Raw genomic sequence first — 57671 nt, forward strand, 5'->3', positions numbered from 1 at the left:
CGGGCCGGTCGACGGTACCCAAGACGCTGATCTTCGCCAAAGACGATGCGCATGCCGAAGAGATCGTGACGCTGGTTCGCGAGGTGTTCGGCAAGGGAAACGACTTCGCGGCGAAGATCACATACACCTCCCGCGATGCGAAGAAGCAACTACAGGCGTTCCGCACTAGCCCCACCATGCGCATCGCGATCACCGTCGATATGATCGCCACCGGCACCGATGTGAAGCCGCTGGAGTGCGTGTTCTTCCTGCGCGATGTGCGGTCGGGTCAGTATTTCGAACAGATGAAAGGCCGTGGCGCACGGACGATTTCGTCCGCCGACTTTCAAGCGGTCACCCCCGACGCGGAAACCAAAACGCGATTCGTGATCGTGGACGCGGTCGGCGTCACCGAACACGCGTTCTGCGACGCCCCGCTCAACCGCGTGCACGGTGTCGGGATGAAAAGGCTCTTGGACAAGGCCGCCGCGCTCACGCTCACAGAGGATGAAACCGCCACTCTCGCTTCACGTTTGGCCAAACTCGAACTCACGCTGACCGATGCCGAACGCGCTGAACTGGATGGTGTCGCGGGTCGGTCGATGCGCGACATCGTCCGTGGCTTGGTCGACGCCGTCGATCCCGACACCCAGATCAAGCATGCCGCGAACAACGGGGAAGTGCAGGAATTGCTCGATCGGGCGATCGAGCCCATCGCCGCTAACCCGGAATTGCGTGCCCGAATCCTTGAACTCCGAGCGACCCACGACCGAGTCATCGATGAAGTGAGCCGCGACGTGCTGCTCGACGCGCACGGGGTGGTCGACACCTCCGGGGCGCAAGCCCTGGTCGAGTCCTGGAGTGACTACCTCAAAACGCATCGCTCCGAGATCACTGCCATCGAACTGCTTACCGAGTCCGGAAATCGGCGGGCGAGTTTCCAAGACATCAAAGAACTGGCCGACCGCATCGCCCGCCCACCGCGCAATTGGACCTCGGACACGTTGTGGCGCGCGTACGGGGCGATCGGCGTTGAGGTGGGCGGCAACGCGGCCGGGCACCGAAAGTTGACCGACCTGGTCTCGCTCGTGCGGTTCGCCGTCGGCGCTGATGAGGAGCTCGTGCCCTACGCCGACCGCGTCAAAGAACGCTATGCGGGCTGGCTAGCCCAACAGGCGCAAGCGGGCGTCGTCTTCACCGAGGCGCAGCGGTGGTGGCTCGATCGGATAGTCTCCGTGATCGCGGCATCGGCCGAGTTCTCGACAACGGACCTCGACGAAGCCCCGTTCACCGAACGCGGTGGAACGGAAGGAGCCCTGCGAGACCTTGGCGACGACGCCGGGGATCTCATTGACGAGCTGAGTACGGAGCTGACTGCATGAACTGGTCGACGGCTGTTTTGGGCGACGTGGCGCTTGTAATCCGCAACGGAATCTTTGCCAAACGGCCGACCGAGCTGAGTTCGCCTGACAGCTCCCGAATCCTAAGGATCTCAGCGGTCCGTGGAGGACGGGTGAACCTTGAAGACTCGAAGTTCGTTGATGGTTTGACACTCGACCACGTTGAGAAATACTCCGTCGAATCTGGCGATCTGCTCATTACTCGGTACAACGGGAGTCGACAGTTGGTAGGGACTGCCGGAATAGTTCCAGGCCACACCGGGTCAGTAATCCATCCGGACAAATTAATTCGCGTCGTACTCGATAAGAGCCGCATTCTTCCTGCCTTCGCTAATTACCAGTTGCAGTCAGGGTCGGTGAGACGTCATCTGGAGCCGAGAATTAGGACAACGGCAGGTCAATCTGGCATCGCCGGTACTGACGTTAAGAGTATTCCGTTAGTGGTTCCTTGCCTCGACGAGCAGCGGCGGATTGTCGACATCCTCGAAGACCACCTCTCCCACCTCGACGCGGCTGCCGCCAACCTATACAGCGCGCGTAAACGGCTTGACGGATTCGTCCGAAGCGCACTGGATACGAACTTCGGCCGTGGCCTGTCACATTCGTTGAACGATATCATTGAGGATATTTCCGCTGGCAAGTCGTTCGGAGCAAGCAACTCTCCTGCGGCCGACGGAGAATGGGGAATTATCAAAGTCAGCGCGATGACTCGCGGGGTGTTCGACCCGCTGGAAAACAAAGCGGTAGCAGCTGAGCGCATTGATCCTCGATTCGAGATCCGTGAGGGCGACCTCCTAGTGAGTCGCGCGAATACCGCCGATTATGTAGGGGCCAGCGTGCTGGTCGGAAATGTGCGGCCGAAGCTACTCCTGAGTGACAAGAGCCTAAAGGTAACTCCCCGAGAGGGCATTCAGGCGGAGTGGTTGTGGAGAGTGCTGCAAGCACCGGCCGCTAGAAGCCAAATAACCCGGTTGGCTACAGGGACGAAGGACTCGATGCGCAATATCTCGCAGGCGTCATTGCGTCAGGTACGCGTTCCGCTGGCAACTTTGATCGAGCAGAACCGGGCACTGGAACGTTTCGCTGCGGTGGAAGCCTCTGCGACTCGTATACGCGCCGAGGTCGACCGCTCCGCAGTTCGCCTCGACAGGCTGCGTAGCGCATTGTTGTCGGCGGCGTTTAGCGGCCGACTCACAACCTCCGCCCCCATCGAATCCCTCATCGAAGAACCCCTGCGCGTGCCTTGATCCACCATGCCTCCTTCTCACCCCGGTCCGAGCTGGCGACGAACGGCGCGGTGAAGGTCTCGTGGCTGTTCCCCAATGACCTTCGGGCCGCCGTCGCGTCGGAAGCGATCGCCTTGGTCGACCGGGCAGGTACGCGCCGCGTGATGTCGTTTGCCGAGACCGAGTTCACCCCACGGCGCATGACGAACCTCCCGTGCTCGGAAATCGCGCAGGCATCCACTGCGATCGTGGCCGCCTACCAGATGGCGCGACAACTCCCTGAACTCGCGATGATCGCCGGCGAGGAACTCCACGCGTGCCCTTACGAACCTGAGCGCATCGTCATCACCCGGCTCGAACATCCCGGAGACACGCACGGGTGGCATTGGGACGATTACGGATTCGCGTTGGTGTGGATCGCGGAATGCCCGAGCCCACAGCATGGCGGTCTCGTCGAGTTCGTCCCGAACACAACGTGGGACAAGGCCGACCCGGGCATCAGTGAAGTGCTGCGCGAACGGCGGGTTCACCGACTCGATGTCGGGGCCGGGGACGTGTATCTGATGCGGACCGATACCACACTGCACCGGGTGTCACCAATTGCCAAGGGCCGCAGGACAATTGTGAATATGGCGTTCGCCCGTGCGGAAGAGCTGTCCCGACCGGTCTCGCACGAGACAATGGACGCATTGTGGGCGGTGCCGGGCGGACGAAGCGAGGAGCAGCGTGGGCGGAGTGACCATTCAGTCGGCAGACGGGGTCCTGCTTGAAGCGACGCTAACCCAGGCCGGTGGTGACCTGGCGCGCGGGACGGTATTGCTCGTGCATGGGATCACTGTCGATCTCGACGAGGGCGGTGGAATGTTCATCCGCCTCGCGCACCAACTAGCGGCGTGTGGCTTCGAGGTCATGCGTTTTTCGTTCCGTGGGCACGGTAGAAGTGGCGGAACCTCTCGCGGAGTCACCGTGGCCGGGGAGTGCCTAGACCTGGAAGCGGCGGTCCAGGCCACGCGCAAACGCTGCGCCGGTCCACTCTCGATCGTTGCTGCGAGTTTTGGCGCGGTCCCGACGCTGTTGGCGCTGCCTTGGCTTGAGCGCGAGGTCACGCGATTGGTCTTGTGGAACCCCGTGCTCGACCTCGTCGGAACCTTCCTCGAGCCAGAGTTGGCGTGGGGTCGGGAAAACTTCGGACCGGACCAACTGCGCGAACTGGCAGAGAAGGGGTGCTTGACCGTCGACGGCAACTTCGAGCTAGGTCGTACGCTGTTTGCTGAAATACGCGTTCACCAACCGCTGAAAGCCCTTCTCGCCGCGAAAATTCCAACACTGATCGTGCACGGCGATCGGGATAACGCAGTCTCCTACGATGTGTCAGCCGCAGCCGCGGCGGCCAGGCCCGCGACGGAGCTACATACCGTCAGGGGCTCAGACCACGGATTCGATTCGCGAGCGCGCGAGAATGAGGCGATCGTGGTTACCGCGCGCTGGCTCGTGGGCCAGTCCGACGTGGCTCTATGAACGTCGACGATCTGTACGGTCCGTGCTACCTCAGCGACTCAGTGGTCGTTGGCGAGCGGTGCGTACTCGGCTATCCCAAGGAAGCCAGGATTCGTGCCGCGCAACAGGGGCGCCGGTCAGCGGGCGCGCCAGTGCTGATCGGGGACCGCGCGCTGCTCTTCAATCACGTGATCGTCAACGAAGGCACAACGGTCGGTGCCGACAGCGTGGTAGAGGACCGCGCGCGTCTCGGCTACGACTGTGTCGTCGGTGATCGGGTCAGGATCGCGCATGGCGCGTATCTCGGCGACCGCGTTCGGGTCGGCGATGATTGCTGCGTAGCGGGATTCGTGTGCGACGCGGCGGTCATCGGCGACCGTTCGACCGTGATGGGCGAATTGGTGCACGAGTACTCCCGGCCCGATCTCGGGTGGTGGGGTGTCGATGAGTCCGCGCCGGTGGTGGAATCCGACGCGGTTGTCGGATTTGGGGCCAGGGTCGTCGGCGGTGTGCGGATCGGCTCACGGAGCTACATCGCGGCTGGTGCTATCGTGTCGCGCGACGTTCCTGAAGGACAGGTCGTCACAGGTGTGAATATCCATGTGCCGCTGGAGAATTGGACTGGCGAGCGGCTGTCGACACTGATTCGAGTCTGGCGATCACCTACTCCGCCGGAGTCGACCTAGCGCGCCTACGAAGTCGGAATCCTCGGTGTCGCTGCCAGCCTCGTCTTTGGGACGCTGGGTGACCAGCGGCGGTTCGAAAGCGAGAGCGGATACCCGGGGCGGAAACGTCTCCCTCACGTCCGCGCGTGGATGCGGCAGATATAGCGACGGCAGGAACTCATCGATCGGAATAATCGCCTGGTCCAGACCGCAATTCATCGCTGTCTCGGTGCCCGCGCGCGTCATCAAATACGCAAACGTGCAATGGCTGTAGCCAGGCCGGACAACACCGGGAATGGCTGTGGGCGTGTCAGGTTCGAGAAGATAGCGGCCGAGATACAGCAGGTCGAATGGCTCTCGCTCCGCCGTGATGAGCGCCAGGCCCCTAAGGAGATCGCTTCCCATGCGAGCACTGAACACCGCGTCGTCCTCAAGGATGAGGATATAAGGCGTCGAGGTGTTCTCCAGTGCGTGTCGCCAACAGGCGAGATGTGCCAACGTGCAACCGATCTCACCGAACTTCAATGGGCGATTCCACCAGGGATTGGGCGAGTCGATTTGCCAGTCGAACAAGCTGATTCCGCGATCCGCGAGGGTTGCCTCAGAGAGGCCGTTTCCGTCGTTGTCGATTTTCAGATCGGACGTGAAGACGGCACGTGAACCTGGCGGGAGTTGCCGTTCCATCCATGCCCTGCGGTCGGGACGCCGAGGCAAGTTGATCACATAGGTGGCGATGAGCCTTGGATCGATCATACCCACGACGTCCGACGTCCATCACGGGTGAATCGTTTTGTGTTGTCCGCCAACACTTCCCAGTCCGCACCAGTGGGTCGCGACATCAGGAGTAGCGGTTCGACTGTGGTGAGATCGACGATATCGGTGATGCCCCCAACGCGCCTCGCCTCAGTTACGACGACGAAGTCGTCGTCGCCGACTTGGTCGGTGAGGTAGCTGAAATTCGGCGTCCCCTGCGTGGAATCGAGAAGACAGCGCGCCGCGCCCAGGACTCCGAGTGTCAGGCAGCCGCCAAGCAGGAACACGGTGGTGCTTTGGAGCGTGATCCTGGTGAGCACCGCGAGGTCTTCGATCAACTCGCCGCGGAGGGTCCAGCGTGGCGAGAGCGTGAGATTGCTGAGCTGAGAAATGACCAGCGGATCATCTTGTCCAAGTGGATGAGGATCAAAATGAAAAGGCAGCTGCGGAAGAAACTCTCGGTATTTCGCGTTCCACGGGGGTCCTCCGATGATCATCAACACGTTGGCACCGGTGCTGTAGTACTCGGATGGCGCGAAGTCTCGAACCACTGCGGTCGGGGCAAGCTGAGCCAGTTTGGTACGGGCGAAGATCAGCGTGTCTAGGTCAGCGAACTTGGCGTAGCGCAAGTAGTTTCGGTCCTCGGGTGCCGCGTAATCCGGGCGTTCTTCCGGCGGAATCTCCGAGCAGACGATGTCCACGCTGGCGCCACGGTGCAGGCCCAAGAAGCGATGCAGGGGTTCGACTGAGGGCGGACGCGCCGAGAACGGCATGCCGACCTCATCAAGGGGAATGCCGTCGGGATTGGTCGGCGATTCCGTCAACAATAAGTACACCAAGGTGTCCATCGCCTGGTCAGACCGTCTACGGACCGTCTTTACCGCGCACTTCAGTTGCTGGGCAAGCGATTCCTGACGGTCGGTAAGCGTGGCGTATCGGTGTTCCGGGCGCAAATTCAGATCCACCTCCAGGTACAGCCGTTCGCCCTCTGCCAGTTGCCGCACGGTGCGGTGCAGTAGATGCGCGAGGTACTCGACGTGGCCAGGAGATTGCGTGTCGAACTCCTGTCCGCGCGAAAGGAATGTCTGCACAGGCTCGGCTAGCGCGGTCAACACGGTGGTCGGTCGTGCGAGCGCGTAGCCGCGCCGCAGCCGTTTGAGGCTCTCCTTGATTTCGTCAGCCGTGGGAGGCATGAGCATTCGACCACCTTATGTCCAGCGAATGAGACTCCAACAGTGAGTATTCGCCGCAGCCTGTCCAGTAGATGTCCAGTTACGCGGATGTGTCCATTAACACGGCAATCGAGCGGGATAGTTCCGCGGGGATCGCCACACCACACTCGATAGGGAGCACGCCAGAGTCGACTGAGCGGCGGACCCCGCACCCGGCAGCTGGTGAATCACCTTGGCGCACACGAAGGGATCTACGACATTGCTCGACCAAATCGCGGCCGTCAGGATCGTTGAGTCGGCCACTCTCGAACGGATGCGACACGAGGCGCTGACGGCGCCAGGCCCGACCGACTGGGTAACCGAGTACGCCCAATATCAGTCAGGTGGCTGGTCGACGGTCTCACTCATGAACGACACCGGCAACCCGGCAGACGTTCGCATTCGCGACTGCCACCCGGCAGAAACGACACTGCTGCGACACATGCCAGCGACACGGGACTTCTTGTCGACACTGGACCTGCGGTACATGTGGGTTCGCCTTGCCCGTCTCGGACCCAACTCGTTCCTGTGGGAGCACCGTGATTACGAGGAATTGGACGCTGTCGAGCGCTACCGACTCCACGTCCCACTCGTCACCAATCGTTCAGCCGTGCTCGTGACCGGCGGTCGCCGTATTTGTCTTGAGCCAGGCCGTATTTGGCGACTGAAACCCACCCACGCCCACGGCGCGTGCAACCTGCTCGGCCCGGATCGGTATCACCTACTGATCGACTGCTACGCCGACGACCGGTTGGCCGAACTGATGGCGGGCGAGTGGATCGACGACGCTGACGTAGTCGATCTCCCGCGCGCGACGGAGGACGACGTTCTCGGGTACGCGCGGACCGCTTGGTCCCTTGCGCGACTTGGCCACGTCGGGTCGGCGGAGACCTATCTGCTGCGACTGTTCTACGTGCACGCGTTGGCGGAGGGACAGGTCTACGACCTGATCACGTCGTTGCATGAAAGCCTCGATGACAGTGCAGCCGCAGCACGGTGGCGCGAGCACAGACTGACGAGACTGGGCGGTGCGGCATGACATTGACCGAGATTGTCGCGGCGAACCGGCCTGACCAGTTCGGCTTGCTTGAGCGCGCGACGGCGATGTTCACCGCGAGCGAAGTCGTGACACACCTGCTTGTTCGGGGGTCGTTGGCGAGGGGAACCGCCGACCGACTTTCCGATGTGGATTTCGTTGTGGGAGTGGATGATTCGCATTTCGTACAGTATGCGAGTGTTCTTGACGCCTTGGTGGCGACCGAACTTTCCAGCATCCTGCCCGGGTGGTTGGACACCATCGTGGGCGACATGGGTGGGTTAGGCTCTGTGTATCTAGTGGGCTGGTCCGGCCGTCTGCACCAACTCGATATCTATCTCGCCCCAGCGAGCAAGATCGCAGGTATCCGATCAAAGACCCTGTGCCGCACCATTTTTGAACGCGAACCTAGTCAGCTCTACGAACCCGTCGCCGACGTCGAGCTGTACATCGCAGAGACAGTCGCTCGGCCACGTTCCGCCACGGAATTACTAATCGAGGTCATGGTTCTCGCCTACCTGATTCGCAAGCGAATCACTCGCGGCCACAAATACATTGCGTATTCCGAAGTCGGCATGCTTAACACAGCCGCGAAAAATCTCATCAAGACCGCGCTCGCGCCGAGATCGGCGTACTACGGCTGGTACCAGCTTGAGTCAGAGGTGGGCATCACCCCCATCGGCAGAACGTGCCTCGGGCACCTGACCGCGTTGATCTCACTGCCCGGGATTCCCTCGCTCACATCCCTGCGTGATGCGCTCAGCCGGGTGTTCGCCATCGCGGAAGCAGCGGCACCTGAGGCGATGGCCGAGATCGGCGACGCGCTCGACGCCTACCACTACTACCTGGAACTGCCATGAACTTACGAGGCAACAATGACAAAAAGGCCACCTTCTTCGGCGGAGTCGTCCCGGCCTCCGAGGACGAACAAGAGCTGGCAGAACACATTGGAAATCGGCTAGCGGCGACGGGATTTGTGTTGCAGAGCGGCGGCTACAACGGGTTGATGGAAGCTGCCGCCCGCGGTGCCGCGACCGCGACGGGCGAGATCGTCGCGGTGACGCTCACCGATGTGGAGTGGGGCGAGTTCAATCCCTACGTCACCGATGTAGTGCGCGTTCGTCGAATGGGCGACCGCCTTCACCGCTTCCTCGACGACACCGACTTGGTGGTCGCCATGGGCGGCGGCGTCGGCACACTCCACGAGATCTCAGCTGCCCTGTGGTACTCCGGCAATGTCCGCGCCGTGCCGATTTGGCTCGCGGGTTCGACAGCGCTGGAACTAGGGGCATTCCTCAGGGCCGAGCGATGGCTGTTTGAATCCCCTACGAGGTCGCTGGCATTCCTCCGCGAGGTCCGCAATGCGCGCGAATTCGACTGTGCCCTAGCAGATTTCGTGGAACTGCCATGATGGTATCGCCGGAGCTTCTCACAAGAATCCAAGCGGCAGCATTCCACGAGGGTGACTTCACCCTTGCGTCGGGCGAGACGTTGCGGGAGTACTTTGACGAGTACGTGCTAGCCGCAGACCCTGTCCTCTTGCGTGATGTCGCACGGGCGCTCGCGCAGAAGCTGCCATCGCGTGTCGAGGGTCTGGTGGCGATGGCGCTTGGCGGGGTACCGCTCGCTGTGGCGATGTCGAGCCTCACCGGACTCCACACCACCTTCTTTCGTCCGACCCGTAAGGCGTACGGCACCTGCCGCCAGATCGAGGCCGCGCCGGCTCAGGGCACGCGGGTTGTCGTGGTTGATGACGTTGTTCGGAGTGGCTCGCAGGTGTTACATGCGGCTGAATGCCTTCATCGCATCGACGTCACCGTGGTCGGGGCTGTATGTGTGCTCGACCGTGGTGTTGGAGGCAACGAGCGCCTCTCGGCGGCAGGCATCCCTTTGAAGGCATTGCTTGGGCCCGGGATGCTCGTCGACCGCGTACCGAAAGGAGCCTGAGGATGTCGACCGATCTGTGGGGCCGACCGCTCGCGCTTTTCGACTTGGATGGCGTCATTATCGACACCCGTCTCGCTATCCAGGAAGCCCTACGGGCGCTATCCGAGAGCGCGGGCATCAACGTGGACCAACCGTCCCTGACCGCCGGAGCCGAGTTACCGCCGGTGGAGGCGCTGGCGCTGTTCGGCGTTAGCGATCCCGGATACGTCTACGAATCGGGCTTCGACGCTGCGCTCAAGCTCGCGTCCGGAAAGGTCAAGGTCTTCGATGGCACTGTGCGTGGAATGGTCGCGATAGCGCGAGAGGGCGCGGCCGTGGGAATCGTCACCGCGCAGGCGCGGCGCCGGTTGCCGCTACTGATTCCACCCCCAGTCGCCGAGATCGTTGACGTCGTCGTCGCCTACGAGGACGCCGCGGCCAAGCCCTCCCCCGATGGGATTTTGATCGCGTGCGCACGCTGTGGTGTCTTGCCGTCGAGAAGCTTGTTCGTCGGAGACAGGCCAACGGATGTTCGCGCTGGCCGCGCCGCTGGCTCGCTGACCGTCGGGGCGGGTTGGAATGCCGCCGACATCGAGGCGCTTCGCGCGGAACGCCCCGACGTGTTACTCACTTCCGCCGATCAAGTCGGGGCGCATCTCTTGAGGCTGATCGGTTCGCAGTAAAACCGCTGGACCGAGGGTCTCGACCGCTGCCAGCATTGTTAACTCCGCGCGTACCCATCGCGACCAATCAGAAAGGCAATCATGCACTTGGCCGAGATCAGCAAACGTGCCCTGCACTTTTTTGAGAGTAGGGACCACACCGTCGTTCCGTCCGCACCACTGATCGCGGACGATCCGACGCTGCTGCTGATCAACGCCGGGATGGCACCCTTCAAACGATATTTTCTCGGCGAGGCAACTGCGCCTTTCCCGCGAGCCACCAGCGTGCAGAAATGCGTGCGGACCGTGGATATCGAGGAGGTCGGCAAAACCAGCAGGCACGGCTCATTCTTCCAAATGTTCGGAAACTTTTCCTTCGGCGATTACTTCAAAGAACGGGCCATCCCGCTGGCGTGGGAGTTCATGACAACTCCAACTACCGATGGTGGCCTCGGGCTGGCCGAGGACCGGCTGTGGGTCACCGTCTACCAAGACGATCCCGAGGCTGAGCACATTTGGCGAAAGCTCGTCGGCGTACCGGCCAGCCGGATTCAGCGACTGGGCATGGCGGATAACTTCTGGTCGATGGGAGTGCCTGGCCCCTGCGGGCCGTGCTCCGAGATCTGTTACGACCGTGGCCCCGAGTTCGGTCAAGACGGCGGGCCTGCGGCCAATGACGAGCGATACCTTGAGATTTGGAATCTCGTGTTCATGCAGAACACACGTGGCGAGGGACCTGCCAAGGAGGGATACCCGATCCTCGGCGGTCTCCCCGCCAGGAATATCGACACCGGGTTCGGGGTAGAACGCATGGCCGCGCTTCTTCAAGACGTCCCGACTATTTTCGACATCGATACCACGCGGCAAATACTCGCTCTCGCTGCCGAATTGAGTGGAACGACATACGGCAAGAGTGTGAATACCGACGTCTCGCTGCGCGTGGTCGCAGACCATATTCTCGCGAGCACGATGCTGATAGGCGACGGCGTCACCCCGGCCAACGAGGGACGCGGATACGTCTTGCGGCGCATCCTGCGTCGCGCGGTTCGCATGATGCGGCTACTGGGCACCGACGACCCCGTCGTCGGCGAGCTCTTCACCAAAACCATCGACGTCATGGGCTCGACCTACGCTGAGTTGATCGAGGACAGGGCTCGTATTCACTCCCTCGGCGAGGCCGAGGAGGGGGCTTTCGCCAAGACACTGAAAGCGGGCACCGCGATATTCGATGTTGCTGCCAGCAAAGCGGCAGAATCGCGGATATTGCCGGGCGACAAGGCTTTTCAACTCCACGACACCTATGGATTCCCCATCGACTTGACGGTGGAAATGGCTGCGGACGCTGGTCTCTCGGTCGATCGGGAGGGCTTCGCGCTCCGGATGCAGGAACAACGCGCCCGCGCTAAAGCTGATGCTCGCCGTCGTAAGTCAGGCGGTCGAGGCGACATCGATGTGTACCGCGAATTGCTAGCGGCTGCCCCGACGGAGTTCACCGGATACACCGAACTTGAGTCCCAAGCACGCGTTCAAGGCGTGATCCGCGATGGCGAACGGGTCTCGTCCGCGTCAGCTGGTGAGATTGTCGAGGTAGTTCTGGATCGCACCCCGCTCTACGCCGAAGGCGGGGGACAAGAAAGCGACGCCGGACGCATCACGGCGGACGACGTCGAATTGGAGGTGCTCGATGTTGAAAAGATAGACCGCAAACTGTGGGTACATCGAGTCCGCGTCGTTGCCGGGGAGATCGCAGAGGGGCGCAACGTCGTGGCTCGCGTCGACTCAGAGTGGCGCACGGGGGCCCGTCAAGCTCACTCGGCTACCCACATTGTTCATGCCGCGCTTCGTCAAATCCTCGGCCCTACGGCGCTCCAGAGCGGTTCGCTCAATAGGCCGGGTTACCTGCGCCTTGATTTCGCATGGCAGCGGCCGTTGTCCTCGGAGACACTCAGCGAAATTGAGGAGGTCGCGAATCGCGCGGTGCGCCAGGACTTTCCCGTCGGCATCGAATACATGCCGCTTCCGCACGCACGTGAGCTCGGTGCTCTCGCGCTGTTCGGTGAGACCTACGACGAGGACGTACGCGTTGTCGAGATTGGCGGCGATTGGTCGCGGGAACTGTGCGGCGGCACGCATGTCGAACGGACCGCGCAGGTGGGGGCGCTGACTTTCATCGGTGAATCGTCCGTCGGCTCCGGGCTGCGACGCCTCGAAGCGCACGTCGGCCTCGACGCTTTGCGATTTCTCGCGAGCGAACGTGCAATGGCGGTCAAAGTGGCTGACCTCCTTCATGTTCCTACGGCGGAGATCAGCGATCGGGTCAGCGGAATCATCGACGAACTTCGCACTGCCCGAAAGGAACTCGACACTCTTCGGGCGGAACAGCGGGCTCATCTCGCGACGGTTCTTGCTGGGCACGCGGTGACGGTCAACGGCGTCAGAGTTGTCGCCGAACAAGTTGCGGGCCCGTCGGCCACAACTGAGCTTCGCGATTTGGCCGTCCAGACGAAGGCCGTACTAGAAGGGAGCCCGGCCGTTGTGGTGCTGGCGGCACTGGGATCGGACCGACCAATAGTGGTGGCCGCGGTCAATCAGCAGGCCAGACGTCTCGACGTCGCCGCAAGTGAGTTGGTGCAGGCCGCGGTCGGCGCGCTTGGGGGTCGCGGCGGCGGTAAGCGCGATCTCGCGCAGGGTGGCGGCGGCGACGCTCGTGCTATCCCGGCAGCGCTTGAGTCCGTGCTGGCAATGGTGGCCCGCGCCGCGACACAGTGACTCACAGCGTTCGGGCCAACAGGCGTACGAGCATGTCAGTACCTCGTGGAAGACTTCTCGACGTGACTGACTCTCGCCGCCTCGTAGACAAACTGTGGTCCTATTGCAACGTTCTCCGCGATGATGGCGTGGGCGTCATCGAATACACCGAACAGCTCACCTACCTACTGTTTCTCAAGATGGCCCACGAGCGGTCTGTGCGGAAGCTCAACCCCCAGCAGATCGTTCCCGATGAGTTTTCCTGGCAGCGGCTACTCGATGCCAAAGGCAGCAAGTTGGAAGTCGAATACACCAACATCCTGGCCGGCCTGGCTAGCCAGAATGGCACCCTGGGTACCATCTTTCGTAAGTCCCAGAACAGAATTCAGGACCCCGCGAAGCTCAAAAGGCTGATCTCAGACCTCATCGATAAGGAGAACTGGTCGGCGTCCGGCACTGACATCAAGGGCGACGCCTATGAACAGTTGCTATCCAAAGGCGCGTCCGACAAGGGGTCGGGGGCTGGCCAGTACTTCACTCCACGTGATCTGATCACTGGCATCGTCGATGTCATCGACCCGAAGCCTTCCGACACGGTCGTCGACCCTGCTTGCGGTACGGGAGGCTTCCTTCTGGTCGCCCACGATCATGCGGCCAAGGGTGCGGAGAACCTCACGCCTGCACAGCGTCGTCACCTGCAAGATGAGTTCGCGTCGGGTGTCGAACTCGTGCCCGGTACCGCGCGGTTAGCCGCCATGAATCTCCTCCTGCACGGCATCGGAACGCCGAATGGCGATTCACTGATCGATGTGCGCGACGCGCTTCTCGCTGACCCAGGTCGGCGATGGAGCGTGGTGCTGTCCAATCCGCCATTCGGGCGCAAATCCTCGCTGACGATGGTTGCGGACGACGGAAGCGAAGAGCGGGAAGACCGCGAAATTGCACGAGCGGACTTCGCTGTCACCACAAGCAACAAACAATTGAACTTCTTGCAGCACATCATGACCATCCTCGACATCAATGGTCGTGCGGCCGTTGTACTTCCGGACAACGTGCTCTTCGAGGGCGGAGCGGGCGAGACGCTGCGGAAGAACCTTCTCAACAACTTCGACTTCCACACCATGCTTCGTCTGCCCACCGGTATCTTCTACGCCAACGGCGTCAAGGCCAACGTGCTGTTCTTCAACAAAAAGCCTGCGGCCGAACACAATTGGACCAAGCGTCTCTGGGTTTACGACCTGCGAACCAATCAGCACTTCACGTTGAAGCAGAACCCGCTTCGGCGTGCGCACCTGGACGAGTTCGTCGCCGCGTATCGCTCCGACCGCGAGACCTTCAAATCTGAACGGTGGGCATCGTTCACTTACGACGAGTTGATGGCACGAGACAAGACCAACCTCGACATCACGTGGCTCCGCGACGACTCACTCGAAGACACTGACAACCTGCCAGCGCCCGAGATCATCGCGCGGGAAATCGTCGAAGATCTCACAGCAGCGCTCGTCGAATTCGAGGCTGTAGCAGCGGCGCTGGAGCAGGCAGGCGTTTCCGAGCCCGCCGATATTGATTAGCCGTCTCGGCTCAGAAGCGGATAGGCCCCGACTACAACCGTTGCCGGGGCCAACTCCAACTCCCTAACCAAATTTCACGCGCAAGCGGCGAGGACCAGTTCGCGGACCTTGGCCGCATCCGCCTGGCCCCGCGTCGCCTTCATCACGTCGCCGACGATCTTGCCCGCGGCGGCAACCTTTCCGCTGCGGATCTTCTCGGCGATATCCGGGTTAGCGGCCAACGCCTTCTCGACCTCAACCTGCAAAGCGGAGTCGTCGCTGACCATGCCGAGGCCCTTCGACTCGACGATCTCGGCCGGGGCTCCCTCGCCTGACAGCACGAAGTCGACGACCTGCTTGGCGACCTTGTTGTTGACCGTCTTCGCCTCAACCAAACCGATGACCTCGGCCACCTGAGCTGGCGTGATCGGCAGGTCGGCCAGCGCGACCTCGCGCTCCTTCGCCTTTTCGGTCAAATACGCAACCCACCACGAACGCGCCTCGTTCGCCGGGGCGCCCGCCTCGACCGTCGCGATGATGAGGTCGAGTGCGCCCGCGTTGACCAGGTCTCGCATGACCTCGTCCGACAGGTTCCACTCGGCCTGGATCCGCGCGCGCACCAACCACGGGTACTCGGGGATGGTCGCGCGCAGTTCATCGACCCAGGCGGCGTCGGGGGCGACGGGCGCGAGGTCGGGTTCGGGGAAGTAGCGGTAGTCCTCGGCGGTTTCCTTGCGGCGACCAGCCGACGTAGTGCCGTCGCCTTCCTGGAAGTGGCGCGTCTCCTGGATGATCTCGCCGCCCGCGGTCAACACCGCGGCCTGACGACGCATCTCATACCGCACAGCAACCTCAACGCTGCGCAGCGAGTTGACGTTCTTGGTTTCGGTGCGCGTGCCGAATTCCTTTGCGCCAATGGGCATCAGCGACACGTTGGCGTCGCAACGCAGCGAACCCTGTTCCATCTTCACGTCCGAGACGTTCAGCGAACGCAGCACCTCACGCAACGCGGTGACGTACGCGCGCGCCACCTCGGGCGCACGCTCCCCCGCCCCGGTGATGGGCTTGGTGACGATCTCGATGAGCGGAACACCAGCGCGGTTGAAGTCGAGCAGCGAGTGGCTTGCTCCGTGGATACGGCCCGTCGCACCACCGACGTGCAGCGACTTGCCGGTGTCTTCTTCCATGTGCGCGCGCTCGATGTCGACGCGGAAGATCGAACCGTCGTCGAGCGTGACGTCGAGGTAGCCCTCGGTCGCGATGGGCTCGTCGTACTGGCTGATCTGGTAGTTCTTCGGCTGATCGGGGTAAAAGTAGTTCTTGCGCGCGAACCGACCCCACGGCGTGATCGAACAGTTCAACGCGAGACCGATGCGAATGGCCGACTCGATGGCCTTGGTGTTGACCACCGGCAGCGAACCGGGCAGGCCGAGGCACACCGGGCACACCTGGGTATTCGGCTCGGCGCCAAACTCGGTGGGGCAACCGCAAAACATCTTGGTCGCCGTGGACAACTCGACGTGGACCTCCATGCCGAGCACCGGCTCGTAGCGGGAGAGAACGTCGGCGTAATCCATCAACTCGGCGGTGGGTGCGCTCATAACATCACAGTCTAGGTAAGCCCACCGACACGGTTGAGCGGTGGTCAGCCGAAGAACGCCTCAGCCTCGCGCAGCCGCTCAAGTGGGACGGTTTTGAGCTGACGTGTCGCCTCGGCGAGCGGCACGAGCGTGATCTCGGTGCCATGCAACGCGACCATCATCCCGAACTTGCCCGCGTGCACGGCTTCGGCAGCATGCACGCCAAAGCGGGTCGCGAGAATGCGGTCGTACGGGGTTGGGCTGCCGCCGCGCTGGACGTGGCCGAGCACGGTCGTGCGGACCTCTTTGCCGATCCTTCGCTCGATTTCAGCACCCAACTGCTGGGCGACGCCGGTGAACCGCTCGTGCCCGAATTCGTCGATGCCGCCTTCGCGCAGCGTGAACCCGGAATCAGCAGCCGGGTGCGAGCCTTCGGCAACAACGACGATGCAGTGCTTATCCCCACGTTGGAACCGCTTTTTGATCAACGCGCAGATCTCGTCGATCTCGAACGGCACTTCGGGAACGAGAATCAAATGCGCGCCAGCGGCGATGCCCGCGTTCAACGCGATCCACCCGGCGTGTCGGCCCATAACCTCGATCAGCATCACGCGCTGATGCGATTCGGCGGTGGTGTGCAGGCGGTCGATCGCTTCGGTGGCGATCGACAACGCCGTGTCGTGGCCGAACGTGACGTCGGTGCAATCGATGTCGTTGTCGATGGTCTTCGGCACGCCGACCACCGGCACGTCCTCATCGGCGAGCCACGACGCGGCCGTGAGCGTGCCTTCGCCGCCGATCGGAATCAGCGCGTCAATGCCGTTGTCGTCGAGCGTCTGTTTGATCCGATCCAACCCGGCCCGCAACACGTCGGGATTGGTGCGCGCGGTGCCGAGCATCGTGCCGCCCTTGGCAAGCAGCCGATCGGTGCGGTCGTCGTTGTTGATCCGAATCTTGCGGTCTTCTAACAGCCCACGCCAACCGTCTTCGAAGCCGATGATCGCGTCGCCGTAGCGACCGTTGGCGGTGCGAACAACCGCGCGGATCACCGCGTTCAAGCCTGGGCAGTCGCCGCCGCCGGTCAAGACTCCGATGCGCATGCGCCCCATCTTGCCGCACAATCGGCGATCAGGGGCAGCGACCTCCGCCGAGTTCGGTGAGGTGCTTGCCGATCACGGCGGCGAGCTTGTCGAGCATGGTCATGCCGTCGTTGAAGGCACCCGAATCTGGTTGTGCGGCAAAGGCAACCGCGACGCGACCGCTCGGCGTGTCGATAAGCCCAAACTGTCTGACCAGGTATTTGCCGGAAGTGTCTGGGCCCCAACCACCTTTGAAGTCGGCGCTGTTGAACGCGCCAAGTCCCCAGCGATGACTAGGGGTGATCTGGCCCATGTACCCAACAACGCGCTCGTTGCCGGGCAGGCACGGGAGGTTCGCCGCGAAGCGCACCTGGTTGGCGAGTGACCAGTCGGCCTGGCCGAAAGCCGAAGCGTCACTTCGGGTTCGGGTCGGTGGCACGGTCGTGACCGGGTCGCCGCCTTCGCGCAGAATCTCTTCCACGGCCTTCGCCGCGTTGTCACCAGCACCTAGCGACTGCCACAGCGTGTCGGCGGCGTCGTTGTCGGAGGCGGTGATGGCCGTGCTCGCCGCGCTCGCGTAGGTCGACCCGCGCCGCAGCACGGCGACGGCGAGCGGCACCTTCATCGTCGACCACGCGGGTCCGGTGGTCCAGTCACCAAAGGTGACCATCTTGTCGCCACCGACGGGCATGATCGTCAACCCGGCGGTCCCGCGAAAGCTCGCGCGCGCGGCGGCGAAGTCGGCGGCGAGGCTGCCCGGTAGCGCGATCGAAACGCCGGGACCGACCACCGCGCCAGGATCGGGCGCGATAGTCGGGACGGTGACGGTCGGCGTTGGCGTTGCTTCACGCGGGGGTTTCGCACAGCCGGAGACCAGCGTGAATGCCGTAGCTGCCGTGGCGAGCAGGGTGATTACCCTGCGGTGTCGAGCAATAAACATGGTGTGACGCATCTTTGTTCGGAAGTCCCCCGGTTTCGCGGTGACTGTCACCGTACTGGGCGTAACACTTATTTCCCAGTTGGGTCACTTGCTCCGCGCACGCGATGCTCGCCACTGTAGATGTTCATCGTGTCGCCGCGCAGGAAGCCGACCAGGGTTAACTCCGACTCTTGCGCCAGGTCAACGGCAAGTGAACTCGGCGCGCTGACGGCAGCCAGCACGGGAATTCCGGCCATCACCGCTTTCTGCGCGAGTTCGAACGAAGCGCGGCTGCTCACCACGAGCACGAGGTTGTCGGCGGGCAGTCGCTTCTCCCGCAACGCCCAGCCGATCACCTTGTCGACGGCGTTGTGGCGGCCGATGTCCTCACGCATCACCAACAGCGTGCCGTCTGCGGTGAACAGCCCAGCCGCGTGCAGGCCGCCCGTCGCGTCGAAGACCTTCTGTTCGCGACGCAGGATGTCGGGGAGTTTCGCGAGGACGTCCGGGTCGATCATCGGGGTGTCGTGGGCGATGGGGAAATGGGTGTGCGTGCGCACGTCGTCGAGCGCGGTTTTGCCGCAGAGCCCGCACGCGCCGGTGGTGAGGAAGTTGCGCGCCGGCGCGGCGGCTTGGCGCTTTTCACGCAACGTCACGTCGAGGACGTTGTAGGTGTTGCGCCCCTCGTCGTCGGTGCCCGCGCAGTATCGCGCGGCGACAAGGTCGTCGGCGGAGGTGATGATGTCTTCGCTGAAGAGGAAGCCATGCACCAGGTCGATGTCGCTGCCTGGCGTGCGCATGGTGATGACGAGCGATTCGCCATCGAGCCGAATTTGCAACGGCTCTTCAACGACGAGCGTGTCGGGACGTTTGACACGCCCGCTTGGCGAGAGCCGGATGGTTTTGCGCCGTGCGGTAACTCTGCTCATCGATGTGGCCGTTTCAGTTCTCAGGCCGCGCCAACCACGAGGTTGATCGTGGTCGCGAGGATGCCGGTACCAAAAGCATAGGACAGCAAACAATGTCGTAGGACGATTGACCGGATCGCTGGGCTCGACACCGAGGTATCCGACACTTGATACGTCATGCCGAGGTTGTAGGAGAAGTAGAGGAAGTCGCGGTAGGCGGGCGGATCTTCGGCATTGTTGAAGTCGATGCCGCCGGTCGGCGCCTGGTAGTAGGCGTAGGCGTAGCGGGCCGCGTACATCAGGTGCACGGCCGCCCACGCCATCGCGACACCGCCAAGCGCGAGCGCGGCACCCACATGGACCGAACTGGAATGGCCGAGGACAAGGATCGTCACGACGCCGATGAGCCCGGCTGACGCGGCGGCGACCACCGAAACCTCTTCGATGAACGGCTGGAAATTCTCGCGTCGCGCGTTGTCGCGGGTGGCAGCCGCGTTCATCGGCCACATCACGATCCAGCCCATCACGACGAAAACTGTTGCGGAGATGGCGATTCCGGCCATCAACCCAATGGGCAGGCCCATCGCGAAGCCGACCAAGGTGCCACCGATGGCACCGATGAGCACCGCGATAACGAGCCGCACGACCGCTGACAGGAGCCAGTTTCTGCCCATGACCGCTGACAGTACCCAACTTCGCCGCGCGCTTGCCCGATCGTTGCTCACGCGCGCGGCGCGCGGCTCGGCAACTCAGTCAGCGCGGCAAGCGACGCTCACCACGCGCCCGGATCGGGCGCGCTCGCGTTCAGGACTTCGGCGATGGGCGTCGCGCGCGCGGTCGCGACCAACGCGCGCGACAGCACCGAGCCCGGTTCCGTCGCCGCGGTGACGAGCGCGATGTGCGCGATGACCGGCGGATCGTCGAGCGGAAGGGCACGCACGCCCTCGGGTCGGCGCACGGTGTGCAGCCAGGTTTGTGGCACGATGCACGCCCACCGACCCGTCGACGCATGCGCGAGCAACGTGACAACCGAGTCGCTTTCGACCTGCGGTGTCGCGACCAGTCCGCGCGTTGCCAGCGCTTGGTCGATGAGCTGTCGGCCGCGCATGCCCCGATTGAGCAGACACATCGGCAGCGCGAGCGCATCGGCCCAGGTCAGCGGGCCGGTGTGGCCAGCGAGAAGTTCGGTACCGGCGACGAGTACGTGCCGTTCTTCATACAGCGGGGTGACGGTGCAGCCTTCGGTGTCGATGCCGTCGGCGTAAACGAGACCGGCGTCGAGTTCGAAGCGCCGAATTCGATCGACAATCGACGCCGATCGCAACCCGGTCTCCACCGCGATCCGAACGAGCGGGTGCTCGGTACAAAACGGGTCGGTGAGCAGCGCGAGCGTGGTCGACGCCGCCGGGATGACACCGATGCGCAGCTCGCCGGTGAGGCCCGTGCGCAGCGCGGTGACTTCTTGTTCGAGTGCGTCACGGTCGGCGAGGATGCGACGCGCCCAGAGGACGAGGCGGTCGCCTTCGGGGGTGAGTCCGTCGAATTGGCGACCTCGGCGAACCAGCGGCACCCCGAGGTCGGCTTCGAGTTTGCGAATCGCCTCCGACAGCGCGGGCTGCGAAACGTAGCAAGCCCGCGCTGCCTTGGCGAAGTGTCGTTCGCGCGCTAACGCGACGAAGTATTCAAGCTGGCGAAAAAGCATGTGCCGCTTGGTCAGTCGTCCTCGTCGTCGGCGGCTTTATTGCGTGCCTTCGCGATTTCGAGTGCGCGCTCAGCGGTTGCCTTGTCCGGGTACGGGCCCATTCGGTCGCCGAACCAGCAGTTTTTGCCCTGCTCAGCGGTGCCGTGCTTGATGCAGTAGTACCAGTCGTCATCTGATGCCATGTCGCCAGTATGCACGTCAACGCATGGGCTCGCCGCCGAAGCCACGGCCCTCGCTGAGGCAGGTTCGCGGATCGCCAGCGCGACGGCGATACCGATCGCGACGCCGATCACGGTGTCGATCGCGCGTTCGCGCAGCATGATCAACGGATCGCTCGGATCGGCCAATTCGGTCATCGACATGATCAACGGCGTGAAGAAACCGATCGCGACGGCGTAGTGGCGTGCCATGAACAATTCGGTCGGATAGAGCAGCGCGATGATGATCAATCCGAGCACTGCCGGATTCCACCCGGGGATCAGCAGCGGCGCGGTGACAGCGAGGCCGACGAACGTGCCGATCACGCGATGCGCGCCGCGTTTGATGCGTCCGCGCGAGTCGGCGGCGGCGAGCGGAACGGCCGCGCCTGCCATCGCCCAGTTCGCGTGGCCCATGCCCAACATCAGCCCGACGCCGCCAGCGAGGGCGATAGCCAGCGTGTAGCGACCAGCTTGCACGAGCGAAACCGCGCCGGTGCGATGCGGGCGGATCGGGAACACCTCGGGCGTTCCGTGCCGTCGCGCGCGGCGGGTCGATTCGATCCAGCCGACCAGCACACACAGTGCGGCCGTGCCCGCGCAGACGGCGAGCGCGAGGCCGGGGTCGCGTTGATGCGGGGCAACCATCGCGATCGCGCCGAAGGCGAAAATCCCGAAAAACGGGCCTTCCGGCCGTAATCCGAGCCGGTCGGTGATCGGCGACGTGACGGCGGCGAACGCCGCGACCGCGCACACGAGTACCAGCGGCGGTACCCGGCTAAGTCCGAAAAGCAGGCCGCCCGCACTCGCGACAACAAGCAGAATCGCGGCTTCGACCTGATGGGTGAACCGCTGTCGCACCGATTCGGCGAACCCATACATGCCGGTGAACGACCCGAAAACGGCGAAGATCAGCAGGTCGGTGCGGCCGAGGGCGATGAGCACTAAGCCAGGGATCGCCAGTCCGGCGAACACGCGCGCGGCAGGCAGGTGGTCGACCTCGGTGATGAGCGCGCGGATGGGCGGGCGCGCCTGAGCGACAAGGGTGCGCAAGAGGTCCTCCGAAGGGTCGGTCTGCTTGTCGATCGTCCCGGGGGGCCAAATCGGTTGCGTGGTAGTAGCCATGGTGGCGTATTCGCGCGGGCGCGCGCAAGCTGCCCACATTGTTGTGAACGCCATTTTTCCACGTCGGACCTGCGGTAATAACTCCGGCCTATCGGCTGTGCGGAAGTTGGTCCTGGCATGTAGCGAAGGCAAGACGGAGAATGAGGCCACTACTGACGTTAGGTGTGCGCGCCTCCGTCCGTGGTCGCACCACGCGGTACAGAATTCCAGGCGAGACACTTCACCCGCTTCGTAGCTTCGAAGGGAAGTTCGTCATGACTGAGGCCTCTGAAGCCCCGTTCACCAAATGGGACCCCGACAACGGGCCCAGTGCCGAGGCTGACCGAGAAGCTGTCCCGAAGGCCAAACCGTACAAGCACCCGGCTGCCGGGTGGGGTGCCGCGATCGCGGTCGGCAAGTTCATGATCCTCAAGGAACATGAACCGTTCATCGGGACATACGGCATGTTCAAGATGAACCAGTACCAGGGCGGCTTCGACTGCCCCGGCTGTGCATGGCCCGACGCGCGCGACGGCCTCATTCTTGACGTGTGTGAGAACGGCATCAAGCACACGACGTGGGAAATGACCCACAACCGCACAACGCCGGAATTCTTCGCCGAACACACGGTCAGCGAGTTGGCGACGTGGAGCGATTACGACCTGGAAAACCAGGGTCGACTCACCCACCCGATGGTCTATGACGCCAAGACCGACCATTACGTGCCGATCAGCTGGCAGGACGCGTTCGAAATGGCGGGCAAAGCCATTCGCGAACTGCCCGATCCGAACCTCGCCTCGTACTACACGTCCGGGCGACTCGCGAATGAGGCCACGTTCCTCTACCAACTGATGATTCGCGAGACCGGCACCAACAACATGCCCGACTGTTCGAACATGTGCCACGAGGCGAGCGGTCGCGGTTTGCAGGCGTCGCTCGGCACCGGCAAAGGCACGTGCGACCTCGACGACTGGGATCAGTCCGACGCGCTGTTCATCATGGGCCTCAACGCCGCATCGAACACGCCGCGCATGCTCACCGCGCTGGCCAAGGCGTACAAACGCGGCGCGCAGATCGTGCACATCAACCCGTTCATCGAGGCGGGCGCGCGCGACACGATCATTCCGCACGACATCCCGTCGATGGTCCTGTTCCAGACGACGCCAACCTCCACGCTGAATCTGCAGGTCCGCGTTGGCGGTGACTTCGCGCTCATTCGCGGCATGGCCAAGGCCACGCTGGAAGAGTGCGACACCAATCCCAAGGTCATCAACCACGAATTCATCAACCGGTACACGGTCGGTTTCGACGACTGGATGGCCGAGGTCAAGGGCACGACCTGGGCTGATATCCAGAAGCAGTCGGGGTTGAGCGAGACCGAGATTCGTAAGGCAGCCCAGATTTACTGCGACGCCAAGAGCAGCATCATCAGCTGGTGCCTCGGCGTGACCCAGCATGAGCATGGCGTCGAGACCATCCGCGAAATCGTGAACCTGCTGCTGTGCCGAGGCAACCTCGGTCGCGAGGGCGCTGGTCCTTCGCCGGTGCGTGGTCACTCGAACGTGCAGGGCAACCGCACCTGCGGCATCGACAACCACCCGCCGAAGGCGTGGATCGACCGGCTCAACGAGGTGTGCAAGATCAACGCGCCGTACGAGGACGGTCTCGATGTCGTCGGCACGATTGAGGCGATGCAAGCGGGCAAGATCAAGGTGTTCATGTCGATGGGCGGCAACTTCGTCCAGGCCGCGCCCGACTCGGCGTACACCTACGAGGCGTTCCAGAAGTGCGACATGACCATCATCGTGTCGACCAAGCTCAACCGCAGCCACGTGATTCACGGCAAGCAGGCGCTGATTCTGCCCTGCATCGGGCGCACCGAGCACGACCATCAGCGCAGCGGTCAGCAGGTGATTTCGATGGAGAACGGCATGGCCGTCGTCCACTTGTCGAAGGGCATGAAAAAGCCCGCGTCGCGTCACCTCAAGTCTGAGCCCGCGATCTTGGCTGGCATCGCCAAGCAGGCGCTGCCGAACACGAAGACGCCGTGGGAGTGGTACGTCGAGGACTACGACCGCATCCGCGACACCATGTCGAAGGTGCTGGAAGGGTTCGAAGACTACAACCGACGCGTTCGGTTGCCGCTCGGCTTCCGCATTCGCCAGCCAGCGCGCGAACTGATCTTCCTCACGCCGTCGGGTAAAGCCGAGTTCTCCTCGGTCAGGATGCCCGACACGCTGCCGCCCGAAGGCAAGTTCAGTCTGTTCACCACGCGGTCGCAGGATCAGTGGAACACCACGATCTACACCGACAACGACCGCTATCGCGGCATCAAGAACCTGCGCACGCTGATCTTCATGAACAAGCACGACATGAAAGATCTCGGGCTCAAGGAATTCGACGAGGTCGACATCACCAGCTACGCGCGTGACGGGTCGACACGTCAGCTGCTCAAGTACAAGGTCATTCAATACAACATGCCGCGCGGCTGCACCGCCGGATACATGCCGGAGATGAACGTGCTGTGCGCGATTGGCGACTACAGCACCGAAAGTCGGCAGCCGCTGATGAAGAGCGTCAAGGTCACTGTTGTGCCGTCGAAAAACTAAGGGAGACGGATGAATTCGCACGCACAGAAGGTCTACGACGAGATCGTCGGTCATCCAGCGCCGCGCGATCTGGAGTGGACGCGGTTCGTCTCGATGTGGAAAGACATCGCCGACGAGGTGAAACAAGAATCCGGCGACCGACTCGCGGTGAAAATGAACGGCCACCGCGAGGTGTTTCACCGGCAGCACGACGGTCGGGTGTCGATTGGCGATATCGAGCACGCGCGACAGTTGTTGCGCGACAAGCCTGAACCTAAGGGGTCGGGCACGTTGTTCGCCCTGGCGATCGACGCCGAGAAGGGCCGCGTGCTGCGGTTTGACCTCGACACGACGACGGTCACTGACACCGAACATGATGTGCGCAACCATGATTCGGTCGCTCATCACATTCGCACGGTGGAGCGGCACACCGGGCACGACGACTACCCGCAGGTGTTTTTGAAGTTCTTCGACGATCTCGCTGTCGCGTTGATCGAGGAGATCGGGACATCGGGGTTCGTTGTGCTCGGGCACGGGACTGGAAAGTCGGATGTGGCAGACGATTTCGTCGCGCGCATCACCGAGATCAACAAGCCGCTCGCCGACCGGGTACTCGGTGTTGGTGTCGTCGACCTCAGTGCCGCCAACGACGCGACCCTCGAAGCCGAAGCCCAGCGTCTCGCTGGCGCGGCGAAGTAGGAGGAACGATGGGCTATCTGCTCGCGCTTGTCGCCGACCCGACCGCAGATTCGAAAACGGCGAAGTTGGCTACCGAAGCGCAGAAAGTGGCTGTGCGCAACAACATTGACGTGGTGATCTTGGAAGGGCTCGACAAGCTGCCCGCTTACAGCGCCGAGGTCGACACCACCGATGGGCGGCCGTTGATCGCGAACGAATTGCGTCGGTCGGTGTTGGAGGCCGATGGGGTGCTGCTGTTCACGACCGAAGGTTCTGATATTCCGGAGTTGGCCGAGAGCGTGGTGAAGTGGGTTGCTGGGCCCGCTTCGGGGCCGACGATCGTGAATAAGCCGACCGGGGTCATCACGGTTGGGCCCGGTGAGGTGGTCAATCAGCATCTGGCCGACCAATTGCGCAAGGACGGGGCGAATGTGGTTGTCGATGGGGTATCCATCGCGACTGAGTGGTTTGAGCCCAACACGATCAACCGGCTTGGGGATGCGGTTGTGATGGTGGAGTCGGCCGCGCAGTAGGTTTCCCGCGAGTGTTAATGGCCCGCAACCTTTTTCGGTTGCGGGCCATTAATTTTGGTCCCGCGTTTTCGCGCATGTTCGGGCCGACTAGTACACGTAAACGACCGCGTTTTCGCCGCCTACGCAGGTGACGAGTTTGCCGTCGGGGGTGCACATCATGGTGTAGCTACGGCCGGTGACCGGGCTGCTCGCGACCACCGGACGCGGGGCGCTGCTCACTCCGCCCGCCGCATAGGCGGCGCGGACCGCTTCAGCGAAACCACAGCTGGTGACCGTGGTGCCGACCGCGACGCGACTCAATGCGCCTGCGCTGCTTCCGCTTTCGCACGGTTGCGCGCCTGCCGGGAGCGTGACCGGGGCGGCGGTCGTGGTGCGCGGGGCCGCCGTTGTGGTCGCGCGGGGTGCGGTTGTCGCGGGGATGAGCGACGGGGTCGCGGCCGTTTCGCTGGTGTTGTTCTCGCTGCCGTTGAACATGCGCCAGCCGATCAGGGCAAGGATCGCGACGACAACGACGGCGAGCGCGCCAACGAGAATCGGCAACACGAGCGACCGTTTCGGCTGCTCGTAGTACCCGTCGGGGTTTTCCCATTGCCCCTGCCCGTACGGGTGCTCGGGGTAGGGCGCTTCGGCGTACCGCCGGTCACCGTAGGCGTGGTCGCCGTAGTTGTCGGCCTCAGGTTCGCCGTAGTTCGCGTAGGCGGCGCGGTCATCGTAGGGCTGAGGCTGCTGCGGTACCGAATGCTGCCCGGAGAACCCGCGCGCGGACGCCCCGCCCAGGTCGGGATAGTTGCCGCCGTAGTGCTGGGTTGGGGCGGAACGCTGCGGGTCGGGATTTTGCAGGGGGAAGTCGCTTGACCTACCCTGCGCGGGGAAGTCGGCTCGACGCGTGGGGTCGGCTTGGCCTGCGGGTGGGAGGAACTCGGTGGCTGGGCCGGCTTCGCCCTGACCTGCGCCGCCGCGCCCGGGGTGGTCGGCCGGACGACGCGTGGGGTCGGCATTGCCAGTCGGCGGGAGGAACTCCGTGGCTGGGCTTGCAGCGCCCTGGCCTGCGCCGCCGCGCCCGGCGAAGTCGGCGGGACGACGCGTGGGATCAGCATTGCCAGTCGGCGGGAGATACTGGGTAGCCGGGCCCTCAGCATCCTCGTTTGCTGCCGACTGCATGTACTCAGTGGCAGGCCCTACGTAACCATGCCCGACGCGGTCCTGGCCAGCGAAGTTAGCGGCACGACGCGTCGGATCGGCGTTGCCAGCGGGCGGGAGGTACTGGGTTGCTGGGCCCGCTGCGTCGCCTTGTCCCGCCGACGGCAGGTACTCCGTCGCGGGTCCCGCTTCGCCTTGCGCCTGCCAGCCGCTGGCCCGACGCGCGGCTTCGTCCGCGCCAGCTGGCGGGAGGTACTGGGTCGCCGGGCCGTCCGGGTTCGTCTGCGGAAGGTACTCGGGGCCACGTCCCCCGTCGCCACCGCGCCCGGTCGGGTAGTGCTGCGTTGCCTGGTAGCGCTGCGGATCGTCGGCGCCGGGCACGGGGTCGTTGGGGTAGACGCGAGTGCTGTCGGCCGGGTGGGCGTAGGGCTGCTCGCCCGAGTAGCCGGAACGCTCCGCGTCGTTCGACGAGGCGCGCAGCGAGTTGGCCCGCGGGTCGCGCTGATTGAGCCCACCGGCAGAGAAGGGTTGCTCACCCGAATTCCCCGCGTTGAGCGGTGCCCCTTGGGCGTAGTCGGCCCCACCCGACTGCCCCGGCCGCACGCCTGCTGAGCCGGTGCCTTGCGGAACGTAACCTGGTGTGCGCGAAGGGAACTCGTCACCATAGGGAGCAGAGTTCGACGCGCTCGCTGAGTCCTCGCTGCCGTAGGGCGCTGCGCCAGAAGACGATTGGTCGCCGTAGGGCGCGCGGTCTGACGTGTCGCCGGACTGACCGCGGCTGAACGCGGCACCTGACGCCAACGGGTGTTCGCCTGAGTACGGGGCTGGAACGTCGGCGCGGCGGTCGACACCCTCAGCCGCGTACGGGCCGAACGGGTTCACCTCGGGGTGTTCGCCGGAAAAGCCCTTAGTCGGTGCGGCGCGGCGTTCGTCCGGGGTTGAGCCGTAGCCGCCCTGGGCGAAGCGGGCGTTATCATCGTCGTCGTCGTCGTCGTCATCGTCACCGCCGAAGCCCGCGGTGGGCGCGACGTACTGCTCGGTGGGCGGCCCGACGTAGTCGTATCCTGAATTACCCTGTGGGACACCAGGATTTGGGGTCGCTGATGCGCCGCGCCTGGGTTCAGGACCACGACCGGGGTCACCCGACTCGCCCGCATTCCTCGGCGGAACCGGACCGTAGGCGGACTGGGCGGGACCGAACCCGGCTGAGCCGGATCGGTCCGCGCCGCCGGGAAAGTCGCCTGCAGGCCCGGCAGCGCTACGGACTGGCCCACTCTGCGGGCCAGTCGGCTCGCCACCGAAGCCGGGCATCGGGTGCGCGCCGGTCGACCGGCCAACCCCCTGCGTTCCGCGAGGATCCTCCCCGCGCGCCGAACCTCCCGCTGCAGGGTAAGGCCCGGTCGATGCGCCAGCGGGCCGACCCTGCGCCGAGTCACTACCGGGGAACGCGCCTGCGGCGTTGTCGCCCACACCACCGGCGAACGCGGGCGTCGGGAACGAACCGGTCGACGGGCCGCCCTGCGCCGCACGCGCTACATCGGCAGCGAAAGCCGGTGCGGGCAAGCTGCCCGGCGAACCGTCGAACGCGGGCACCGGGTACGAGCCCGTCGGGGGGCCAACCTGTGCCGCGCGGGCCACGTCCGCAGCGAAGGCGGGCGCGGGCAAGGCGCCCGTTGGGGGGCCTACCGGTGCGCCTGGCGCGTTGTCGTACAGGTGCGCGTCCGGGAAGGGGCGGATGGGCGGTAAGCCCTGGTCCGGGGTGTACGCGGGTGCCGGTTCGGGGACCAGTGGCGCGTCGGCCGGGGGCAGCGGGGTGAATTCGAAGTCCGCCGCGCGCACCTCGGTTGGGCCGGTCGGCTGGATGACGGCCGGGACCGCCACTTCGCCGGAACCGTCGACGGGGATCATGTGCACGCCGGTCGAGTCGACCGAGCCGGTTGCCCCGGCGGGCGGGCGGATTATCAGCGTGGGCTGCGCGCCAGTGGGCTGACTAACCGAGCGCGATGTTTCCACCCCACCGGTCGCGGTGACCGCGCCAACGACGCGGAACTCGCCGGTCGGCGTCGGCGCTTCCGCCTCGGGCGCGCGCTTGCCAACGGGCGTCGCACGTCCTGGCGCTTCAGCAGCGGCCCTGTTGCGCGCGGCGAGTTCCTCAGCGGAGCCGGGCGCACCAGCGGCACGCGCTGCCTCAGCGGCCGCCCGGTTGCGCGCGGCCAATTCTTCGGCGGGACTCAACGGCCCACCATTGCGTCCACGTTCACCTGAATTACTCACGCCACCACCATCATTCGCACCACGGTCATTCCCCCACTGATTGCGCGCAGCCGACGCTCGCGCTGCCTCATTCGTCACTTGGTCAACATCACTAGCGCCCGGCACGACTTCGGGCACGCGACTGGACGCCGCACCCTCCTGCCGCACAGCCGAATTATCGCCGCCACCACGGTAATTCGCACTGCGAGCAGGAGCGGACAGCCCGCCGACACCGTCGGCCGACGCACCCCTCAACGCCTCGCGCGCCGCCGACGCCAACGCACCTGCCGATGCGAAACGGTCCGCCGGGTCCTTCGCCATGCCTCGCGCAACCACCGCATCAAAGGACGCGGGCACACCCACGGCGCTCGGGCGCGGCGGGGGCGTCGACAAATGCGCGCGAATCAACACGCTCATGCTGTTCGCAGCGAAAGGTGCTGCGCCAGTGAGTAATTCGTGCAAAACGCAGGCTAGCGAGTAAATGTCCGCGCGGTGCGTGACCGGGCCGACGTCAAAACGTTCCGGGGCCATATAGCTGTACGACCCCATCGCCACACCCGTCTGGGTGATGGCGGTGTCGCCCTCACTGCGCGCGATGCCGAAGTCGGCCAAGTACGCGAAGTCGGCGGGCGTAAGCAAGATGTTGGCCGGTTTCACATCGCGGTGCACCAGTCCATCGGCGTGCGCGGCGTCCAATGCGGCGGCGACCTGTTCGATTACCGCGACGGTCCGCGCCGGACTCAACGGTCCGCCGGAAGCGAGCACCGCGCGCAGATCCGTGCCGGGCACGAGGCGCATGTCGATGAAAAGAACGCCGTCGATCACGCCCCAGTCGTGGATGGGGATGATGTGCGGTTCGGCGAGTTTCGCGGCGGCCTGGGATTCGCGACGGAAGCGCACTTGGTAGGCGGGGTCTTGCGCGAGTTCAGGCGCGAGCAACTTCAGGGCAACTACGCGATCTTTGCCGGTATCGAGCGCCTCGTAGACCTCGCCCATGCCGCCTTTGCCCAGCAGCGAGCGCAACTCGTACGGGCCGAACCTACTGCCCGTCCGTGACCCAGGTGCTTCCACCGGCGTCTGCCTCCCAGCTTTCGCGCACCCGTCGAGAGAGCGCGCTCGTTAGGTAACAGATTCTCCGGGGCTAACTATGCCGTGGTCAAACGCGAAGACGATCGCCGCTGCGCGATCACGCAGGTCCAACTTGCCGAATATGTGCCCGACGTGGCTTTTCACCGTTACTTCGGAAATGCCAAGTTCGGTCGCGATCTCGCTGTTGACCCGCCCTTTCCCTATCAACGCGAGCACTTCGGACTCGCGCGCGGTGAGGTCGCCAAGCCGCCGATCGTGCCGATTTCCGGGCGCGCGGACGCTGCGGTAAGCGTTCAGCACTCGCCCAGTGACCGCCGGATCGAGCCACGCGCCGCCGCCAGCAACCACCCGAACCGCGCGAATCAGGTCTTCGGCGGGCGAGTCTTTCAACAGGAATCCGGCCGCGCCCGCTCGCAACGCACCCGAGAGCAGCTGGTCGTCGTCGAAGGTAGTGAGCACGAGGACGGGCGGCGTCGCGGCACGCGCGCGCAACAGCTTCGTTGCATCAATCCCGCCGACGCGTTTCATGCGCAGATCCATGAGCACAACATCGGGCGGATCGGCCGACACCGCGGCGACCACCTCGTCCCCATCACCGCATTCGTTCACGATGAACCCGTCGCGGCGCCGCAGAATCCGACGCAGTCCCCCACGCACGAGTTCCTGATCGTCGACGACGAGCACCGAAACAACGGCGTCGATGGCGGCGGTCATCGTTTTTCCTCCTCGCTAGAACGCACGAACCCCAGCAAAAACTGCGGCAAACACGACGACGCGGCCGCCGTGAGCGGGAATGACGCCCGCACGGTCCACCCGTCGTCGGCCATGCCGGTGTGAATGACCCCGCCAAGCAATTCAGTGCGTTTACGCATCCCGCGCAAGCCCATCCCCGTTCCCTTTCGCGAGTTCGGGTGCGGTTCGGCGACGGAATTCGTGACCGTCATTGTCGCGACATCGACGCTGACGACAAGGACAACGGCCGCGTCCGCACCCGGCGCGTGTTTGGCGACATTGGCCAGCGATTCCTGCCCGATGCGATAGAGCGCGTGCCCGACCGCACCGTCGACGAGCGTCAAATCCCCTTCACGTCGATAGTCGATACGCAGTCCGGCGCGGCGGAAGTCGGCGACCAGATCGTCGAGTTCAGCGGCGCTCGGTTCGGGCCGCACCGCACTGGCCGCCGCCCCGGTTTCCAGCATCCCGACCGTGCGACGGATGTCGGCCATAGCTTGGCGACCGAGCCGTTCAGCGTCGACGAGCGCGTCGACAGCTTCGGTGACATCGTCGTCGGTTTGCAGCGCGCGACGCGCGGCGGTGAGGTGCAGCAAGGTGATCGACAGCGAGTGCGCGATGACGTCGTGTACTTCGCGCGCGATACGGCGGCGTTCCTCGTCGGCGACGTGCGCGGCGCGAATGGCGTTGTTTTCGCGCTCTTGATACAGGAAACGCCGCTGGTATTGCAACATGACGCCCATTGCCAGGCCGAGCAGCACGCCCATGACGTACATCGGCAGGCCATCAAGCCGCGCGCCGACAGCCGGCCAGCCGATTTTGCCAGCCACGTCGAACGCGACGAGCTCGGCGATAGCAAGCAGCGCGAACGCGAAACCATGCAGCAGCGACGAAATCGCGGCAACCTCGCCGACAACGATGATCAGCACGAACGGCGCGAAGTCGACGGTGACCGGCTGCAACAAAAACAGCGCGGTAGACACCATTCCGCACGCCTTGAGCAGGAAGAGATGCGGGTGCACACCGAAGAACGCGAAAAGCGGGATGGGCAAGAACGCGGTAAGCATCGCGAGCAGCGGCAAGACCGTCGGGAAGTAGGAACTCCGCTGAATCACCGCGGCGAGGGTGATCGTGAACAACAGGATGTCGATCGCGACGATTACGCCAGGCGGATAGTCGAACGGCAGCGCCTCGATGCGCCGTTGTGCCGACGCGAGGGGCTTGCGACACGCGGCCCGCAGCCGCTCAAGTAGCCCATGCGGACGCGGGGCAGCCGTGATCTGCTCAACGGCACCGCTGGCGTCCACCTCCATCACTCAAGGCTAGCGGCACCCACCGACACAAACATCAGTCCGCGAGCGGGCCCGCTCTCCACCCTGGGTAGGAGACGAAATCGGGTCTTGAGGACGACGAATCGGCCCCGCGAACTCCGTAGCGTTTTAGTCACCGCCCACGGAAGGTGAAGCTCATGACATGGACCGAAGTTCATCGCCGCACCGACATCATGCACACCGTGCTCGCTCGCGCGGAGGTTGATCCGCACGCGGAAGACCTCTTCGCGTTCCCGCCAGGCGAACTGGACCGGCTGTTCGGCGGCGTGAGCGGCCTGCTCGCCGCGCTCAAGTACCGCTGGAACAACCATCTTTCGGTGAAACTCGAACTGGGCGAGGCGATTGGCCGCACTCCAGTTGAGTCCTACCTTGAGCTGGCCGCCGAACAACCGGCCTTGCGCGCCCTACTCGACGTACACAACGATGACCTCAACACCGCAAGCCGCACACCCGTCCACGTTTATTAATGATCTTGGGGTCAGCACATGTCGGAGCACGACCAGCCCATCTTGCAGTTACGCGATGTGGTGAAACGCTATCGCGTCGGGGATCAGGAGGTTCGTGCGCTCGACGAGGTGTCGCTGAGTATTAAAGCGGGACAGTTCACTTCGATCATCGGTCCGTCGGGGTCAGGTAAGTCGACGCTGTTGCATCTGCTCGGCGCACTCGACCGCCCGGACTCTGGGTCAATCTCGTTTCGCGGCAAGGAGATTGGCGGCCTTACCGAGGACGAGCAAGCCGCGTTCCGACTCAACCAGGTTGGGTTCATCTTCCAGTTCTTCAACCTGCTGCCCACGCTGACCGCATGGGAGAACGTCGCCGTACCAAAGCTGTTGGACGGCACCGGTTTACGTAAGGCGAAGTCGCGCGCGTTGGAATTGCTTGAGCTGGTTGGGCTGAGTGAGCGCGCGCATCACCGTCCCGCTGAGTTGTCGGGTGGGCAGATGCAGCGCGTCGCGGTGGCACGCGCGCTGATCATGGATCCGCCGCTGATCCTTGCCGACGAGCCGACAGGCAACCTTGACTCGACAACCGGCGCGGCGATCCTCGCCCTGTTGGGTGACATTGCGTCGCAAGGCAATTCGGTCGTGATGGTCACCCACGACATGAGCGCGGTGAAGTACTGCGATCGCATGATCACCTTGCGTGACGGTCGTATCGGTGCCGACGACCAGGTGCTCGCATGATCGCCGCAGCGTGGAATCGACTGTGGCTTTTCAATTTTGGCGAACTGTGGCGGCATCCCGGGCGCACGCTCATGTCGGGTGCGGTCATGGGCGTTTCGGCCGCGCTGCTTGTCGCGGTGCTGAGCATTTCAGGGTCGGTCACCGGCTCGGTCGACCGGCTCACGATGGGCTTGGCGGGCAACGCCGACCTGGAAATCGGCGGCATCACCGACGCGGGCTTCGACCAGAGCCTCCTCCCTGCCATCGCCGCGACTCCCGGCGTCGCGGCGGCCGTGCCGATGCTGCGGCAAACCCTGGGTGCTGGTGACAATCGCGCGCTGCTCGTTGGTGCCGACGCGAATGTCACCGCGCTCGGTTCCGACCTCGCCGACCCGCTCGGCAAACACACGAAAGCCCTGCTCACGACGCCGCGCGGGGTGCTCGTTGGCGCGGCGATGGGGTATCAGGTCGGCGACCAGATCCCGGTCGGCGGCGGGACGGCGACCGTCGCTGGGCTGCTCGACGACCCCGCGAGCGCGCGACTCAACGGTGGTCACCTTGTTGCCGCCCCGCTTCCGCTCGCGCAATTTTTGACCAACCGCGTCGGTCGACTTGATTCCGTGCAGGTGGTGGTAAAACCCGGCGCTGACGTGGGCGCGGTGCGCGGTGCGCTCACGCAAGCCGTCGATGGGCGCGCTGTCGTCGCCGACCCGACGCTGCGCACCGCGCAAGCGGGCGGGGCGATTCAGATCCTGCGGTATTCGACGTTGATGTCGTCGGCGGCAGCACTGATTGTCGCGGCGTTCCTGATCTACAACGCGATGAGTATGGCTGTCGCGCAACGTCGTTCGACGTTGTCGCTGCTGCGGGCGATCGGTGCTCGGCGAGCGCCGATGGTGGCAGACATGCTTGTCGAAGCCGCGATGCTTGGGCTGGTCGGTGGCCTGATCGGGGCGGCGATTGGCGTGTTCATTGGCCGCGCGGCCATCGATCGACTTCCCGCGGCGATGGTGCAGGCGGTTGAATCGCGCACCGAATTCATGCTGCCGGGGTATGCGATACCGGTCGCGGTGGCAGCGTGTGTGCTCGCGACGGTGCTCGCCGCCGGTATCGCCGCAGGCCAGGTGTATCGGGTCGCGCCGGTTGAGGCGTTGGTTCCCGTTGAAGCGAGCCCGACGGCCGCTGGTGGGCGCGTGCTGCGGTGGGCCGCGCTAGCGGGCGCGATCGCGCTGTACGCGGTGGCGTTCACCCTCGCCACGCTCGACCTCGGCCGCATCTCGCTCGGCGCGATCTCGACGTCGTTCGCCGCGACGGTGCTGCTGTGCTTCTTCGCGACCGGGCCGATCGTGCGTGCGGCAGGGTGGGTCGCGCGACTGTTCGGCGCGCCCGGCGCGTTGGGCGCGACCTCGCTTGAGCGCGCGCCGCGTCGCGTGTGGGCGACGGCGATGACGGTGCTGATCGGTGTGGCCGCCGTTGTCGCGCTGGGTGGGGCGTCGAGCAACATGGTCGACTCGGCGACCGACTCGTTCCGCAGTGTCGCCGCCGCCGACCTGTACGTGAGTCCGACTCCACCAGAAGGGTTTCCGACCGGACCCGCATTGCCGCCTGAGCTTGCGGCAAAGGTCGCCGCGATCCCCGGGGTCGCTGCGGTTCGGCCAGCGCAGATGGCGTTCGCGACCGTCGGGACCGGGCGAGTGCTGTTGCAGGGGTACCCGCCGCTGCGTGAAGACAGCCGACTTGGTGCGGTCGACGGGCCGGTGATCGAGGCGATGGGGCGTGGCGAAGGTGTCGTCATCACGCGCGATATCGCTCGCGCGCAAGGACTTTCTGCAGGCGACAAGATCACGATGCCGACGCCAAGCGGAACACGCGAAGTGACTGTGCTGCAAGTGATTCCGTACTTCACCGCGATTTCTGGGGTGGTGATGATGAGTCTCGACCAGATGCGCGAGTGGTACCAGCGACCGGGCGAAACGATCTTGGCGATCGACTATGCGCCGGGTGCGGACCAGGTCGCGGTGCGGGCCGCGGTGCGTGAGTTGGTGCCCGCTGACATTCACGTCGACGCTGGCACCGAGGTAGTTGAGGCGATCGCGTCCGGGGTGCGGCAGGGGTCGGCGATGAGCAACATGATCTTGTGGATCGTTGTGCTCGTCGCGACGGTCGCGCTGCTTAATACGCTGATGCTTTCGGTGCTTGAACGCAGGCGTGAGCTGGGCGTGCTGCGTGCGATTGGTACCGGGCGACGGTTTCTGCTGCGGTCAGTGTTGGCCGAAGCCGCTGGCATCGGCGTGGTTGGTGCGACGCTCGGGCTGGTCACCGGGCTTATCGTGCAGTACCTCGCGACGTTGGCGATTGGGCATGCGATGACCATCGACATCGTTTATCGCCCAAGCGTTTTGCTGCTTGTCTACGGGCTCGTCGCGCTGGGGCTGGCGTTGCTTGGGTCGATTCCGCCAGCGCTGCGGGCGGCGCGGATGCCGATTATCGCGGCGCTGGCGGTTGATTGATCATCTAGCTACAGCGGCACACTGTCCCACCAGGCTGCCACTTCTTCAAGCCCGCGCGGCCCGAACGCCGGGTCGGCCGACGACTTCCGACTCACCGTGACCAGGTAATTCGCCCGGTCGGGGTCGTCGGGGAAGGCGATCACCTGGTGGGCGGTTTGCGCGCGAGTGCCCGGCTGCTCGGGGTCGGCCCAGCGGCGGTAGGTGTAGCTCACGCCGTCGCGGGTCGCATTGCCTCGCGCGCCTTCGGGCATCGCGCCCGCGACGGATTTCGCTTGGGCTGCCGAAGGGTATTGCAGGACAAGGTAACTCACTGACGGGACGCCGCGTCGCACGCATTCCCAGCCAGCGACAATCGGATTCCATTGCAGCGCAGGCGCTTTCCAGGTCAGCTCGCTGACGGAATGGACAGCGACACAGTCGGCACTCTCAAACCCCACTCCCGGCCCAGGATTGGGGCCGGTGACGAGCGAGGGGAAATTGCGCATCCCGCCAGCGAACGGCTCACCGCCAGCGACAGCGGGCAGGGCGGACTTCGACGTGGAACCGCCTGGGGCAAGCGCACTTTCGACGTCGTCGTCGCCGGAAACCACAACGGCTGCGACGACAACGAGTAACCCGATGAGCCCAATGACGAAGAGCGAGAGCAAGGTCCACCCGAGGACGGCGGCCCTCCCCCCGCGCTTGCGCCCTCGCGGCCGCCAGGGGGCAATGATGATGGGCCGCACGAAGTGTGGTGGTGGCCCCTGAGGCCCGACACCCTGCCCGTGGGGGCCGACAGCCTGACCGTGGGCACCAGCCGCCTGACCCTGTGGGCCAACAGCCTGACCGTGGGCGCCGGCAGCCCCACCCTGTGGGCTTGCACCCTGACCCTGTGGACGAACGCCCGGCGCACCCGCATTCGCCGACCCTTGAGGCACGCGGCCACCGGGGCCACCCGGACTCTGCGGAACGAGGCCCGGTTCACCCGGATTCTGCGGGCCAGCGCCCGCATGCTGACTCCCCCGGTGCGCAGAACCACCGGGCTCGCCCAAGTTCTGTGGAGATCCGCCCGGCGCGCTGGAACCTTGAGCCGCGGACGAAGCACCCTCGTGGCTGGCGATCTGCGAACTAAGCGCGTCCGAGGGGATAGCCCCACCTGGCGCGGCAGTCCCACCCGGCGCGACTCCACCCGGCACAACGTCACTCGGCGGAATGTGGGGCGCGAGGCCCGGCGCACCCGGATTCTGCGACCCGGGGCCACCGTCAGCATGCTGACTCCCCTGGGGCGCAGGACCGCCGGGCTCGCCCGAGCCCTGCGGCGGACCGGCCGACGCGTTGGACACCTCAGCCGCAGACGAGGCGCCCTCGTGGCTGAGCGCCCGCGGATTCAGCGCGCCCGGTGCAGCAGGCTCACCCGGCGCAACGCCTGGCGATTTCGCGATGCTCGCCACCTCGGTCAGCGCGCTCGCGTTCGCAATTTCCGCAGCGACCTCAGCCGCGCGATCCGGGGTCGCGACGACGTCGGTTCGCGCCTCGCTGTCAACCGAACGCGAATCATTAAGTGCCGCAGAACTGTTGGCGGGCTCCCCAGCGGAAGCGCCCAGGTCGCCCCCATTCGCGGCCGCTGCGCCGGTGCCCGCCGCCCCAGCACCTTGCGCAGCCCCAGCATTCAGCGCGACGCCAGCACCTTGCGCAGCCCCAGCGTCCAGCGCGCGACCAGCACCTTGCGCAGCCCCAGCGTCCAGCGCGCGACCGGCACCTTGCGCCGCCCCAGCACCTTGCGCGGCACCGGCGTCCAGCGCGCGACCAGCGCCCTGCGCGGCCCCGGCGGCCTGTGCGGACCGAGCGTCCGGTGCGTGGCTAACGCCCTGCTCGACCCCAGCGCTCTGCGCCGCCCCCGGCCCTTGCGCGGCATCAGGATTCAGCGCGCGGCCAGCGGCTTGCGCGACTCCAGCTCCCGGACCCTGCGTCGAAAACCTCGGCATCGTCCCCATCACCTGACGGCACGCCTTCGCGAACGCCGTACACGACTCAAATCGCGCCGCCGGATGCTTCGCCAATGCCGTTGCCAACACCGCGTCCAAAGTCGGCGGTAACCCAGCCCGCCGCATCGCCAGTGGGGCCGGAGCCAAATGCAGTGTGCCTCTGATGATTTCGTTCGGGTCGGCCGAGTCGAACGGCGCGGTGCCGGTCAGCAACCAATACAGCGAGCAAGCGAGCGAGTACTGGTCCGAGCGACCGTCGAGGGTCAGGCCGGTCATCTGTTCCGGCGACGCGTACGCCAGCGTCGCGGTGAACATCCCCTGCTGGGTCAGATGCGTCGAGTCGGCGCGCAACCGGGCGATGCCGAAGTCGGTGAGGAAAACCCGCTCCCCCGCGCCCCCGCCCGACCGCGCGAGCAGGATGTTGGCTGGCTTCACGTCGCGGTGCAACACTTCCCTGCTGTGCGCGTAGTCGAGCGCGTCGGCGACCCCTTCGATGATCTGCACGGCCCGCTCCGGCGGCAGGGTGAGCGGGTCAACAGTCGCGGCGTCAACCCCATCCACGTACTGCATGCTGATCCAGAGCTGCCCCTGCTCAGCACCTCGGTCGAAAACCGTGACGATGCTCGGGTGGTCGAGTTGCGCGGCTAATGCCGCCTCCCGATCGAAGCGCGCGCGAATCCTGGTGTCGGCGAACAGATCTGGGTTGAGTAGTTTGAGGGCGGTCAATCGGTCGAGGCGGGGATGGCGGGCCAAATAGACCGTGCCCATCCCGCCCTGACCGAGCAGACGTTCAACGGTGAACCCGGCGAATACCTCACCGCTGTTGAGCATCGCGACCCCCTTCACTTGGCCGTCTATCATGACCATCACACAACGCTGTGACCACGGTCATTCGAATTCTCGCGGAAAATCGGGAAAACTCGGTCGTGGTCGTCCGGTAATGTCCGGGCGCGCTTGGCAAGTAGTTTGCACCTTCGGACTCGGGCAGAGTTCGCCGGTGTGTGGTGGGAGGGTTTCGGTAGTGAAGTCCACAGGGCGGGCAGCCTGTCAAAGGTTGCTTCGCACGGCATTGTTCTCGACGATCGTGGTGGTGGCGTCGTCGTGCAGCCTCCCCGGAAGCCACGCGACAACCCACCCCCCAACGGTCACTGTCGACAGCGCTAAAGGCTGGCAACCTGGCCTGTCGATCGCGCTCCCCGATTCCCTCGCTTCGGAATTTACGCAGTTGCAGTCGAAGCTGCCCGGTCAGGTCGGGATGGCGCTCATGCCCGTCGGCGGCGGTCGCATGACCATCTTCGGCGACTGGACCAGCGGCGTCGCGTGGAGCACCATCAAGGTGCCGCTCGCCGTCGCCGCGCTGCGGCAGAGTTCCGACGAATCGGTGCTCGCGCTGGCCCAAGCCGCGATCACCGTGTCTGACAACGACGCTGCCGAACAACTGTGGGGTTCGCTGGGTTACGGCGAACAGGCTGCCGACGCGGTGCAGAAGATTCTCGATGAGGGCGGCGACACCGCTGCTAAACCCAGCGCGCGAACCACGCTCGACTTCACCGCGTTCGGCGGGACGGAATGGTCGCTTGCCAACCAGGTGCGCTTCGCTTCGCGTCTGCCGTGCCTCACCGGTTCGCAGCAGGTCACCACGCTGATGGGCGAGATCACGCCGGACCAGGGTTGGGGACTCGGTTTGCTTCCCGGCACCGAGTTCAAGGGCGGGTGGGGCCCCGACGACGACACCGGCATCTACACGGTTCGCCAATTCGGCCTCGTACCCATCGGCAGCGGCAAGCTCGCGGTTGCCATTGCCGCACAAGCGGATTCGGGCACCTTCGAAGACAGCACCGCCCTGCTCGACCGACTCGCCGCCCTGCTTGAGCGTCACCTGCCCGAGCTGCGCGGCGGGGTGTGCCCGGGCTAGCTCGCTAACCCGGGACAACGAGCCCGGATTCATAGGCGAGCACAACGGCTTGCGCGCGGTCACGCAGGTTGAGCTTCGAAAACACCTTGGACACATGGGTTTTCACCGTTTGCTCGGCGACGAAAAGCGCGTCGGCGATCTCGGTGTTCGACAACCCTTTCGCGACAAGTTCAAGCACTTCGCGTTCGCGTGGCGTGAGTGCCGACAGCTCCGGTGTTTCCCGCGTGCGAATCGTGGTGCGGCGCTTGGTCACATCGGCAATCAGCCGTCGCGTGATGGTTGGTGCAAGCAACGCTTGCCCGTCAGCGACAACGCGAACGGCACGCACGAGTTCGTCGGCCGGGGCGTCCTTGAGCAAAAACCCACTCGCGCCGATGCTTAACGCCTCATAGACGTAATCGTCGATGTCGAAGGTGGTGAGCATCAGCACGCGAATGGGCGGGTCGAAGTGGCCCGCGAGGATCGCGCGTGCGGCGTCGAGGCCGTTCATTTCCGGCATGCGTACGTCCATGAGCACGACGTCGGGTCGCAACCGTTTCGCTTCGGCCACCGCGACTTTCCCGTTGGCCGCGTCGCCGACCACGCTGATGTCGGGTTGCGCCGCGAGCAGCGCGCCGAAGCCTTGGCGCACCATCGCCTGGTCGTCGGCGATCAAAACCGTAATTGCCACATGGCGAGTCTAGGTCGAGATCGGCACCAGGCTAGTGTCCATCGCCATCGTCGCCACTACCGCGAACCCACCGTCGTGGGTTGGGCCCGCGCTGAACTGGCCGCCCAACGCGGCGACGCGCGCTCGCATGCCGTCGATCCCGTTGCCGCTCTCGGCCGCGTGCTGAACGCCGACTGCCGCGTGGTTGACCACTTCAATGCGAACCTGCGTCGCGTTGACGCTGATCAGCACCCGAACCGCAGCCCCTGGCGCGTGCCGCGCCGCGTTGCTCAGCGACTCCTGCACCACCCGGTACACGACGAGCCCGGTGGTGTCGGGGACCACGCTGAGCTGTCCGGCGACCGACCAGTCGATCGGCACACCAGCACGCTTGGCCGACGCGCAGAGTTCCGGGACGTCGACCGCGCGCGGTTGCGGCGCGTGCTCGGGGAGTTGCCCGTCGCTGCGCAGCACGCCGAGCAGCGAACGCACCTCGTTGAGCGCGGTGCGCGCGGCAACGCCAATCGACTCGAATTCCGCCCGCGCTGGCTCGGACAGGTCGGTGAGCCGATACGGCGCGGTCTGGGCTTGGACAACAACAAGCGACATGTGATGGGCGACCACGTCGTGCAGGTCGCGGGCGATGCGCGCCTTTTCCTCAAGCACCGTGCGGCGGGCGCGCTCAAGTTCGTTCTCCTCAGCCTGGCGCGCGAGGGTCCGCTGCGACGCGATCACCGTGCGGATCAAATACCCGAAAAGCGCGAGCGCACCTAACCCGACAACCCAACCCCACAGCGGACCCTCAGCTGAACCAGGCATGGTGGTCGCGAACAGCATCGATGTCGCGGCCCACGCGGCGACGATCACCGGCACCGCACAACGCAGCGCCACCGCGAACAGCAGCACGAACAACACGATGACGTGCACGACCTCGAAGGGAAGATCGGTGCCAGCAGTCGGCGTCAACACGATCGAGAACACCAGCGCGGCCCCGGCCGAGACGGCCCAACCAACCGCCGGATTAACTCGGACGAGCAAGATCGGAAAAGCCGCGAACGCCGCGAAAACCGGCGCGAACGCGGGCGCGACCTCGTGGGTCACGAACAGCGTCGGCCACGCGATGCTGTAGAGGATCAGCGCGACAACGACGGTGCCCAGGTCGAACCAGGTTGCGACGTCCGGCCGCTTACGGCTCGCGGGCAGTGGTTGGGTCATGACCACCAGCGTAGGAAATGTCTCACTAGGTGGGCCTCATACCGACGATCCAGATACGACCCCCTACCCTGGGGTGACCTCGACGCCGAGTTGCCTCTCGCGCGTCCGCACAACTGGTCCTTGAGCGGGATGTCCGCAGGGTGACCCGCTTCATAACGTCGGAGGCCATGAACACCCCAGCTCGCCCGGTACCCGCCGCTCGCCGTGCCCCTACCGCCGCCTCCCCCGCTTTCCTGTCCACCGAAGCTGATCCGGTGCATCGTCGCCGCAATGGCATCGCGCTGTGTACGGCTGGTCTCGCGATGGCGGCCGCTGTCGTGATGTCGGCACCAGGCGCGCTCGGCACCACCGTGACGACCGAAAACGCGACCGCCGCCGCCGTCGTACGGGCCATTACCGACGACGATCCCGACGCGACGTCGCTGATTCCGAACGACTTCGTGCTGCGGGTTGGCTACCTCCCGGCGATGCGCGACGGCATCCTGGTGAATCCGTCGGGCGACTGCTCGTCGCCGGTCACGCTGCCCGCCGAATTCGATACCGCGTGCATGGCCCACGACCTCGGCTACGACATGCTTCGCTACGCCGACCGTCTCAACGAGCCGCTTGGTCCGTGGGCGCGCAAGGCCGTCGACGGCGCGCTCAACCGCCGGATTCACGCCGCGTGCGGCGCGCGTGACGACGACTTCGCCCGCGCCCGCTGCGGGGTGATGGCCGACATCGCGTTCACGGCCGTTGATGTGAATTCGCGTCGCCAGGAGTACGGCGTCCCTGTCGTTGAGAACGTGTTCGCTGTCGCGAGCTCCGACGACCCGCCAAACCTGTGGCCGCTTGCCCGCACGAGTCTTGGACTGTTCGCCGTTTTGGGCGCGTGCGCGGTGATTTTTGATGCGATTCGCAAGCGTCGGCGCCGCTTTTCCTGATCCGTCACAGATCGGTTGCCGAGCCGCGATAACATGTCCTAGTTTGCTCGCATGGCACTAGTGATCGACGCGACGGTGGAAATCGACGCGCCCGCTGAGCGGGTCTGGCAGGTCCTCACCGATTTCGCACGGTATGGCGAATGGAATCCCTTCTGCGTTGAAGCGTCGAGTTCACTAGAACTAGGCAGTCCGATCGACATGCGCGTCGACTTGGGCGGCAAAGAGTTGCGTAAGCAGCGCGAATACATCGCGTCCTGCACGCCGGGCGTCGAGTTCAGCTACCGGATGCGGCCGGTGCCGCTCGGCGCGCTGAGCAGCCTGCGGTCGCACACGCTCATCGGATTGCCCAATGGGCGTTGCCGGTACGAGTCGCGATTCCGGGTGTCTGGGTGGTTGAGCCCCATTGTGGCGCGGTCGTATGGCGAGGCGCTGCGCAAGGGATTCGCCGGGATGACCGACGCGGTCGTGAAGCGGGCTTGCGAAGGCATATAACCGAAACGGCCGACCCACTTTGTTCGAAAGTGGGTCGGCCGCTTTAGTTTTCGTGCGTTAGATGCTCGGGATCGCCAGTTCGCCGCGCGCGGCCTCGTATGCCGCGCCAACCCGGTACAGCCGCTCGTCGGCGAGCGCGGGGGCCATGATCTGCAAGCCAACCGGCAGGCCGTCGTCGGCCGACAAACCCGACGGCAGCGACATGCCAGGGTGGCCTGCCAGGTTCGTCGGCAGGGTGCACAGGTCCGACAGGTACATCGCCAGCGGATCGTCGACCTTTTCGCCCAACTTCCACGGCGTGAACGGACTTGTCGGTGAGACAAGCACATTCACCTTCTCGTAGGCGGCGTCGAAGTCGGCGGCGATCATCGACCGCACCTTGAGCGCCTGACCGTAGTAGGCGTCGTAGTAGCCCGCCGACAGCGCGTAGGTGCCAATGATGATGCGGCGCTTGACCTCTGGACCGAAACCGGCCTCACGAGTGAGCGACATGACCTGATCGGCACTGTGGCTGCCGTCGTCACCGACGCGCAAGCCGTAGCGCATGGCGTCGAAGCGCGCCAGGTTCGACGACACCTCCGACGGCATCACCAGGTAGTACGACGAAAGCGCGTACTCGAAACTCGGGCACGACACCTCGACGATTTCCGCGCCCAGTTCCTTGAGCAACGAGACCGCCGCGTCGAACGACGCGAGCACACCGGGTTGGTAAGAGTCGGAATGCAATTCGCGAACGACACCGATCTTGACGCCCGACAGGTCGCCGTTCGCGCCAGCGAGCGCGGCCTCAACGACGGGCGGGACGGCGACGTCGCGCGAGGTGGAGTCGCGCGGGTCGTGGCCTGCGATGACCTCGTGCAGCAGCGCGGTGTCGAGGACCGTGCGACCACACGGGCCGCCCTGGTCGAGCGACGACGCGCAGGCGATAAGGCCGTAACGCGAAACCGTGCCGTAGGTGGGCTTCACGCCGACCGTCGCGGTGAGGGCTGCGGGCTGACGGATCGAGCCGCCGGTGTCGGTGCCGATCGCCAGCGGTGCCTGGTAGGAGGCGAGCGCCGCCGCCGAGCCACCACCCGAACCGCCGGGGATGCGGGTGACGTCCCACGGGTTGCGGGTCGGCCCGTAGGCGGAGTTCTCGGTGGACGAACCCATCGCGAACTCGTCCATGTTGGTCTTGCCGACGATCGGGATACCAGCGGCGCGCAGGCGAGTGGTGACCGTCGCGTCGTACGGCGACATCCAGCCTTCAAGCACCTTCGACGCGGCCGTTGTCGGCATGTCGGTGGTGGTGAACACGTCCTTGAGCGCGAGCGGAACGCCAGCGAGGCGCGACGCCGGGGTCTCGCCAGCGGCGAGCGCGGCGTCGACAACGGCGGCGGCGGCGAGCGCCTCATCGTTGGCGACGTGCAGGAACGCGTTGTAGGTGCCGTCGACAGCCGCGATGCGGTCGAGGTGAGCCTGGGTGACCTCGGTCGATGTGACCTCGCCACCGTGAATCTTGCTTGCCAGCTCAGCCGCCGACAGCTGTGTGAGGTCGCTCATTCGCCCTCTCCCAAAATCTGCGGGACAAGGAAACGCTGCTCTTCGACAGCGGGGGCCTGATCAAGCGCCTGGCGAGGCGTGAGGCCGGGCACGACCACGTCGGGCCTGGTGACATTGACGGTCGGGTTCGGGGACGACGTCGCGGTGGTGTCCTCGGCGGTGACCTCGGAAATAGTCCGCACGTGGCTGAGAATCGAATCCAGCTGACCGGCGAACTGATCCAGTTCGTCGTCGGTCAGCGCGAGCCGGGACAGCCGGGCGAGGTGAGCGACCTCGTCACGGGAGATTGCGGGCACCGCGGGACCCCTTTCGGCTTCGGTTGGGCATAGTCGTTACAGCCTAACGAGCGGGACCGACACGCTCTCGGCGCGTCCCGGCTTACGACCGTTCGCCGGTGTTGAGAGGGTCGCGGATCACGAAAGTTCGCGCATCTGCCCCGCATGGGGTCATACTGCAATGCGATAACCCGCGTGTGGGGGTGTAAATGTCGCCGTCGCCGGGTAATCGGCTTGCAGATCGGCGGCCGTCAAGGAAAGGAACGCACGTGTCATTCTTGCTTCGCGTGCAACTTCCGGATCGCCCGGGAAGCCTCGGCTCCCTCGCGCTCGCGCTCGGCGAGGTGGGCGCCGACATACTTTCGCTCGACGTTGTCGAGCGGGGAGCTGGTTTCGCAATCGACGACTTGGTCGTTGAGGTACCAACCGGTGCCCTCCCTGACACCCTCATCACCGCCGCCGAATCGGTGCGCGACGTGAGCGTCGACTCCATCCGCCCTTATTCGGGCGTCCTAGACACTCACCGTGAGCTCGAACTGATCGACCAGGTGGCGAGCGCCCGCGACGACCGTTTGCAGGTACTCGTCGACGGCGTCCCGCGCGTACTGCGCGTTGGCTGGTCAACGATCATCGGCATGGGCCCAGGCGGCGCATACCGAGTGGTCGGCAGCCCAAGCGCGCCAGAAACGCAGGCAGGCTCGGCCCCGTGGATGCCGTTGGAAAAGCCGACGCTGCTGGACGGCGAGGCGGCATGGGTCCCCGACATTTGGCGGGACATGGACACGAAGCTGGCAGCGGCCCCCCTTGGCAACACCGGCAAGTCGCTGTTGCTGGGCCGCCCAGGAGGCCCCGACTTCCGCCCGTCGGAGATCGCGCGCCTGGGATATTTGGCCGGCATCGTAGCGACGGTTTTGAACTAGTTCACGGGGATCGCCAGCTGCGGTCCCCAATCAACAGAGGGGTTTCAAGTCCCACTCCGCCCGACCGCTCGCGACATTCGAATGTGCACGGCCGAGCAATCGGACCTCGACGGCCGCGCGCAGCTCCCGACGCGAAGCGAGGGATCGCGGCCCTGCAATCGACACGTTCGCGGGAACGCGCCAAGCACAAACGTTCGCGACCTTCGAATGTGCACAGTCGAGCAATCGAATCTTGACCGTTGCGCGCAGGCCCCGATGCGGAGCGAGGGACCGCGCCCCTGCAATCGACACGTTCGCGAAAACTCAGCCGACCACCCGCGACCTCGAGGAGCGGCGGCCCCGCAGGGGCCGGTCGCGGCCGTCCGTCCGTTCAGGTGCCGTTGCGTAGGCGACGAAGGAGCAAGCAACGGTGCCTGAACGGACGGACCTGAGGGCCGCGACACGCGCGCGCCAGCGCGCCAAAAACACAGTTATGTCCCGAATCCCTCCACCGAATACCCGTGGCAATGGCGGGCGGTCTACAAACCCCCGCGTAAAGACCCCCCGACGTAAGCAGGCGGGCTCTTAACCAACTTCACGCCGCATCACATGCAACTGCAACCCATCCTCAGTCGCCCAATCCCGTTCCGGCACAGCCGCAAACCCCATCCGCGAGTAAATCCGATGCGCATCAACCATCGCCCCCATCGTCGTCAACGCCACCGCCTCGTACCCACGCTCGACCGCCTCGTCAATCACCCGCCGCACAAGGGCCGTACCAACGCCCAACCCCCGCGCCTGCTTAGCAACAGCCAGCATCCGGAACTCCAGCTCCCCGGCCCGCGCAATCTCCGCATACGGCGTCCCAGGCTCGGCAACCGTAAGCGAACCAAGCAGCTCCTCATCACGCACCGCAACCAGCACCTCAGCAGCCGCAGCGCGGCGGGCGGTGTCGGCGAGTTCCTTCGCGTAGGCCTCATCGGCGTCGACATACCCGTCGCCGACGTAAACCCCCACCGTGAGCACGCCGATCGCGGCGTACTCGTCGGGGCGGGCGGGGCGGATCACAACGTCGGAAGTCATGGGATGAGTTTAATGACCTACAGCGGAGCCAGCTCGCTCACTCCCGCTGAGCGGCGCACCTGCCACACCGCTGTCCGGGTGCGCTGGGACCGCCCGTTGTTGCGATCGATCAGGGCGCGGTTCGCCGTCGTATAAATGAGTTGGGCACCACGGGAATTGGTTTCCGGGTTTTGGAACAGTTGCACGAGACGGTCCGTTTCCTCGACGGGCAAGCCGACACCCAGGTCGTCGACCGCGATCACTTGTCCTGTGTCGAGCGCGTCGAGCATCGCGGGAAGCACCCGCAGCAGCGCGCGCGTCGCGGTCGACTCGTCAGCCAACTCCATCGCCTGCTTGATGCCCTCATGCACCACGCTCACCCCGGCACCGCTGCGCTCGACCATCCGCTGGTACAGCGCGTCGCGGGCCGCCCGGACCGTCCCCAGCTCGCGCTCGGCGAGGACCGGGTCGACCGTGCCGTGGTCAAGGTGGTGAACCAGCGCAGCGATCTCGGTGTCGAGGTCGCGGAGGTAGTCGGCGTAGCGCGGGTCGGGTTCGGTGACGAGCAGATCTTCGATGCCGAGGTCGGCCGTGCGCAGCAGCATCAGGAGGCGAGCGGCGTTGTCGGGTGAGCGAGAAATGTGGCTGCCGAGTTCGTTCGCCAACTGCTCAGTGGTCGAATCCCCTTGCTGCACAGCCACATTCGTCGCGAACCAGCGGTACGCGGGCACGAGCGCTTCCGCGTAAAGCTGCCCAGCCAAACTCAACAGCAACGCGTTCGGGCGAACAAGCGGAACCAACGGCGCGATGCCGTAACGCGCGGCTTCGAACATCGGGCCGATCTTGACCTCATCGGCGTTGCGCTCGAACACAATTCGCTTACGCGAACGCGGATGCGCGTGTAGCCACTCGGCGAGCACATCGCCGCTGTCAATGCGGAACCCGTAGGTGTAGGGCACACCTTCGGCGACAAACGTGGCGACGAATTCGCTTGGCTCATCAAGGAATTCAAGATGTGGCTGACGCTGCGGTCCCGCATACGGATCCCACCCACTCACCGAATGCAAAACGGCGTCGCGCATGCGGGCGAAGGCATCGATCACGCTCGACTTGCCGCTCGCCGCAACCCCATGAATCGCGGTCACGGGCACCGCGAGCGGGCCGGTCGTCCCCCGACTCAACCGCAACTGTTGCGGTTGCGCCAAGCACCGATGGTTGCTTACCTGAAAACTCCGCAGCAACGTTCCGCCTCTCAGTTCCGCCGCCAGCGCGACGGGGCCAGAGTAAGCCACGCGCGCGTCGCGTGACGGGACAAGCTGCGCCCACGAGTGTTTCGCCGATGTTGCGGTTTCGCGGCGAATGCCCGTCCCTCGGCATGCGCGAACTAGCATGCTGGACACCGCCATCGCCCGATGCGCGGGCTTGACGAGTGCGAAGAGGTTGCGCCTGATGACGATTCGAGTGACGGTTCGCGGAGTTGTCGCGGCCGCGGTGACGGTCGGCTCCGCAGTGCCAATGGTGCTGCTCAGCACCCCCGTCGCCACCGCCGACCCGTGCCCCAACGGCACCGCGCGCGTGTTCCTCGGCAACGAAACCAACAGCTGCCAGGGCCCAGGCACGGTCTCCTACACCGACGCCCCGGTGTCGAAGGTGTGCGCGATGACCAGCACGGACGTCACGGTCGACATCGAAACCAACCTCCGCAAGGCGCGAACGCGCCACGTCGAACTGACCAACGGGCGCTGCGCGACATTCGACATGAAGACCCAGATCGCCAACACGGTGACGGTGACGCCGAACTAGCGGCGGCCCGGCTCAGTCCTCCAACAGCACCGGCTCGGCGGGCTCAGCCTCTGCCGGTCGAACCGCTTCCGGCCCGCCTTCGAGTAGCGCGCGGAAACCGTCTTCGTCGAGGATCGGCACGCCCAACTGCTCGGCCTTATCGGCCTTCGAACCGGGTGAATCGCCGATCACGACGAACGCGGTCTTCTTCGACACCGAGCTTGCCGCCTTCCCGCCGCGCACGAGAATCGCTTCTTTCGCGCCGTCGCGGGTGAAGCCTTCCAGCGAGCCGGTGACGACGATCGACAACCCTTCGAGATTGCGTTCGATCGAATCGTCGCGTTCGTCTTCCATCCGCACGCCCGCCGCGCGCCACTTGTCGACGATGGCGCGATGCCAGTCGACGGTGAACCATTCGACAACCGCCGCCGCGATCGTTGGGCCAACGCCGTCGGTGCTCGAAAGTTCTTCTACCGTCGCGTTTTCGATGCGCTCGAGGCTGCCGAATTCGCTCGCGAGCGCGCGCGCCGCGGTGGGCCCGACATGTCGGATCGACAGCGCGACGAGCACCCGCCACAGCGGCCGATCCTTCACCGCTTGCAGGTTCGTGAGCAGGCGCGCGCCATTCGCCGAGAGCGGGCTCTCGTCCTTCTTCGCGGTCTTCTTGGTGAAAAACCCGACGGTGAGTAACTGGTCTTGATCGAGGTCGAACAGGTCGCCCTCATCAGTGATCGCACCCGAATTGAGCAGCGCCGCAGCAGCTTCGAAGCCCAGCGCTTCGATGTCGAACGCGCCGCGCCCGGCGAGGTGAAACAGGCGCTCACGCAATTGCGCCGGACAGTACTGCTGGTTGGGGCAGCGAATGTCGGCGTCGCCTTCTTTCGCGGGTGCGAGCTCGGTTGCGCATTCGGGGCAGTGCGTTGGCATCACAAACGCACGCTCGGTGCCGTCGCGAGCTTCGACCACCGGGCCGAGCACTTCGGGAATCACGTCACCTGCCTTGCGGATGGTGACGGTGTCGCCGATGAGCACACCCTTGCGCACGACCTCGGAGGCGTTGTGCAAGGTGGCCATCGCGACCGTCGACCCCGCGACGGTGACCGGCGCCATCACCGCGAACGGCGTAACCCGGCCCGTACGACCAACATTCACCTCGATATTGAGCAGTTTCGTCGTTGCTTCTTCGGGCGGATACTTGTAGGCGATGGCCCAGCGCGGCGCGCGCGAGGTTGACCCGAGGCGACGTTGCAGCCCCATGTCGTCGATCTTGATGACCTGGCCGTCGATCTCATGCTCAATGTCGTGGCGGTGCTCGCCCCAGTAGCCGACTCTCTCGATGACGGCGTCGATGCCACGTACCGCGCGCGTGTGCTCCGACACCGGCAGCCCCCACGCGGCCAGCGCCCGGTAGCCCTCGTGCATGGACTCGGGCCGATAGCCTTCGATGCGGCCGAACCCGTGCGTGACCATCCGCAAGTTACGGCGCGCGGTGACAGCGGGGTCTTTTTGGCGAAGTGAGCCAGCGGCGGTGTTGCGTGGATTCGCATAGGGCGGTTTGCCTTCGGCGACGATCGCGGCATTGAGAGTTTCGAAATCCTCGATGCGGAAGTAGACCTCGCCACGCACTTCGAGCAGTTCCGGGATGGGGAACTCGTCGTTGGGCGTGAGTTCGGCGGGGATGTCGGCGATGGTGCGCGCGTTCAGCGTGACGTCTTCGCCTGTGCGGCCGTCGCCACGCGTCGCGCCACGGACGAGTTTGCCGTTCTCGTATACGAGGTTGAGCGCGACGCCGTCGACCTTCACTTCACACAGATATTCCAGGTCAGCGCCCGCTTCGCTTTCCACGCGCGCTGCCCATGCGCGTAGTTCGTCGTAGTCGAAGACGTTGTCGAGCGACAGCATGCGCTCAAGATGGTCCACAGCGGTGAACTCGGTCTCGAAACCCGCGCCGCCGACAAGCTGCGTTGGGGAATCGGGCGTGCGGAGATCGGGGTAGGTGTCCTCAAGGGTTTGCAGTTCGCGCAGCAGGGCGTCGAACTCACCGTCGGTGATGATGGGCGCGTCGCGCACGTAGTAGCGGAACTGATGCGCACGCACCTCTTCAGCGAGCCGCTGCCACTGGGCACGCTGCTCGGAAGGCGCGGATTTAGGCGCGCTGACCTGCGCGGCCGCTCCGGTGGAGGGCTCACTGACCGCAATGACATTCTCGCTGTTCGCCACGAGTCAAGGGTAATCGGCCCCACCGACAGATTTAGCGAGCGCGCGGGGAGTTCAGCGGGTCTGCGGTGCTCGGGCTATCTCGATCGCGGTTGGGTCGTCGGCGAAGGACTTGGCGACCTCGCCAGCCAGCGTCAGTGCCTGCCGCGCCCACGACAGCGGCGCGTTCGCCAATCCGCACGCGGGCGTGATCACCAGTTTCTCCGCGAGCATGCCGCGAGAGAAGCCGAGGTCGTCGATCAGGCGCGCGGCGGGTTCGCCTGCGGTGCGCCACGTGAGCGGAACCTTGGGTGCGGACGTGGGAATCAGCCCGAGCGCCAACAACTTTGCCGAGTCGAGCAACTCCCCCAACTCGTCGTAATCGGACGGGCGGATGGTCGACGCGTCGATGCCGATCGCGGCGGCCGACGTGCGACGCATCGTGTCCAACTCGGGCCGAGAGTCGCAGCTGTGCAACAGCACCGGACGTGCCACCGCGTTGATCACGGTGTCGAGGTGATGGACCGCTTCGGGCGAAGGAAGGGCACGTACCGTGTTGAGCACGCTCGGCCCTTTGAGCGACCCCTCAAGCACCGTCCTGAGCAACGGTTCATCCAGTTGCACAACAACATTCGCGCCGAGTCTGCGCGCGACCTCATCCGCGTGTCGCGCCAACCCTTCGGCGAGCGATTCCGAAAGATCCCGCAGCGCACCGTGATCGGTGAGCGCGCGATGTCCGTTGGGCAGTTCGACTTCGGCAGCGAGAGTAAGCGGCCCCACCGATTGCACCTTCACGGGCCGCCCAGAACCGACGAGTCCCGCTGTCTCCCAAGCTTCTTCGAGTGCGTCGAGGTCGAATTTGAGCAGGTCACTGGCGCGCCGCGAAACAGCGCCAGGTCGGTCGGCGAGGCGGTAGCCACGGGTAGTCGCGTCGAACCGCAGGTCGACGAGCAGCGCCGACGCGCGCCCAATCATGTCGGCCCCAACGCCACGGTCAGGCAACTCGACAAGATGGGGCAACGAGTCTAACTCCCCAATGATGGTGGTGGCTGCTTCGAGCGGATCGGTACCAGGCCACGACCCAACCCCCGTCGCAAAAACTCCCGCTGGTAAACCCTGCTCACCGCCGCTCACGCGCCTCACCCATCCTTACCTCGGATCCCAGATCACCGCAGGCTGAGCTTACGCGCTGCCGAGCACCCACCGCTCCGCGCCTGACAGGCCGAAACACCCGCCCATCGCGGGCTAGTCACCGAAAATGCCCCAGCCCGGACGTGTGACACGCCCGAGAGTCGAATGGTCACCCGACCAAGTGGCATATTCGTGCAAGTTCACGCACTAACGGCCCGAATTCGCACCTTGACCCGCGAATGTGCGCGAATATGCCACGCTAGCTGACCCTAGGGTCGGCGTGTCGCGCTGACTACACCGACGCTTCGGCCCGGCTCGTCCCGTTGATCGTCCCGCTGCCAACCACCTGGTCGCCACCCTCGGCATCGGGCAGGTACAGCACGATCGCCTGGCCCTTCGCGACACCCGACAGCGGCTCAGCCAATCGCGCGACCAAACCATCACCGACCGGCTCAACAACGGCCGCCGACAATCCACCATGCGCGCGCACCTGAACGACGCACTCAACCGGCCCGGCCGGGCGCTCGCCGGAAGTCCAGATCGCGCGGTCGGCAGTGATCACGTCGACCAGCAGGTCGTCGACCGAACCCACGCTGACCGTGCCCGAATCCGGGTCGATCCCGGTGACGTAACGCGGCTTGCCGTCGGCGGCGGTGTGGGTCAGGCCGAGGCCCTTGCGCTGGCCAACAGTGAACCCGTGCACGCCTTCGTGCTCGCCCAAAACGGTGCCGTCGGAGTCGACCAGCGCGCCCGGTCGAATGCCGATCTTCGCACCGAGGAACGCGCGCGTGTCACCCGACGGAATGAAGCAAATGTCATGGCTATCAGGCTTATTCGCGACCGCGAGCCCACGCTCAGCGGCTTCTTCGCGAATGCGCGGCTTGGGGGTGTCACCAACAGGGAACATCGCCCGCGACAGCTGCTCGGCTGTGAGCACGGCCAACACGTACGACTGGTCCTTGTCGGCGTCTACCGCGCGGCGCAGCACGCCGTCCTCAAGTCGCGCGTAGTGGCCGGTGACGACCGCGTCGAAACCGAGCGCGGCGGCACGGTCGGCGAGAGCGGAGAACTTGATCTTCTCGTTGCAGCGCAAGCACGGATTCGGCGTCTCACCTGCCGCATAGGCGGCGACGAAATCGTCGATCACATCTTCCTTGAAACGGTCGGCGAAGTCCCAGACGTAGAACGGGATGCCGAGCACGTCGGCCGCGCGACGCGCATCGCCCGCGTCTTCCTTCGAGCAACACCCGCGCGACCCCGTGCGCAGCGTGCCGGGGTTCGCCGACAGCGCCAAATGCACTCCGACAACTTCATGACCAGCGTCAACGGCGCGCGCGGCGGCAACAGCCGAATCGACACCGCCGGACATCGCGGCGAGAACTCGCATTAGGCACCTCCCTTGACCCCGGCCAGGCCAGCGGCCTTGGCACGGTCGATGACCTGCGGAAGCACGGTCAACAGTCGTTCGATATCGGTTCGGTTAGACGGGTTGCCGAGCGAGAAACGCAACGAACCGCGCGCTTGCCGTGGCTCGACGCCCATCGCGATCAGCACGTGACTCGGCGACGCGACGCCCGCGTTGCACGCGGACCCGGTTGAACATTCAACCCCGGCGGCGTCGAGGAGCATCAGCAGCGAGTCGCCTTCGCAGCCGGGGAACGTGAAGTGGGCGTTGCCGGGGAGGCGGTGCTCGTCGGCTGGGCCGTTGAGGACCGCGTCGGGCGCGATGGCCCACACGCCCGCGATCAGTTCGTCGCGCAGGGCACGCAGGTGCGCCGCGTGGGCGGCGATGCTGGTCGTTGACGCGCGAAGGGCGGCGGCGAGGCCGACCGCACCGGCGACGTCGGACGTGCCTGAGCGCAGGTCGCGTTCATGACCGCCGCCGTGCACGAGCGGCTCGCACGGCACCTGGCGGCCGAGCAGCAGCACGCCGATGCCATGCGGACCGCCCACCTTGTGGCCAGCGACGCTGAGCGCGGCAAGCCCGCTCGCGTCGAAGTCGACGGTCACCTGACCGACGGCCTGAATCGCATCCGAGTGCATCGGCACGTCGAATTCGCTTGCGACAGCGGCCAATTCGGTGATCGGCTGCACGGTGCCGACTTCATTGTTGGCCCACATGATGCTGACGACCGCGACCTCGTCGCCGTGCGCTCGCAGTTCCGCGCGGAGATCAGCGGGGTTGACGAATCCGTTGGCGTCGACGGGCAGCCAGGTGACGTGCGCGCCCTCATGCTTTTCCAGCCATTCGACCGCGTCGATGACGGCGTGATGCTCGACGGCGCTAGCAATGACCCGCGTGCGCCGCGAATCGAGGGCGCGCCGACCCCAGAAAATGCCCTTGACGGCAAGGTTGTCGCTTTCGGTGCCGCCCGAGGTGAAAATGACTTCCGACGGCCGTGCGCCGAGCGAAGCGGCGATCGACTCACGCGCTTCTTCCAACGCCCGCCGAGCCTTGCGACCGGACCCATGCAGCGACGACGCGTTACCGACGCCCGCGAGCGCCGCCGTCATCGCCTCTAACGCGACGGGAAGCATCGGGGTCGTCGCCGCGTGATCGAGGTAAACCGGTTCGGGCGCATTCATGACCGACAAAGCCTATACCACCGCTGACCTGGTCATCTTCGGGGCTACCCTCACCTCGGCAACAACCCGTTCCCGCAGCCGGATATTCCCGCCGACACCCACGCGCGTTGTCCCTGCCCTCCGCCGGGGCGTGCGAAGGTGCGCGGTCGATATTGCGGGGTTGCAGCCACAGCGACCTTGCGCGCGATCGATATGGCGAAGGTGCACGCACGCCCAGGCGCACAGCGCGTCGCGACACGTCCGGACGAGAGCGCCGACGCCCCTCTCGTTCCTGCGCGGCCATGCCAGGTCGTCAGCGTCCTGGGCAATGGGCGCGGCCAGGCTGAGCTCGCGCACTCGCTCGGACAGCCTCCAACGGGCCATTCGCTAACGCTGCGGAGTGGGCCAGCGCGGGCAGCGGCACTGCTTCGCGAAGCGAGTCGGATTAGCATCACGCGAGAACTTGCCGACGTTGACGAGGGGGAATGATGAGTGCTGCCGAGCGGAGTGCGGCGGCGCTAACCGCACACGCGGCATTCGAAGCGTGGTGGGCTGGCGACATTAACAGTGCGGAAAAGCTTGCGGCGGAAGCGGTTCGGGCCGATCCGAATGAGCTGCTCGCATGGCAAGCCAGTGCGCGGTTCGCTGCCGCCGGGTTGCGGCGGGTTGAGGGCGACAATGTGGTGCGCGCCGACCTCTACGCGAAGCGCGCTTTGCGTGCGGCTGAGAAATGCGTCGAACTTGGCCCCAACGATGCCGAAAGCTACCGGCTCCTCGCGGCAGCGCTCACCGGTCGCGACAACAAAACCGCCAAGGAAGCCCTCGAATGGGCAACGTGGCGCGACCCGAACAACGCCGACAACTACGTCGTGCGCGCACACCTTGTGCTCGCGGCCGAAGCACCGGGCCCCGCCGCTTTCGATGTGGCCGATCAATTGCTGCGTCAGGCGCTGGCGATCAACCCCTACAATCGCGAAGCGCAAAGAGCGTTGGGCGTCAACGCGATTCGTCGCGGGAGCGTCCATGAAGGCGCATACCATCTGGCAACAGCGGCGGCGGGAAACCGCGCGGCCGAAGCAGCACTCCCCGACACCGTGCGCCGCCTGCAACGCCGCTTCCGCCCGTCCCGCCGCGTGTACGTCATCGCGGGTGTCGCGGTGTTAATCCTTTGGCGCGCAATAGATTTCGCGCTGTCCGCCGCCGGAGGTTAGCGCGCCGGTCAAAGCAGACAGCCGACGCTTCGGCTAGTGCCTGGCGTTCTGACACATATCGCTGGCATTTCGTCGCTCAGCGACGTGAGCAGCCGAACCCCGGCACAGACGTCGGCGCACCCGCACATGTTTTCCCGGCGTGTCGCTTGGCATTTTCGTGCACGCAGGAGCTCACACCCCCGATTTCGCCCTTCCCGCCGCGAACCCGCACGAAAATGCCACCCAATCCGGACACGACACGCCGTCAGCCAACAACCCCAGCGGGCTTCGTCCACTCCAACGTGTACCGAAAACCCACGCGCCGCCTCATCCGCACGCCAGGCAACACAACTTGCGCCCGCGATCGAACCTCCGCAAAGCTCAATCGCGGCTCAGCAATAGGAAAAGGTGGCGGCACCAAACCATCACGTGACGGCCACGGATGCTTCACATACCCAATGATCGGATTGGAAACCACCCCAGCGACATTCCACACGACGTCGGCGAACCTCTACCAAACAGGTACCGCGTCCACCGACGGGTCCTGGACCCTCGTGTTTCCCGCCTCAATCCATTCCGTATCCGCCGCCGTGTGGCGCGAACGGTCCGTTCCGCGCACTGCCGCCTCGCACCGCTTCGCCAAAGCTCGGCGGTCCAAGCCCGGGTGTTGCTGCGGTTCAAGCACGATTTCCACAACCAAACCCTTCGCCCGCAGTACCCGTTTCGCCGAATCGGTGAAGGAGTCGTCGCCGACGAAGCCGGGGACGGTCGACTGGGTGCCGGTCGCGTCTAGGTAGCGCAAGCGGACCGGCTGGACCGGGGTCGTCGTGTTCACCGCCGCCTGAAACATCGCCGGGCGCATGCCGCCGTACGCGCGACCACACCACGTCGTCCCCTCCGGGAACGCGACGATCCGGTTGCCGGACGAAAGTCGCTCGCCAACCTGGTCGACGATGCCCGGCAACGAACGCAAGCTCGCGCGGTCGATCGGGATCACCCGAATGAGCTTGGCCAGTTTGCCGAGTACCGGCCAGTCGACCATGTCGGCCCGGGCGACGAAACTCACCGGCTGCACGGCGGCGAGCGCGACAACGTCGGCCCAGCTGATGTGCCCGGCAACGATCAGCATCGGCGAGCCCGCCTCCGCGAATCCCGCTGCACTGCGCTGGTTTTCGGGTCGATTGTCAATCACCCGCAGCTTCATTCCAAGGCACGAAAGCGCGGCGTGCGCATACCGCCGGTGCAGGCTCTCACGGCGACTTTTCGGGGTGGCGACGGTGGCGAGCGGCATGCTCAACACCAGCCCAACCATCCCGGCAAGGCGAGCAAGCGCGACCGCTCCGCTCACCTCGTCAACGGGTTCGATACAGCCGGACCCGCAGGGGCTCGACGGCATCCAGGCGTGCGGAGTGTGTGCGGTCGTTGCTGCGAGCGGCGCGTCGAACACCATGGCGATTACTTCCCGTCGAAATTGGCGGCCGCGCTTTGCAGTCGCTCCAGGTAGCGGGTGTTGATGGTTTCCAGGCCGAGCAACGCGACGAAGTCGGCGACGGCGAAATCGGGGTCGTGGGCGGGTTCGCCGCAGATTTCCGCGCCGAGACGCAGGTACCCGCGCAACAGCGGCGGCATCTTCGGCCGACTCGGCGGAACGAGATCGTCGAGCGCGACACCGTCGACAACCACCGGGTTGTACGGGGTCACGCGACGTT

48 protein-coding genes and 1 pseudogene (2 of these 49 running past the window's edge) are annotated in these 57671 nt (G+C 65.0%); 24 read left to right on the forward strand and 25 right to left on the reverse strand.

Annotated features, from left to right (window positions below; all coding sequences use genetic code 11):
• The 5 genes in view from IEX78_RS06975 to IEX78_RS06995 are tightly spaced (each overlapping or abutting the next) and all read left to right on the forward strand, a layout consistent with a single transcriptional unit that may run on beyond the window.
• Positions 1–1361, forward strand: partial view of a type I restriction endonuclease subunit R gene (locus IEX78_RS06975; protein ID WP_188827926.1) — the 3' end only. The gene continues 1390 nt to the left of window position 1, outside the view; only the last 1361 of its 2751 coding nucleotides appear in the window; the start codon falls outside the window, past its left edge; the stop codon is at positions 1359–1361.
• Positions 1358–2626, forward strand: a complete 1269-nt coding sequence (locus IEX78_RS06980; RefSeq protein ID WP_188827927.1) for a restriction endonuclease subunit S — start codon at positions 1358–1360, stop codon at positions 2624–2626. The genes IEX78_RS06975 and IEX78_RS06980 overlap by 4 nt, the downstream gene beginning before the upstream one ends.
• Positions 2623–3375 carry a HalD/BesD family halogenase gene (locus IEX78_RS06985; RefSeq protein ID WP_444543784.1) on the forward strand — a complete coding sequence of 251 codons (753 nt, stop codon included), beginning with the start codon at positions 2623–2625 and terminating at the stop codon, positions 3373–3375. The genes IEX78_RS06980 and IEX78_RS06985 overlap by 4 nt, the downstream gene beginning before the upstream one ends.
• Positions 3341–4123 carry an alpha/beta hydrolase gene (locus tag IEX78_RS06990; RefSeq protein WP_229683751.1) on the forward strand — a complete coding sequence of 261 codons (783 nt, stop codon included), beginning with the start codon at positions 3341–3343 and terminating at the stop codon, positions 4121–4123. Before IEX78_RS06985 ends, IEX78_RS06990 begins: the two co-directional genes overlap by 35 nt.
• The gene (locus IEX78_RS06995) at positions 4120–4788 is read left to right on the forward strand and encodes an acyltransferase (protein WP_188827930.1); all 669 of its coding nucleotides are present in this window, start codon (positions 4120–4122) and stop codon (positions 4786–4788) included. Before IEX78_RS06990 ends, IEX78_RS06995 begins: the two co-directional genes overlap by 4 nt.
• Here the strand turns inward: IEX78_RS06995 and IEX78_RS07000 are convergent.
• Positions 4762–5520 (reverse strand): glycosyltransferase family 25 protein, encoded by a 759-nt coding sequence (locus IEX78_RS07000; protein ID WP_188827931.1) that lies wholly within the window; start codon positions 5518–5520, stop codon positions 4762–4764. The genes IEX78_RS06995 and IEX78_RS07000 overlap by 27 nt on opposite strands.
• Positions 5517–6719 carry a hypothetical protein gene (locus IEX78_RS07005; protein ID WP_188827932.1) on the reverse strand — a complete coding sequence of 401 codons (1203 nt, stop codon included), beginning with the start codon at positions 6717–6719 and terminating at the stop codon, positions 5517–5519. The genes IEX78_RS07000 and IEX78_RS07005 overlap by 4 nt, the downstream gene beginning before the upstream one ends.
• 286 nt (positions 6720–7005) lie before the next feature.
• On the opposite strand from IEX78_RS07005, the gene IEX78_RS07010 reads away from it, so the two are divergent.
• From IEX78_RS07010 to IEX78_RS07040, 7 genes are all read left to right on the forward strand, one after another.
• The gene (locus IEX78_RS07010; protein WP_188827933.1) at positions 7006–7770 is read left to right on the forward strand and encodes an aspartyl/asparaginyl beta-hydroxylase domain-containing protein; all 765 of its coding nucleotides are present in this window, start codon (positions 7006–7008) and stop codon (positions 7768–7770) included.
• Complete coding sequence (locus IEX78_RS07015) at positions 7767–8627, forward strand: nucleotidyltransferase domain-containing protein (protein WP_188827934.1); 861 nt, start codon at positions 7767–7769, stop codon at positions 8625–8627. Before IEX78_RS07010 ends, IEX78_RS07015 begins: the two co-directional genes overlap by 4 nt.
• Entirely contained in the window at positions 8624–9178 is a 555-nt protein-coding gene (locus IEX78_RS07020) for an SLOG cluster 4 domain-containing protein (RefSeq protein ID WP_188827935.1), read from the forward strand. The genes IEX78_RS07015 and IEX78_RS07020 overlap by 4 nt, the downstream gene beginning before the upstream one ends.
• Positions 9175–9714 carry an orotate phosphoribosyltransferase gene (locus IEX78_RS07025; RefSeq protein WP_188827936.1) on the forward strand — a complete coding sequence of 180 codons (540 nt, stop codon included), beginning with the start codon at positions 9175–9177 and terminating at the stop codon, positions 9712–9714. The genes IEX78_RS07020 and IEX78_RS07025 overlap by 4 nt, the downstream gene beginning before the upstream one ends.
• Positions 9715–9716: 2 nt before the next feature.
• Positions 9717–10376, forward strand: coding sequence for an HAD family hydrolase (locus tag IEX78_RS07030; RefSeq protein ID WP_188827937.1), 660 nt, complete (start codon positions 9717–9719; stop codon positions 10374–10376).
• Between the two features lie 81 nt (positions 10377–10457).
• Positions 10458–13124 (forward strand): alanine--tRNA ligase, encoded by a 2667-nt coding sequence (gene alaS / locus IEX78_RS07035; protein ID WP_188827938.1) that lies wholly within the window; start codon positions 10458–10460, stop codon positions 13122–13124.
• Positions 13125–13186: 62 nt separating this feature from the next.
• A complete protein-coding gene (locus tag IEX78_RS07040) occupies positions 13187–14674 on the forward strand; it encodes a type I restriction-modification system subunit M (RefSeq protein ID WP_188827939.1) in 1488 nt (495 codons plus the stop codon).
• Positions 14675–14748: 74 nt separating this feature from the next.
• Here the strand turns inward: IEX78_RS07040 and gatB are convergent, their stop codons facing one another.
• The 7 genes from gatB to IEX78_RS24620 all read right to left on the reverse strand — a co-directional run bounded on the left by gatB (position 14749) and on the right by IEX78_RS24620 (position 22163).
• Entirely contained in the window at positions 14749–16254 is a 1506-nt protein-coding gene (gene gatB, locus IEX78_RS07045) for an Asp-tRNA(Asn)/Glu-tRNA(Gln) amidotransferase subunit GatB (RefSeq protein WP_188827940.1), read from the reverse strand.
• Positions 16255–16298: 44 nt separating this feature from the next.
• Positions 16299–17333, reverse strand: a complete 1035-nt coding sequence (locus tag IEX78_RS07050) for an ATP-dependent 6-phosphofructokinase (protein WP_188827941.1) — start codon at positions 17331–17333, stop codon at positions 16299–16301.
• 28 nt (positions 17334–17361) lie between these two features.
• Positions 17362–18252, reverse strand: a complete 891-nt coding sequence (locus tag IEX78_RS07055; protein WP_229683753.1) for a hypothetical protein — start codon at positions 18250–18252, stop codon at positions 17362–17364.
• Positions 18253–18320: 68 nt separating this feature from the next.
• Positions 18321–19160 (reverse strand): formate dehydrogenase accessory sulfurtransferase FdhD, encoded by an 840-nt coding sequence (gene fdhD / locus IEX78_RS07060; protein WP_188827942.1) that lies wholly within the window; start codon positions 19158–19160, stop codon positions 18321–18323.
• A 20-nt stretch (positions 19161–19180) separates the two neighbouring features.
• Positions 19181–19813 carry a DUF1345 domain-containing protein gene (locus tag IEX78_RS07065; protein ID WP_188827943.1) on the reverse strand — a complete coding sequence of 211 codons (633 nt, stop codon included), beginning with the start codon at positions 19811–19813 and terminating at the stop codon, positions 19181–19183.
• Between the two features lie 98 nt (positions 19814–19911).
• Entirely contained in the window at positions 19912–20841 is a 930-nt protein-coding gene (locus IEX78_RS07070; protein WP_188827944.1) for a LysR family transcriptional regulator, read from the reverse strand.
• Positions 20842–20852: 11 nt separating this feature from the next.
• A complete protein-coding gene (locus IEX78_RS24620; RefSeq protein WP_188827945.1) occupies positions 20853–22163 on the reverse strand; it encodes an FUSC family protein in 1311 nt (436 codons plus the stop codon).
• Between the two features lie 254 nt (positions 22164–22417).
• On the opposite strand from IEX78_RS24620, the gene IEX78_RS07080 reads away from it, so the two are divergent.
• The 3 genes from IEX78_RS07080 to IEX78_RS07090 are packed head-to-tail and all read left to right on the forward strand — an operon-like array spanning position 22418 to position 25941.
• A complete protein-coding gene (locus tag IEX78_RS07080; protein ID WP_188827946.1) occupies positions 22418–24751 on the forward strand; it encodes an FdhF/YdeP family oxidoreductase in 2334 nt (777 codons plus the stop codon).
• Between the two features lie 9 nt (positions 24752–24760).
• Positions 24761–25429, forward strand: a complete 669-nt coding sequence (locus tag IEX78_RS07085; protein WP_188827947.1) for a hypothetical protein — start codon at positions 24761–24763, stop codon at positions 25427–25429.
• Positions 25430–25437: 8 nt separating this feature from the next.
• Entirely contained in the window at positions 25438–25941 is a 504-nt protein-coding gene (locus IEX78_RS07090) for an NADPH-dependent FMN reductase (protein ID WP_188827948.1), read from the forward strand.
• 3627 nt (positions 25942–29568) lie between these two features.
• Here IEX78_RS07090 and IEX78_RS24145 read toward each other — a convergent pair.
• From IEX78_RS24145 to IEX78_RS07105, 3 genes and pseudogenes are all read right to left on the reverse strand, one after another.
• Positions 29569–30405, reverse strand: a pseudogene (locus tag IEX78_RS24145) (serine/threonine-protein kinase); the annotation flags it as partial.
• A gap of 48 nt (positions 30406–30453) precedes the next feature.
• The gene (locus tag IEX78_RS07100) at positions 30454–31137 is read right to left on the reverse strand and encodes a response regulator (protein WP_188827950.1); all 684 of its coding nucleotides are present in this window, start codon (positions 31135–31137) and stop codon (positions 30454–30456) included.
• Positions 31134–32468, reverse strand: a complete 1335-nt coding sequence (locus IEX78_RS07105; RefSeq protein WP_188827951.1) for a sensor histidine kinase — start codon at positions 32466–32468, stop codon at positions 31134–31136. The genes IEX78_RS07100 and IEX78_RS07105 overlap by 4 nt, the downstream gene beginning before the upstream one ends.
• 155 nt (positions 32469–32623) lie before the next feature.
• Between IEX78_RS07105 and IEX78_RS07110 the strand changes: the two genes are divergently transcribed.
• From IEX78_RS07110 to IEX78_RS07120, 3 genes are read left to right on the forward strand one after another with little or no spacing between them, the layout of a single operon-like run.
• Positions 32624–32953 (forward strand): hypothetical protein, encoded by a 330-nt coding sequence (locus tag IEX78_RS07110; RefSeq protein WP_188827952.1) that lies wholly within the window; start codon positions 32624–32626, stop codon positions 32951–32953.
• A gap of 18 nt (positions 32954–32971) precedes the next feature.
• The gene (locus tag IEX78_RS07115) at positions 32972–33673 is read left to right on the forward strand and encodes an ABC transporter ATP-binding protein (protein WP_188827953.1); all 702 of its coding nucleotides are present in this window, start codon (positions 32972–32974) and stop codon (positions 33671–33673) included.
• Positions 33670–36162, forward strand: coding sequence for an FtsX-like permease family protein (locus IEX78_RS07120; protein ID WP_188827954.1), 2493 nt, complete (start codon positions 33670–33672; stop codon positions 36160–36162). The genes IEX78_RS07115 and IEX78_RS07120 overlap by 4 nt, the downstream gene beginning before the upstream one ends.
• Before the next feature lie 8 nt (positions 36163–36170).
• Here IEX78_RS07120 and IEX78_RS24625 read toward each other — a convergent pair whose 3' ends face one another.
• Positions 36171–38957, reverse strand: a complete 2787-nt coding sequence (locus IEX78_RS24625) for a serine/threonine-protein kinase (RefSeq protein ID WP_308426513.1) — start codon at positions 38955–38957, stop codon at positions 36171–36173.
• A 259-nt stretch (positions 38958–39216) separates the two neighbouring features.
• Here IEX78_RS24625 and IEX78_RS07130 point away from each other — a divergent pair, with 259 nt between their 5' ends.
• Entirely contained in the window at positions 39217–40041 is an 825-nt protein-coding gene (locus tag IEX78_RS07130; protein ID WP_229683754.1) for a serine hydrolase, read from the forward strand.
• Between the two features lie 4 nt (positions 40042–40045).
• On the opposite strand, the gene IEX78_RS07135 is transcribed toward IEX78_RS07130, so the two are convergent.
• Complete coding sequence (locus IEX78_RS07135) at positions 40046–40711, reverse strand: response regulator (protein ID WP_188827955.1); 666 nt, start codon at positions 40709–40711, stop codon at positions 40046–40048.
• A gap of 9 nt (positions 40712–40720) precedes the next feature.
• Positions 40721–41905, reverse strand: coding sequence for a sensor histidine kinase (locus IEX78_RS07140; RefSeq protein ID WP_188827956.1), 1185 nt, complete (start codon positions 41903–41905; stop codon positions 40721–40723).
• Between the two features lie 167 nt (positions 41906–42072).
• Between IEX78_RS07140 and IEX78_RS07145 the strand changes: the two genes are divergently transcribed.
• Positions 42073–42828 (forward strand): hypothetical protein, encoded by a 756-nt coding sequence (locus IEX78_RS07145; protein WP_188827957.1) that lies wholly within the window; start codon positions 42073–42075, stop codon positions 42826–42828.
• A gap of 51 nt (positions 42829–42879) precedes the next feature.
• A complete protein-coding gene (locus tag IEX78_RS07150) occupies positions 42880–43320 on the forward strand; it encodes an SRPBCC domain-containing protein (protein ID WP_188827958.1) in 441 nt (146 codons plus the stop codon).
• Positions 43321–43377: 57 nt separating this feature from the next.
• On the opposite strand, the gene gatA is transcribed toward IEX78_RS07150, so the two are convergent.
• Positions 43378–44862, reverse strand: coding sequence for an Asp-tRNA(Asn)/Glu-tRNA(Gln) amidotransferase subunit GatA (gene gatA, locus IEX78_RS07155; RefSeq protein WP_188827959.1), 1485 nt, complete (start codon positions 44860–44862; stop codon positions 43378–43380).
• Entirely contained in the window at positions 44859–45158 is a 300-nt protein-coding gene (gene gatC, locus IEX78_RS07160) for an Asp-tRNA(Asn)/Glu-tRNA(Gln) amidotransferase subunit GatC (RefSeq protein WP_188827960.1), read from the reverse strand. Before gatC ends, gatA begins: the two co-directional genes overlap by 4 nt.
• A gap of 248 nt (positions 45159–45406) precedes the next feature.
• Between gatC and IEX78_RS07165 the strand changes: the two genes are divergently transcribed.
• On the forward strand, positions 45407–46057 hold the full coding sequence (locus tag IEX78_RS07165) for an ACT domain-containing protein (protein WP_188827961.1): 651 nt from the start codon (positions 45407–45409) through the stop codon (positions 46055–46057).
• A gap of 564 nt (positions 46058–46621) precedes the next feature.
• Here the strand turns inward: IEX78_RS07165 and IEX78_RS07170 are convergent.
• Positions 46622–47119 (reverse strand): GNAT family N-acetyltransferase, encoded by a 498-nt coding sequence (locus IEX78_RS07170; RefSeq protein ID WP_188827962.1) that lies wholly within the window; start codon positions 47117–47119, stop codon positions 46622–46624.
• A 17-nt stretch (positions 47120–47136) separates the two neighbouring features.
• Positions 47137–48303 carry an AAA family ATPase gene (locus IEX78_RS07175; protein WP_229683755.1) on the reverse strand — a complete coding sequence of 389 codons (1167 nt, stop codon included), beginning with the start codon at positions 48301–48303 and terminating at the stop codon, positions 47137–47139.
• Positions 48304–48547: 244 nt separating this feature from the next.
• Between IEX78_RS07175 and IEX78_RS07180 the strand changes: the two genes are divergently transcribed.
• Complete coding sequence (locus IEX78_RS07180) at positions 48548–48901, forward strand: hypothetical protein (protein ID WP_188827963.1); 354 nt, start codon at positions 48548–48550, stop codon at positions 48899–48901.
• A gap of 12 nt (positions 48902–48913) precedes the next feature.
• Here IEX78_RS07180 and ligA read toward each other — a convergent pair whose 3' ends face one another.
• From ligA to IEX78_RS07200, 4 genes are all read right to left on the reverse strand, one after another.
• Positions 48914–51079: an NAD-dependent DNA ligase LigA gene (gene ligA / locus IEX78_RS07185; protein WP_188828301.1), complete on the reverse strand. Its 2166-nt coding sequence runs from the start codon at positions 51077–51079 to the stop codon at positions 48914–48916.
• A 72-nt stretch (positions 51080–51151) separates the two neighbouring features.
• Positions 51152–52210 carry a methionine synthase gene (locus IEX78_RS07190; protein ID WP_188827964.1) on the reverse strand — a complete coding sequence of 353 codons (1059 nt, stop codon included), beginning with the start codon at positions 52208–52210 and terminating at the stop codon, positions 51152–51154.
• Between the two features lie 289 nt (positions 52211–52499).
• Complete coding sequence (gene mnmA / locus IEX78_RS07195) at positions 52500–53594, reverse strand: tRNA 2-thiouridine(34) synthase MnmA (RefSeq protein ID WP_188827965.1); 1095 nt, start codon at positions 53592–53594, stop codon at positions 52500–52502.
• Positions 53594–54793: a cysteine desulfurase family protein gene (locus tag IEX78_RS07200; protein WP_188827966.1), complete on the reverse strand. Its 1200-nt coding sequence runs from the start codon at positions 54791–54793 to the stop codon at positions 53594–53596. The genes mnmA and IEX78_RS07200 overlap by 1 nt, the downstream gene beginning before the upstream one ends.
• Before the next feature lie 467 nt (positions 54794–55260).
• On the opposite strand from IEX78_RS07200, the gene IEX78_RS07205 reads away from it, so the two are divergent.
• Positions 55261–55983, forward strand: coding sequence for a tetratricopeptide repeat protein (locus IEX78_RS07205; protein ID WP_188827967.1), 723 nt, complete (start codon positions 55261–55263; stop codon positions 55981–55983).
• A 490-nt stretch (positions 55984–56473) separates the two neighbouring features.
• On the opposite strand, the gene IEX78_RS07210 is transcribed toward IEX78_RS07205, so the two are convergent.
• On the reverse strand, positions 56474–57412 hold the full coding sequence (locus tag IEX78_RS07210) for a lysophospholipid acyltransferase family protein (protein ID WP_188827968.1): 939 nt from the start codon (positions 57410–57412) through the stop codon (positions 56474–56476).
• 5 nt (positions 57413–57417) lie between these two features.
• On the reverse strand, positions 57418–57671 hold the 3' end of the coding sequence (locus IEX78_RS07215) for a GNAT family N-acetyltransferase (protein ID WP_188827969.1). 565 nt of this gene lie beyond the right edge of the window; 254 of the gene's 819 nt are visible here — the last part of the coding sequence; its start codon lies beyond the right edge, outside the window; it ends in the stop codon at positions 57418–57420.

Source organism: Nocardia camponoti (assembly GCF_014646135.1).
Taxonomy (GTDB): domain Bacteria; phylum Actinomycetota; class Actinomycetes; order Mycobacteriales; family Mycobacteriaceae; genus Nocardia; species Nocardia camponoti.

Excerpts from the sequence above, each read along its gene's own strand:
- IEX78_RS07025 (WP_188827936.1), top strand. The coding sequence starts at position 9,175 with ATGATGGTATCGCCGGAGCTTCTCACAAGAATCCAAGCGGCAGCATTC.
- IEX78_RS06980 (WP_188827927.1), top strand. The coding sequence starts at position 1,358 with ATGAACTGGTCGACGGCTGTTTTGGGCGACGTGGCGCTTGTAATCCGC.
- fdhD (WP_188827942.1), bottom strand. The coding sequence starts at position 19,160 with ATGAGCAGAGTTACCGCACGGCGCAAAACCATCCGGCTCTCGCCAAGC.
- IEX78_RS07115 (WP_188827953.1), top strand. The coding sequence starts at position 32,972 with ATGTCGGAGCACGACCAGCCCATCTTGCAGTTACGCGATGTGGTGAAA.
- gatA (WP_188827959.1), bottom strand. The coding sequence starts at position 44,862 with ATGAGCGACCTCACACAGCTGTCGGCGGCTGAGCTGGCAAGCAAGATT.
- IEX78_RS07205 (WP_188827967.1), top strand. The coding sequence starts at position 55,261 with ATGAGTGCTGCCGAGCGGAGTGCGGCGGCGCTAACCGCACACGCGGCA.
- IEX78_RS07170 (WP_188827962.1), bottom strand. The coding sequence starts at position 47,119 with ATGACTTCCGACGTTGTGATCCGCCCCGCCCGCCCCGACGAGTACGCC.
- IEX78_RS24620 (WP_188827945.1), bottom strand. The coding sequence starts at position 22,163 with ATGGCTACTACCACGCAACCGATTTGGCCCCCCGGGACGATCGACAAG.
- IEX78_RS07100 (WP_188827950.1), bottom strand. The coding sequence starts at position 31,137 with ATGACCGCCGCCATCGACGCCGTTGTTTCGGTGCTCGTCGTCGACGAT.
- IEX78_RS07090 (WP_188827948.1), top strand. The coding sequence starts at position 25,438 with ATGGGCTATCTGCTCGCGCTTGTCGCCGACCCGACCGCAGATTCGAAA.
- IEX78_RS07085 (WP_188827947.1), top strand. The coding sequence starts at position 24,761 with ATGAATTCGCACGCACAGAAGGTCTACGACGAGATCGTCGGTCATCCA.
- IEX78_RS07005 (WP_188827932.1), bottom strand. The coding sequence starts at position 6,719 with ATGCTCATGCCTCCCACGGCTGACGAAATCAAGGAGAGCCTCAAACGG.
- IEX78_RS07150 (WP_188827958.1), top strand. The coding sequence starts at position 42,880 with ATGGCACTAGTGATCGACGCGACGGTGGAAATCGACGCGCCCGCTGAG.
- IEX78_RS07145 (WP_188827957.1), top strand. The coding sequence starts at position 42,073 with ATGAACACCCCAGCTCGCCCGGTACCCGCCGCTCGCCGTGCCCCTACC.
- IEX78_RS07010 (WP_188827933.1), top strand. The coding sequence starts at position 7,006 with ATGCGACACGAGGCGCTGACGGCGCCAGGCCCGACCGACTGGGTAACC.
- IEX78_RS07200 (WP_188827966.1), bottom strand. The coding sequence starts at position 54,793 with ATGAATGCGCCCGAACCGGTTTACCTCGATCACGCGGCGACGACCCCG.
- IEX78_RS24625 (WP_308426513.1), bottom strand. The coding sequence starts at position 38,957 with ATGCTCAACAGCGGTGAGGTATTCGCCGGGTTCACCGTTGAACGTCTG.
- IEX78_RS07015 (WP_188827934.1), top strand. The coding sequence starts at position 7,767 with ATGACATTGACCGAGATTGTCGCGGCGAACCGGCCTGACCAGTTCGGC.
- IEX78_RS07110 (WP_188827952.1), top strand. The coding sequence starts at position 32,624 with ATGACATGGACCGAAGTTCATCGCCGCACCGACATCATGCACACCGTG.
- IEX78_RS07105 (WP_188827951.1), bottom strand. The coding sequence starts at position 32,468 with ATGGAGGTGGACGCCAGCGGTGCCGTTGAGCAGATCACGGCTGCCCCG.
- IEX78_RS07180 (WP_188827963.1), top strand. The coding sequence starts at position 48,548 with ATGACGATTCGAGTGACGGTTCGCGGAGTTGTCGCGGCCGCGGTGACG.
- mnmA (WP_188827965.1), bottom strand. The coding sequence starts at position 53,594 with ATGCGAGTTCTCGCCGCGATGTCCGGCGGTGTCGATTCGGCTGTTGCC.
- IEX78_RS07055 (WP_229683753.1), bottom strand. The coding sequence starts at position 18,252 with ATGTTTATTGCTCGACACCGCAGGGTAATCACCCTGCTCGCCACGGCA.
- IEX78_RS07140 (WP_188827956.1), bottom strand. The coding sequence starts at position 41,905 with ATGACCCAACCACTGCCCGCGAGCCGTAAGCGGCCGGACGTCGCAACC.
- gatB (WP_188827940.1), bottom strand. The coding sequence starts at position 16,254 with ATGAGCGCACCCACCGCCGAGTTGATGGATTACGCCGACGTTCTCTCC.
- IEX78_RS07080 (WP_188827946.1), top strand. The coding sequence starts at position 22,418 with ATGACTGAGGCCTCTGAAGCCCCGTTCACCAAATGGGACCCCGACAAC.
- IEX78_RS07210 (WP_188827968.1), bottom strand. The coding sequence starts at position 57,412 with ATGGTGTTCGACGCGCCGCTCGCAGCAACGACCGCACACACTCCGCAC.
- IEX78_RS07030 (WP_188827937.1), top strand. The coding sequence starts at position 9,717 with ATGTCGACCGATCTGTGGGGCCGACCGCTCGCGCTTTTCGACTTGGAT.
- IEX78_RS07065 (WP_188827943.1), bottom strand. The coding sequence starts at position 19,813 with ATGGGCAGAAACTGGCTCCTGTCAGCGGTCGTGCGGCTCGTTATCGCG.
- IEX78_RS06995 (WP_188827930.1), top strand. The coding sequence starts at position 4,120 with ATGAACGTCGACGATCTGTACGGTCCGTGCTACCTCAGCGACTCAGTG.
- IEX78_RS07050 (WP_188827941.1), bottom strand. The coding sequence starts at position 17,333 with ATGCGCATCGGAGTCTTGACCGGCGGCGGCGACTGCCCAGGCTTGAAC.
- IEX78_RS07120 (WP_188827954.1), top strand. The coding sequence starts at position 33,670 with ATGATCGCCGCAGCGTGGAATCGACTGTGGCTTTTCAATTTTGGCGAA.
- alaS (WP_188827938.1), top strand. The coding sequence starts at position 10,458 with ATGCACTTGGCCGAGATCAGCAAACGTGCCCTGCACTTTTTTGAGAGT.
- IEX78_RS07020 (WP_188827935.1), top strand. The coding sequence starts at position 8,624 with ATGAACTTACGAGGCAACAATGACAAAAAGGCCACCTTCTTCGGCGGA.
- IEX78_RS07070 (WP_188827944.1), bottom strand. The coding sequence starts at position 20,841 with ATGCTTTTTCGCCAGCTTGAATACTTCGTCGCGTTAGCGCGCGAACGA.
- IEX78_RS07000 (WP_188827931.1), bottom strand. The coding sequence starts at position 5,520 with ATGATCGATCCAAGGCTCATCGCCACCTATGTGATCAACTTGCCTCGG.